The sequence below is a fragment of the Leisingera sp. CC-HEC093 genome, from assembly GCF_059429195.1.
This window is the reverse complement of sequence record NZ_JCAIJR010000001.1, coordinates 2,946,619-3,000,856: the sequence shown is the minus strand read 5'-3', so window position 1 is coordinate 3,000,856 and position 54,238 is coordinate 2,946,619. Positions and strand designations below refer to the sequence as shown.

Sequence of the window (54,238 nt, the reverse complement as noted above, 5' to 3'; positions counted from 1 at the left end):
ACGGGTTTATTGAACCCGATGAAGGCGGCAAGGATGTGTTTGTGCACATTTCAGCAGTAGAGCGGTCGGGCATGACCGGTCTCGCCGACAACATGAAAGTCGGCTATCAGCTGACAGAGGGCCGGGATGGCCGGCAAATGGCAGCTGACATCAAGGCGATGTAGGTTCTTAAACCTGCGCTGCGCCCGGACGCTGGCCGGGCGCAGGCAATGGCAGCGGCCTCAGCCGCGCCGAAGGTATTCCACCATAACGCAGGCCGGATCGCTGTCGCGAAGCACCGTTTCCCCGGACTTGGCCCAGTTGTCTGCCTGAAACTCCGGGAAATAGGCGTCTGCATTCTCGATGGTCAGATCGACCTCGGTCACCAGCAGCCGGTCCGCCATCCCCAGCATGCCGCGATAGATCCCCTCGCCGCCGATTCCATAAACGCGGCGGTAGCCCTGCGCATAGGCTGCCTCAACCGCTGCTTCGATCGACGGCAGCACGGTCTCCGCCGCTTGCGGGTTCGACGACACAACCAGGTTCAGCCGGTTCTTCAACGGTTTCACCGGCAGGCTGTCCCAGGTGTTGCGGCCCATGATGATGGCACCGCCCAAGGTCTCGCGCTGGAATGCCTTCATGTCCTCCGGTGCCTGCCAGGGAATATCGTTGTCCTTGCCAATGGCCCCGTTGCGCGCCCGCGCAGCGATCAGGGTTATCATGCCTGTTGTCCTTGTTGCTTAAACCGCCACCGGTGCCTTGATCACCGGATCGGGGTCATAGTTCAGGATCTCGAAATCCTCGAACTTGAAGTCGAAAATTGAATTCACCTGCCGCTTGATCCGCAGCTGCGGCAGCGGCTTGGGCCTGCGCGACAGCTGCAGCTGCACCTGATCCACATGGTTTGAATAGATATGCGCGTCGCCCATCGTGTGCACGAAATCCCCGGCCTCATACCCTGTCACATGCGCCAGCATCGCCAGCAAAAGCGAATAGGAGGCGATATTGAACGGCACCCCCAGGAACATGTCGGCAGAGCGCTGATACAACTGCAAATGCATCTTGCCGCCCGCAACCCGCACCTGCCACAGCGTATGGCAAGGCGGCAGCGCCATGTCCGGCACGTCGCCCGGGTTCCAGGCCGACACGATCAGGCGGCGGCTGTCCGGGCTCTTGCGGATCATCTCCACCAGATCTGCAATCTGATCGACACTGCCCGCGCGATACAGCGGCTCATCCCCCACAGTGCCCTCTGCCAGCTCCAGCCTGGGGAACCGGCGCCACTGGTGGCCGTAAACGGGGCCCAGGTCTCCATTCTCATCGGCCCACTCATCCCAGATCGAAACCCCGTTTTCCTTCAGGTACCGGATGTTCGTGTCGCCGGACAGGAACCACAACAGCTCATGAATGATCGAGCGCAGATGCAGCTTCTTGGTCGTCACCAGCGGGAAACCGTCCTTCAAAGCGTACCGCGCCTGCATACCGAAACACGACAGCGTTCCGGTGCCTGTCCGGTCTCCCGACTGCTCGCCATTGTCCAGAATATACTGTAGCTGATCGAGATACTGCTGCACCGCCGCCCCCCCCTGCCGCTGACTTGATTACCCTGCCCGGCATACCGTTTGGGAGACCGCACGCCAAGGGCGAATTTATCTCGCTTTTCGCCGCTGCGTCATACCATATATGCGCACCTCATAGATACAGTTAACCACATGCTGGTAGCGTATCCGCCACGGTTGCGTCGAAAACACCAGTGTTCAATTGACAACTGCGCTGCCGCGGCCAAAGGTGGCGCAAAACGAAAAACATATTGAGGTAAAAGCAGATGAGGCGCTTTTGGCTAGGACTCGCGGTGATGTCCGCGCTGTCCGCATGCGGCGGTGGGAACCCGTTCAACAGCGATGACGATGACGATACGGACACCGGTTCGGAAACCAGCACAGAGCCGGAGTCCACCAGTCGGGAGGGATTGCCTCCGGGGACGAGCAACCCCTCTGCCGGCCGCGCGATTTTCCGATCGGAACCCACCGAATCTGACGGTGGAGAAAGAGGCGATGGCTTCGCGACGGATATCAGCTATGACGAAGATACTGATACCTTCTCAGTCGACAACCTGGGCTTTGATGGCGATAACGGCTACGCCCGCGGAACCGCGGTCAGCGACCTTGGACCGTTCGCCGTCTACGAGGCGGACGCCACATTCCCTGATATCGTTGATGACGAACCGATCAACCAGTTCACACACCGTGCCATTTATGGCGTCAGCACATCCGGCAACACGGATTTTGCAATTGTCCGTACCGGCCAGTATGTGGACTACGGGTTTGGCGGCTTTATCTACCAGCGCCACAATGGGGTAAACCTCCCCACAACAGGACAAGCGCAATACAATGGCACCATGTCCGGCATCCGGGATTTCAGCGGTGGCGGCGGGCTTGAGTACACGACCGCAGACGTGACCATTGCTATCGACTTTGACGATTTCAACGACACCACAGGCACACGCGGCGACGCCGTTCGGGGCGAATTCGACAACCGAAGGGTTTTTGATATTAACGGCACCGACATCACAGCCGACGTCCTCGAGCGGATCAACGATGAAAACTCACTCAGCTTGACGGAAATACCCGTGCTGACAATCGACGTCGGCCCAGGCAGCATGGACGACAACGGCGAAATCATCGGAGAACTGCACAGTTACTACACCGATACCAGCGGTGACGTTCAAAACTATGAAAGCGGCAATTTCTACGCTGTTGTGTCAGGCGACAACGCCGAGGAGATCGCTGGTGTGGTGGTCGTGACAAATGGCATCGATCCGGTCGCTGGCACGGTACGGGAGACCGGCGGCTTCATCGTTTACAACAACTGACCAGATATGACCGGACGCTTCAGTGCTTGGCGCATTGCAGCCCAAGCCGCCCTCTTTGCGGCAGTGCCTATGGCACTGCCGGCTTCGCCGCAAAAGCAACAGGCAGCAACGCCGGAGCTGGTACGCGCAACTGCTGCCCAAGCACTGGAGGCCGGTGACAACCGTGCGGCCTACCGGTTTTCCAATGCATTGCTGCAACGCGACGCCACAGACCACCTGGCGCTGCTGATAAATTCCCGCGCCGCCCGGTCAATGGGGGATTTCAAAGCTGCACGAAAGTCGGCAAGGCAAGCTTGGAAGCATTCTGAAACGCTTGCTCAAAAACACCACTCATCCCTCACCATGGCGCAGGCCCTGTCATCCGGCGGGCAGCGCAACCTGGCACAGTTTTGGCTGCGGCGGGCAGCACAGCATGCCCCCAGCAGGATGCACAAGCAGCGCGCAATCCGCGACTTCCAGTACCTGCGGGCCACGACGCCCTGGCACCACCGGCTCTCCCTCTCCATTACGCCGGATTCAAATATCAACAACGGCTCAAGCGAATCTTCGCTGTATCTTCCGCAGTTCAGAGTGCGTGCGCCGTTATCCGGGGATGCTCAGGCCCTCTCTGGTATAGAACACACGATCCAACTGCATTCCCGCTATCGTTTCAAAACGACAGAAACCCGGGCCCACGATCTGATCCTGTCTGCAGAATACCGCACCTATACCTTGTCCTCCGAGGCAAAAAAGCAGGCACCGCTGGCCAAGGGCAGTGATTTCGCATTTGGATCGCTGCTCGCCGGCTATTCACACAAAGGTTTAAACCTCAGCCGCCAGGGCGAATACCGGTTGGGCGTCCAAGCCGGGCAAAGCTGGTATGGCGGTGAAGACTATACTCAGTTTCTGCGCTTGAGTGCCGGTCAAAGCTACAAACTTGGTGACGGAAAAACCATACAAGCGCGGCTGCTTGGCGACAGGCAATTCGGCATCAGAACCAATGACCTGGACACGCTGCGCGGTGATCTTTCTTATAGTATGCGGCTTCAATCCGGCTTGTCGTTTTGGAGCTCTGTTTCTGTTGCAGAAGCAGAGTCCAGCCTGGCCACAGGGGATTTTTCCGAAGTCAGCCTTCGCACTCAAATCACTCTCCCCAAGCCGATTTTGGGAGCGGTCGCAAGGGTCGGCTTGTCCGCGCGTGTTCGTGACTACGACTTGTCGTTCTATAGCGCCGACGGCAGGAAAGATGAAAAAATCTCCGCTGAATTCTCAATGACCTTCCCGCAGATCGACTACTATGGCTTTAACCCGTCTTTGCGGATTTCAGGGTCCGCAACAGATAGCAATATCGACCTCTACAAATCGAACCGGTTTGGCTTGAGTTTTGGGATCCAGTCAGCTTTTTAACCAGAAACCTCGACATTCGCACTCAGGCCAATAGGCTGGCATTTGCCCGCATTGCCCCAAGGAGACCGCCATGCCCCTCAAATACCTGCACACCATGGTCCGGGTGAAAGACCTCGAGACATCGATGGCCTTTTACCGGCTTCTCGGCCTTCAGGAGACCCGCCGCTGGGACAACGAACAGGGCCGCTTCACGCTGGTGTTCATGGCCCCGCCCGGCCAGGAGGAGGCACCGGTCGAACTGACCTACAACTGGGACGGAGATGACGGGCTGCCCAGCGACAGCCGCCATTTCGGCCATCTCGCATATGGGGTGGATGATATCTATGCGGTCTGCCAGCACCTGATGGACAACGGCGTCACCATCAACCGCCCGCCGCGCGACGGGCACATGGCCTTCGTCCGCTCGCCGGACAATATCTCTGTTGAACTGCTGCAAAACGGCGACTCCCTGCCGCCGGCGGAACCCTGGGCCAGCATGGAAAACACCGGTCACTGGTAAAGCCGCCTGCGCGCCCTGCCCTGCGGCAGTATGGCGTGCCAAGCTGCATCCACGCAGAAAACCGGCGCAGCCCTTTGGGGGCTGTTCGTACTGGATGCTGGTTTCTTGCAATCTGATATCCGGTGAAAGGGCGGCCGCTTCTGCAGCCATCTGCCGTGACCCCGGCCTGAGGCCCGGCGCGTTACCCTTTGATATGGTCAGAGCATGGTTTCCCCGCATGCTCCGTCTGCGGCCGGTGTTTCCCGGCCTGTCCGGCCATCGCCTCCTGGAACAGCTTGCCCCAGCCGGCGCGTCAGTAAATATAGCGGATCTGATCCGACCAGTAGCGTTCCATCCGTTTCAGCGAGGCGGTGATATCCTCGATCCCTTCCGAGGTGATCACGTTCTTGCCTTCCAGCCCCTCGGCATGGCGGGAGAACAGCGCTGCCACGATGTCACGGATTTCCCGGCCCCGCTGGGTCAGCCGCACCCGCACAGAGCGGCGGTCGATCTCACAGCGCTGATGGTGCATATAGCCCATCTCGACCAGCTTCTTCAGATTGTAGCTGACATTGCTGCCCTGATAATAGCCGCGGGTTTTCAGTTCCCCGGCCGTCACCTCATTGTCGCCGATGTTGAACAGCAAGAGCGCCTGGACCGCATTGATCTCCAGCACGCCAACGCGTTCGAATTCATCCTTGATGACGTCCAGCAGCAGACGGTGGAGGCGCTCAAGCAACCCCAGCGACTCCAGGTAGCCAGTCATGAAACCCTTGCGGTCCGTCTGGCCTATTGGCATTTCCATACTCATTCGCATCTCCGACTCGAATTTGCTCCTGAGACAAGATGCCAACAATTCCCGAAAAATCGGTTAAGCTGGAATTTTATTATTTTTGGTGGGTTTGTGCGATTTCCGCAACCAGAGCGCGGAACCGCTCCTGCGGTTCCGCCTGTCCGGTCACCCACTGGTACAGATCCTGGTCATTCTCAAGCAGCAGCTGGTCATACAGATCCAGCTGCGCCTCGCTCATCTGCTCCAGGCTGGCTGCGGCATAGGCCGACAACAGGATATCCATTTCCTTGATACCCCGGCGCATTGAGCGCATCTGCAGCCGCTTCAGGCGGGTGGCACGGTCTTCTTGCATGGGCCGGACTCAGACGGTTTCCGAAGCCGGAGCCTCATTCACCTGCAGCAGCGCCCGCAGTTTCTTTTCCAGCCGCGCAGCGCGCTCCGCATTCTGGCGCATTTCGCTGCGAAGAGAGCGCAACTCATTCAGAACGCTGGTAAAATCACCAGCATCCAGTTCCAGCGGCGCCGGTTCGGACATGCCTTCGCCCTCGCCGGTCAGCAGCCAGGACATCGACACGTTCAACAGGCCTGCCAGCATGGTCAGCTTGTTGGCGCGCGGCTCGGACAGATCCCGCTCCCAGGCGCTCAGGGTCGATTTCTTGACGCCGATCCGCCGTGCCAGCTGGCCCTGGGTCATCCCGGCAGCTTCCCGCGCAGCCGCAACACGATCGCCAAACGTTGCTGCATCCGGGCCGTACCAGTCTGTATTCTGCTCAGTCATTGTCAGTTCTCCTAACTCAAATTGCCAATGCAGCTTGATCGCTGTTTGGCGGCAACCTATGACAGTTCCGCAGAACATACAAACCGGGGCACCGCCAATGTCTTTCCTGTCCGAGACCTTATCCCGCGTCAAACCGTCACCGACCATCGCCATGACCGCAAAAGCGGCAGAGCTGAAAGCGGCGGGACGCAACGTCATTGGCCTCAGCGCCGGCGAGCCGGATTTCGACACGCCGCAGAACATTAAGGACGCGGCGGTCGCCGCCATTGCCGCGGGCAAGACCAAATACACCGCCCCCGACGGCATCCCTGAGTTGAAACAGGCAGTCTGCGCCAAAATGAAACGCGACCACGGGCTGGACTACACGCCGGCGCAGGTCTCTGTCGGCACCGGCGGCAAGCAGACGCTCTACAATGCGCTGATGGCCACCCTGAATCCGGGCGATGAGGTGGTGATTCCCGCCCCCTACTGGGTCAGCTACCCTGACATGGTGCTGCTGGCCGGCGGCACACCGGTGATTGCCGAAACTTCGCTGCAGACCAATTTCAAGCTGACTGCGGACCAGCTGGAGGCGGCGATCACGCCCAAAACCAAATGGTTCATCTTTAACTCCCCATCAAACCCGACCGGCGCGGGCTACAGCCGTGCGGAACTGAAGGAACTGACCGAGGTGCTGATGCGCCACCCGCATGTCTGGGTGATGACCGACGACATGTACGAACACCTTGCCTATGACGGGTTCGAATTCTGCACGCCCGCACAGGTGGAGCCTGCGCTGTATGACCGCACTCTCACCTGCAACGGTGTGTCCAAGGCCTATGCGATGACCGGCTGGCGCATCGGCTATGCCGCAGGCCCCGAAAAACTGATCGCCGCCATGCGAAAGGTGCAGTCGCAGTCCACCTCCAACCCCTGCTCGGTCAGCCAGTGGGCCGCAGTGGAGGCGCTTAATGGCACGCAAGCGTTCTTGGCGCCCAACAACGAAACCTTCATGCGCCGCCGCGACCTGGTGGTCTCCATGCTGTCGGAAATCGAGGGCATCTCCTGCCCGGTGCCCGAGGGCGCCTTCTATGTCTACCCCTCCATCGCCGGTCTGATCGGTAAGACCACTCCAGCAGGCAAGGTGGTCGAAACGGACGAAGATTTCGCCACCGCCCTCTTGGAAGAAGCCGACGTTGCCGTGGTCTTCGGTGCCGCCTTCGGCCTGTCGCCAAACTTCCGTGTCAGCTACGCAACTTCCGACGAAGCGCTGGAGGAGGCCTGCCGCCGGATCCAGTCCTTCTGCGCCTCGCTGACCTGACAGGAGACACGAGCATGAGCGCCGATCTGCCGGAGTATTACTTCCGCGTCCGAGAGAACGGCGCGTTTGTCTTCCGTGTCGACACCGAAAACCGCAACCGGCGGATCGAGATGGACCAGATCGCCGTCGTGAACATCCGCAACGGCGAAATTAAACCGCACGGCCAGCGCCAGCTGACAGCGCAGGACGCCGCCGAGATCAAATCCTGGATGGAGGCCCGCGCCGCCACCCTGGCCGCCCGCGACATCGACGACATCCACCGGGCCGTCGACCACCTGAACCTCACCGCCCACTGGGTCAACAGCCGCGCCACTGACGAACAGCTGGAAAAGGTGACCGATACGCTCTTGCTGGCGATGCACGACCTGCGCAGCGTTTTGGTGCGCAAAAAAGCCGACCGGCTGATGAAAGAGCACGGCGGGGACTAGGCGTTTTCCTGCAAATCAGCCGCAGTAAAACGACCGCACAGAATAGCCGCGAAACCGGATTTCCGGGTTCTGTACAGGCCCGGCATGCAGCGCCGCCGGGCGTCTTCGCAGGTTTGGGTTGTCCAGCACGAACTGGCTGCGCAGCCACAGCATGTCAGGCGTCCCTGCCTCGGGCCGGGCCAGCCCCAGCCGCCACCGCAAATGCAGGCTCCACCTTGCATCCGCCGTGCCGCCCAGCCGCATCCTGCGGTCCGGCGGCAAAGCCGCCTCAGGACTATCCAGCCCGGCAATCTGGCAAATGAACTGATCCCTGACAGCGGCCTCCCATGCACCCTCAGCCTGATCCGGTGTCAGGGTGATGATATGGCCGGACTTGACCCCCGCGCCGCGCAACGCAAACTCCAGCACCTGCGGCAATTTGAAATGCCGCGTCTCTGCCCCGAACAGCCGGGTTTCCCCCTGCCAGTCCTGGCCGCTGGCGAAATGCAGGGCATAGCGGCCCGGCGGCACAAGCACCCGGAAGAATGCGCCGCCGCGGATGTAGGCCGCCAGCGCAGGCTCGCCGCTGTCTTCGGCGGTCAGCACCAGAAAATAATCCGCCCCTGCCGGCGTTTTCACCTGCAGCGGAAACACCGCGGGCAGCCCTGTACGGTTCCACATCAGCCCCGCACGCGGATGCTCCGTCCCGCCGCCGGCCTCTGCCGCGGTACCGCAGACGAGAATCGCCAGCAGACCAAGCAAAGCTGCCGCCAGCCTCCAAAACCCTGTCCTGACTAATGCCCGTGCCATGGCGGCCCGTCCTTTCTGCCGCCTCTCCCGCGGCTGGCACCAGCTTAGCACAGCCGCACGGGGCCGTGGTCCAAGGCCCGCCGCAGCTGCCCGGTTGACAAGGCGCTGCCGCCGCCGTCGCGGTGCTGCTCAGGAACAATAACCCCGCCCTGCGCGTTGATTTGCTGTCCTAGTGAACAACAGGAGAACCACCATGCAACAGCGCCAAACCGAAACCGGCGGCACGCTTGTCTCCACCAATGACGTAACCGGAACCGATGTCTATGACGAGGCCGGCGAAAAGGCCGGCACTATCGACCACCTGATGATCGACAAGCAGTCAGGCAAGGCAGCCTATGCGATCATGAGCTTCGGCGGGTTCCTGGGCCTGGGCGAACAGCAGTTCACCATCCCCTGGGGTGCGCTGACCTATGACCCCGGCCTGGGCGGTTTCCGCACTAGCATCACCCCGGAGCAGCTGAAAAGCGCCCCCGCCCAGCCTGAAGGCTGGCACCGCGACCGCAAGCACGAGGAAAGCATCTACGATCACTACCAAGTTCCCTATTACTGGTTCTGACCACAGCCATGCCTGGCTGCGGAACGCAAAAAAGGCCCCGCAGCGCTGCGGGGCCTTCCCAGACACGCTGCCGTCACGCCGCGCGGTTGGAAGGGAGTAGGGCCGCCTCCGAAGCTCAGGAGGAGCAGCCTGACGGCAGAGCGCCGCTTTGACGCGGGTCAGCCCGCCTCAGCCAGCACGCCGGCCTCGATTGCAGCATTCACCTCAGCCGCATCGGCTTCGCCGTCCGCATTGGCGTCCACGGTGGCAAAGGTTTCCGCGGTCAGATCCGGAAACGCCAGCTGAAGCTCTTCCAGCGAGAAAGTCCCGTTGCCGTCAGCATCCAGCTCGGCCGCGGCGTCTTTTGCAGCCAGCGGGGACGCCATCAGGGCAGCAACGGCGGTCGCGGTCATAGCAAACTTCTTCATGTGAGACACTCCAGTTTTATTTGGTTTATTTGCAGTCCACGGGGTGTCCCGCGAACCGTGAGGAACAGCTAGGATGCGGCCCGCCCCGGCACCATACCCAACCCGCATCCGGCCTGATCTCCGGCGCAAAGATGCCAGTTTTTCCGTTTCAGGCGAGCAGGTTACCGCCACGCCCGACAGCCCGGCCTTTGTCCGCGCAAGCCCGGCACGCCGCCACGCGGCTTTCCGCCCGCCCCCTTTGGAATGCGCGAAGCCCTGGAACCAAACCGCGCCGCGCAGTTCACGCAACACTGCTTCGCATCCGCGGTTAAGGCCCGGTCCGGCAATCTTGCCAGTCTTGCTCTGCCGCGGCTCTGCACCCGGCCTTCACGCGGACTATGTCCTCAGCGGCGGCATGGGTCAGCCACCCGCCATCAGTTCACCCTGACCGGCCCCCGGGGTCAACCGGGCCGCCTGTATGGAACAGACACATCAGGAGAAAGCGGCAGAGGGCCGCGGCAGTATCAGGACGGTCCGCAACAACCAGAACTTCGCCGGATCGATCAGATACCGTTGGCCGCAAATTCGCTGTCCGCGCCAAAAGCACCGGCAAGCTGGAATTCTTCACTACCTGACAGGCAGCTGCGGTATGAATTACTCGGCGATATCCTCGGACCACAGCTCCGGCTTTTCGCGGATGAACCGCTCCATCAGCGCGATGCAGTCCGGGTCTTCGGCAATCACCACCTCAACCCCCTTGGACCGCAGAAACTCTTCGTTGCCGCCAAAGTTCTTCGCGTCACCGATCACCACCCGCGGGATGCCGAACTGCACGATGGTGCCGCTGCACATCATGCAAGGCGACAGCGAGGTATAAAGCACTGTGTCGCGGTAGGTCTTCTGCCGCCCTGCCTTGCGCAGCGCATCCATTTCGCCATGGGCAATCGGGTCGCCCTTCTGCACCCGCTGATTGCGCCCCTGCGCCACCACCTGGCCCGCCCGCGCCAGCACTGAGCCGATCGGGCAGCCGCCCTCGTCAAACCCCGCCTTGGCTTCCTCATAGGCGATGCGCAGCAGGCGCTTGTCGTCGTCGGTCATCATGGGAAACGGCCTCTTTCTGAATGGGTACAGTGCTTTCAGGAAACACTGCCCGCAAGGGGCTGGGCGGTCAAGCATGGCGGGAAACGCGGTAAACCCCTGCCCGCCGTTTCAGGCCGCAGCACCCACCGCCTGGATCGAGCGCCGCCAGAACCGCAGCATCAGGAACAGCCCGGCACAGGTCAGGCCAGCCACCAGCCCCAGCCAGACGCCCAGGCCGCCCCAGCCCATCATGAATCCAATGACGTAGGATGCCGGAATGCCCACCGCCCAATAGCTGAGCGCGGCAATCACCATCGGCACACCGGTGTCCTGCACCCCGCGCAGCAGGCCCAGCGCCACCGCCTGCATTCCGTCCATCAGCTGAAACAGCGCCGCCGCCGCCAGCAGAACGCCGCCAATCAGCAGGATCTGATCCTTCTGCGGATCTTCCGCGTCCAGGAACAGCGACATCAGCGCATCCGGGATGGTCAGGAACAGCACAATCGCCACCGCCGACACCACCAGCGACATCACTGTCACCACCTTGCCGCCGCGCGCCAGATGCTCCCGGTCGCGGCGGCCAAAGGCATTGCCCGCCCGGATGGTCGCAGCATTTGACAGCCCCAGATGCACCATGAACGTAAGCCCGCCCAGCGAAATCGCGATGCCATGCGCCGCCAGCGGCACCGTTCCCAGCCAGCCCATCATCATGGCTGAGGCCGCAAACAGGCTGGCCTCGGCCAGCGTCGTCAGTCCAATCGGCGTCCCCATGCGGAACACCCGGCCCAGCATTTCCCAGTCCGGCCGGTGGAAATTCTTCAGCAGTTCATGCTCGGGCAGCACTTTCAGCGCGTAACCCAGCACCAGCACAAATGACACCCCGTTGGTCACCAGGGAGGCAAAAGCCGCCCCGGTGATCCCCAGTTCCGGCGCGCCCCAATTGCCAAAGATCAGTGCATAGTTCACCAGCGCATTGACCACCGCCGAAAAGACCGACAGCCACAGCACAATCTGCGTGCGTTCCAGCGCCGCCAGATAGGATTTTGCCACCATGTACAACAGCGCCGGAAACAGCGCCCAGCCGGCAATCCGCAGATATTCCGCTGCATCATGCGCCACCTGCGCCTCCTGTCCCAGCATCAGCAGGATCGGCTCCGACCACCACAAAAGCGGCATCGCCGCCGCGCCATAGACCAGCGAAAGCCACAGCCCCATGCGGGTCGAACGGCGGATCTGCCGCTCTTCGCCCGCACCGGCCGCCGCCGCCACCATCGGCATCACCGCAAAGGCAAAGCCGGACCCCAGAAGGAAGATCGAAAAGAAATAAGATGAGCCCAGCGTCACCGCCGCCAGTTCATCAACCCCGTACCAGCCCAGCATGACGGTATCGGTCAGGCCGATGGCAAACTGCGCCACATGGCCGCCGATCAGCGGCAGGCCAAGAACGGCAATCGCCCGCGCATGACCGCGCAGGGGCATCTCGGTGTGTTTGATCGCAGTGTGGTTTTTTACGGGCGTGCTCATCCTGCCAGCCTTAGGCGCCCCTGCAGGCTCCGGCAAGGGAAGAGTTTCCTTGCCTGCGCACAGGCCCATGGTGGTATTCTGCACAGGCACCCCCTCGCAGGAGCCTATTGAATGACCGATGCCTTTGCCCAGCTGATCCCCGACGTCCGCGCCTTTCTGGCGGAGCTTGCGCAGAACAACAGCCGGGACTGGTTCACCGCTCATAAGGACCGGTACGAGGCGCAGCTGAAATCCCCCGCACTCCTCTTGATGGATGAGGTGGCCCAGGCGATCACCCGCCGCGGCGGCGTGCAGGTCACCGCCAAACTGTTCCGCCCGCAGCGCGACGTCAGATTTTCCAAGGACAAGACCCCCTACAACACACATCTGCACATGATGTGGACCCTGAACGGCGCAGGCTGCGCCCTGTTCTTTGGCATCGCGCCGGACTATTGCACCGCTGGCGGGGGCATCATGGGCTTCAGCAAACCGCAGCTGCCGCGCTGGCGGCAGGCCATCGACGGCGCCTTTGGCGATGAAACCGCGGCACTTGTGGACATCCTCGCGCTCAAGGGGTTTGCCACCCGTGACCCGGAACTGAAACGCGTGCCCGCGCCTTACGGCAAAGCCCATCCCCACGGCGCGCTTTTGCAGCGTAAATCCTTGACCTTCTGGCATGAGATGACAGAACGCGAGCAAGCCGCCCCGATGGGGGCGCTGATGTCAGCCTGCCTGACGCTGGAGCCGATGTTTGCCCTGCTGGACTGCGCCCTGGCTGAGTGAGGTCTAAAGCGCCCGCAGCATGATCTGGCTGGCCAGCAAAGCCACCACGGCACCGGCAAGAATCTCCAGCACCGCCGCCGCGCGCAAGGCGCCGGTCCCTTGCATCTGCGCCAGCGCGCCTTTGCGCATCGTGACCGCCGCGACCGCCACCGCGACCGTCACCGTGGCGGTGCCCAGCCCCATGGCAAAGGCACCGGCAATCCCGGCCCACAGCACCCCCATCCGCCAGGTCAAGAGCAGCAGGAACACCGCGCCGGTGCAGGGCCGCAGCGCCACCGCGCCGATGATCGCCAGCGCATCGCGCAGTGAATGCACATTGGCGGCTTCTTCTGCCGTCGGCCCGTGCCGGTGCCCGCAGGAGCCGCAGACACCGTCCTCATGATCATGTCCGTGATGATTGTGGTGATGATGGTGAACATGGACCTCCTGCCCGGCAGCCCGGCTCCCCAGCAGCCGCCGCAGCCCCCGCGCCAGCAGCCACAGCCCCACCAGCGCAATCAGGCCATAGGACAGCGGCGCCAGCACATCCTCCGCCGCGCTGGTCAGCTGCTCGCGGCCCCAGTCCAGCAGCAGCAGCCCGCCTGCCACCAGCAGAACCGCCGTGGCCGCCTGCGCCAATGAGGACGCCAGCGCCAGCCCCGCCAGCCGCAAGAGCGGCACCGGTTTGCCCATGCCGTAACCGCCAATCACCAGCTTGCCATGCCCAGGTCCCGCCGCGTGGAAAAACCCGTAGGCAAAGCACAAGGACAAAAGTCCCAGCAGCGCGCCCGGCTCACCGGCGCGCAAGGCCCTCAGTCCCCGCGCCATCGCATTCTGCGCCTCGCGCTGGCCTTCTGCTGCCCAGGCTGAAACCTCCGCGGCTCCGCCAAAGCCCCACAGCCAAACCGCCAATGCCCCCACACCCAGCGCCGCTATTGTTAAGAAAATCTTCACCTTACGCGCCGCAGTTCAACCGAACGGTATCGGCAAAGGCTTCCCCCACCTCCGGGTAAGCCTCCTCTGCCTGGTCTGCCGGCATTGCGTATAGAAGCTCCTCCACCTTGGTATAGGCCGCATCCAGGTTGGGCGGTGTCACCTCGCCGCTGCAGCCGCCGGTGATCTCCAGTCCGCTGTTCAGCGTGTAAGCGGTGTAATAGGTCGGATCATAGGCCTTGATCACCACCCCGTCCGCCGCCTGCGGCTGGGTCAAAACCCGCCGGTGCCTTGTGGTGATCCGCCCGCCCTCCACTTCGGTGGACAGATGCTCCGGCGCGCCCAGGCCCAGCGCCTCGCCGCCAAGGGTCAGATAGGTGTCGCCCTGAAAGCCCTCGCTCCAGGCCAGATCGAAGCCCTGCAGCTTGGCCAGCTCCTCCGCCGTCAGGCTGCCGTCGAAATCACTGTCCAGCCCCTTATCCTCGAAGATCAACAGCGAATAGAACTCATCATAGGCCCAGGTGATCTCCACCGCCTGCAGCTGCCCATGATCCGAGACAACAACCTTCATTCCGGTATCCACAAAGATATGCGGATGCGCCCCGGCGCCCGCAGGGGCCAGCAGCGCAAGCGTCAGCAAAGGAACAAGATGCTTCATGCCCAAAGACCTACGCCCAGATGCTCGCGCCCGCAAGCGCAGGGCCGCACCACAGGCAAGGATCAGCGCGCCATTTCAATCTGCGCCGCAACCCTGAAGCCGCTGAAACCGGCCTGAACCGGCCTGCATCAAACGGTTGGCCGTAAGCACATTCGAAAGCGGCCCCTCAAGCCGCCTGATCCCATTCATCTGGCTGAAAACATCCCGGGGTGAGGCCCGCCAGGGCCGAGGGGCAGCGCCCCTAGGAATGCCCCCAGTCCTCCGGATTCTCAGAGTTGTTCGGACTCAGCCCCAGCACATCCCCCTTGGTGGAGCACCCCAGACCCAGCACCGTCCGGTTGGCATAGGCAAAATAGGCGGTCACCTGGTTGATTTCCAGAATCTCGCCGTCATCGTAACCGGCCTCCCGCAAGGCCTCGATATCCGCCTCCGTCACACTGGAAGGCTCCTCCGTCAGCATCCGCGCATATCCCATCGCCAGCACCTGCGCAGCCTCCAAGGGCGCCGCCTCCGGCTCACGCGCCTCAATTGCCGCCCGGATCGCCAGCCCGCGCTCCGTGTCCCCCAGCAGCCGCTGCAGGCCCGCAAAGTGGTGTTCAACGCAATAGGCACAGTCGTTGAGGCTGGACACCCAGACCCCCAGCACCTCCAGGAACCATTTCGGGACCTTATTGCCGGTATGATGCAGAACATTCTTATAAAGTGCCATGTGGCCCTCCATCGAATGCGGCCGCAGGGAATGCACCATCATGATGTTGTCAACATTGCCGCCCGGACCGGTCACCCGCTCATACAGCTTCTTCAGCTTGCCGGCTGCCTTTTCAAACGGAACGGTCCTGATCCAGGCCATGTGTCTCTCCCTAACTGTTTGGGCGGGAGAGTAGCGGCTGCGCTATGTAAGAAAAGGACAAACGGAACGTCACAACCGGCCTGCCGGGCGGCACCGCCGCGCCGCGCCTGCCTGCCCCCGGCAGGCGCGTTCAACCGCCCGGCGCGGGGCCAAGGCAGCACTCCCAAACGGGACGCCCGCCAAGTTCCCCTTGCCCCGCTTTGCGCCCGCCCAGGCAGGCGCGGGACTGCCCCATTACTGCGCCGCTTCACGCGCTACCGCAGCAATGGCCGCCCGCACATCCGCCTCGCGGCTGCGGTGGTTGGTGATGGCCGCCCGCAGCATCACGCGGCCCTCCGCCCGGGTGGTGGAGAACACCGCCTCGCCGCTTTCCTGCAAGGTCTGGGCGATATGCGCGTTCAACTCAGACTGCGCGTCCGGTGCCAGATCGTTGCGCGCAGTGAACACGCAGACATTCGACACCACCGGCGCCCCCAGCGCCATTAGGGGCTGCGCCTCCACCTCTGCCGCCATCAGCCCTGCCAGCTCGCAATTGCCGGTGATCGCTTGCGCAAACGCCGCCTCGCCATAGGTTTCCAGCGCCGTCCACACCTTCAGCGCCCGGTTGCCGCGGCTCAGATCAATGCCATAGTCGCAGAACCACGGCTCACCGCCCGCCAGCCCGCGCTCGGCGCCTTCCAGGTAGGACGGCCGCGCCGCAAAGGCTGCCCGATGCTCGTCCTCATTGCGCAACAGCGCCATGCCGCAGTCATAGCCCACATACATCCACTTGTGAAAATCCAGCGCAATGCTGTCGGCCCGCCCGATCCCGTCGGACAGCGACCGGTACGGCTCATCCGCAATCCGGGTCCATGCGCCAAACGCCCCGTCTACATGCAGCCACAGCCCCAGGTCCGCCGCCGCATCCGCCAGCGCCTTCAGATCGTCGAACAGACCCAGATCCACCGAACCCGCAGTGCCCACCACCAGAAAGGGCACCGCCCCGGCAGCCTTGTCCTCCGCCACCATCCGGGCCAAAGCCGCGCAGTCCATCTGCCCGTTAATCAAGGGAACCTTGCGCAGATTATCCGAACCGATGCCCAGCAGCTCTACCGCCTTCAGCGTTGCGTTATGCACGCCCTCGCCGGCATAGGCGGTCAGCCGCACAGCGCCCTGCCCCTCTTTGCGCAGATCCTTCAGGACCCGCAGCCGCGCCGCCTGAAAAGCAATCACCGTCGCCTGCGAGGTACCGGTCACCAGAATGCCGCTGGCGCCCTCGGGCATCCCCATCTTACGGCGGGTCCAATCGACCACCGCGCGTTCCATATAGTTCGCGCCGTGATCGCGCCCGCCCATATTAGCGTTGACCGCCGCCGCCGCCAAAGAACTGATCAGGTCTGAGGCCAGCCCCGACCCCTGCACCCAGCCCCAGAACCGCGGATGGGTATTGCCGCCATGATAGGGCAGCACGTCGCGAATGATCCGGTCCACCGTCTCCTGCGGCCCGCGCGCCTCCGCCGTCACCGCATAGCGCGCGTCCATATCCTCCGGAACCGGCTGCCAGGGGCGCTCCGCCGCTTCTTGCATCTGATCCAGCGCCGCCTCCAGCATCCGCTGCGCCTCCGCCCGGAACGCCGCCCAATCCTGCGTCCTGATCCCCTTCTCAGCCACTTGTGCGTCCTCCTCCTGCCTGCCGCTGGCGAAGGTTTAGCCCGCAAATGCTGCACCTGCACGGAGAATATCGCCGCAGCCGGATGATCGGAACTTAGCTTGGACGGATTGATAACTGCGCGCCCTGCCACCGCGGCGGCACCTTATCCACAGCCCCTTGCGTCCCTCTTCCACCCGGCCCCAACACCTGCCATAATGGCCGCCAATCAACACCAAGGAAGAGCAGTTCCCGCACATGGCCGACGATCTCCTCAGCACGCCTGCATCCGATACCTATGACGCCTCCTCGATCGAGGTTCTGGAAGGCCTCGAACCGGTCCGCCAGCGCCCCGGCATGTATATCGGCGGCACCGATGAGCGCGCGCTGCACCACATGGTGGCGGAAATCCTCGACAACTCCATGGATGAGGCCGTCGCGGGCCACGCCAACCGGATCGAGGTGACACTGCATTCCGATTACGCCGTCACCATCTCCGACAACGGCCGCGGCATCCCGATCGACCCGCACCCCAAGTTCCCGGACAAATCCGCGCTGGAGGTGATCCTTTGCACGCTCCACGCAGGCGGCAAGTTCTCCGGCAAGGCCTACCAGACCTCCGGCGGCCTGCACGGCGTCGGCTCCTCGGTGGTGAACGCGCTGTCGGATTCGATGGTGGTCCAGGTGGCCAAGAACAAAGAGCTGTTTGAGCAGCGCTTCTCCCGCGGCCTGCCCCTTGGCCCGGTTGAGAAGATCGGCGCCGCCCCCAACAAGCGCGGCACCTTCGTCACCTTCCACGCCGATGAGGAAATCTTCGGCCACCACCGCTTCAAGCCCAAGCGCCTGTTCACCCTGGTGCGCTCCAAAGCCTATCTGTTCTCCGGCGTCGAAATCCGCTGGAAGTCGGAAATCGACGACGGCGAAACCCCGACCGAGGCCACCTTCCACTTCCCCGGCGGCCTCAAGGACTACCTGACAGAGGTGCTCGGCAAATCCTCTGTCTACGCAGACCAACCCTTTGCGGGCAAGGTCGAGTTCCGCGAGAAATTCGGCGAGCCGGGGTACGTGGAATGGGCGATCAACTGGACCCCCTCCCGCGACGGCTTCACCCAGTCCTACTGTAACACCGTCCCCACGCCCGAGGGCGGCACCCATGTCACCGGCTTCTGGGCCGCGATCCTCAAGGGCATCAAGGCTTACGGCGAACTGGTGGGCAACAAGAAGGCAGGCCAGATCAACCGCGACGACCTGATGGCGGGCGGCTGCGCGCTGGTCTCCTGCTTCATCGCCGACCCCGCCTTCGTCGGCCAGACCAAGGACCGCCTGTCGACTGAGGCCGCCTCCAAGATGGTGGAAAACTCGGTCCGCGACCATTTCGACAACTGGCTGGCCGCCGACACCAAATCCGCGGGCGCCATCCTCGACTTCCTGGTCCTGCGCGCCGAGGAACGCCTGCGCCGCAAGCAGGAGAAAGAGACCCAGCGCAAGTCCGCCACCAAGAAACTGCGCCTGCCCGGCAAGCTGACCGACTGCACGTCCAAGGACCGTTCCGGCACCGAGCTGTTCATTGTCGAGGGCGACTCTGCCGGCGGTTCCGGCAAGGGCGCGCGCAACCGCAACAACCAGGCGCTGCTGCCCTTGAAGGGCAAGATCCTGAACGTGCTGGGGGCTGCCTCCAACAAGATCGGCACCAACGCCGAAATCCGCGACTTGTGCGAAGCACTTGGCGTCGGCACCGGCACCAAGTTCAACCTCGACGATCTGCGCTATGACAAGATCATCATCATGACCGACGCGGACGTCGACGGCGCCCATATCGCCAGCCTGCTGATGACCTTCTTCTTCACCCAGATGCGCCCGCTCATTGACGGCGGCCACCTCTACCTCGCCTGCCCGCCGCTGTTCCGCCTGACCCAAGGAGCGAAGCGCGTCTACTGCCTGGACGAGGCCGAGCGCGACAAATGGCTGGAAAAGGGCCTGGGCGGCAAAGGCAAGATCGACGTCTCCCGCTTCAAGGGTCTTGGCGAAATGGACGCCAAAGATCTGAAAGAAACCACCATGGACCCCACGACCCGCAAGCTGATCCGCGTCACCATCGACGAGGACGAACCCGGCGAGACCGGCGAGCTGGTCGAACAGCTGATGGGCAAGAAACCCGAGCTGCGCTACCAGTATATTCAGGAGAACGCGAAGTTCGTGGAGGAGCTGGATGTTTGAGGGAATTTCCTGAATGAACAATAATAGCTATTTTGTTTCAGACTTAGAATGCATTGGCGGAGACATCGTAAACAAACAGAAATGCCCAAGAGCGGCTTCTACAACCTGCCCGCATTGCTCAGCTAATGTAGTCTTCTCATTGGTAAACATCTACCAAATCACACCGATTGGATGCTGGCCACGCCACGGCAAGTGCCCAAAATGCATGCATTCCGTGAAGTTTGTTTTCTTCTTTGAAGATTCCCCCAACCACGAAGCAATCAACCCTTCTGAAGTTGCAATTTTCCCTACCCCTCAAAACGCTCGACGGCCAATTAATCTACCTGATGACCTGCCACGAAGGTTAAAGAGAGCAATCAAAGATACTGAGGAAACGTTTCAATCCGGGCTGTACTCTCCCTGCTTAACTTCTGGCAGGAGGGCATTGGAAGGAATCTTCAAGCAACTAGCTCACGAAGAGGACAAGCAAAAGAATCTTTTCAGTTTAATCGAAGAAGTTCTTGCGTCCGAGGAAGCAACTTCTCCTTTGAAGGATCTTTCTCACGCTATCAGAAAGGGTGGAAATCTTGGCGCCCACTTCGATGAATTGATCGAACCTAACAAGGAGACGGCTAGGCTTGTCCTGGAATTACTTGAATACTTAATTGCCTACTTTTTCAGCCTACCTTCCAAAATAGAAGACATGTCCAAGCAAATCAGCGGAAGTTTGGAAACTGCCCAAACTTAAATCTGAAAGTCATTGCAGCTTTCGTATCCCTTTTTTTCTTGCAGAGGCGCGTTTCTTTCCACCCTCCAGCACCACATGGCCCGCGCCTGAACTTGGGAGGGCGCGGATGCACCTTCCCGGGGGGAGTGAAGGCCGTCTCGGAAACGCTCCGGGGGAGCGTTTCAGGCCTAAACGGGCGGAGCCCAAGGCGCGCTTTCCTGCTTCCCTCCCGCAACACAAGGCCCGCGCCTTCCCTGGGGGAAGGTCAGGCGCGGGCCGTGCCGCTGCGCGCCACGTCCCAAATAGAGCACACCGCTCCCCCTTTCACCTTCCCCCAATACTCCGGCCGGAGGTATCTACCGTTAGGTCTGCGCCTGCCGGGGGGCAGGCAGGCGCAGACCGGGCCGCACGCGACCCGGTCAAGGGACAAACCCCGTAGGGTGGGCAATCTGCCCACCATTCCCCGGCATCCCCAATCCGGAACCCCGGCGCGGTGGGCGGAATCGCCCACCCTACGCACCCCCGTTGCGCCAAACCCCGATCCACCGCACGCCCCGCTTGCGCGCCCTTAACCCCGCTCTGCCATACTCCAATCCGTCGCGACACCGGTGCGGACTGACACCCCGCATCAACAGGAGATACGGGAACCCCCAAGACCACCTCTTCATCGGGTGCAGGGGTTCTCCGCAGAGCGAGAGCTTTCGAGCGGACATGGGGGCTTGCGATCCCCTGCCCGGCCCTCCGCCTCTGGCCCCTCCGGGCCCTTGGCGGCGCCGCCACCTCTTCACCGGCCAGCACATCACGGCCACGCAAGCAAAACGGCCCACCGGCCCCAGACACACACCGGACAGGGACACAATCCCGCCCGGCCATACCCGCGCATCCGGTGACAGCTTCGTGAGGGCTGTTGCCTGAAACCGCTGTCCCTTCTTATGGTTAGGCCAGCCAATCACAGAACGGGGACAGCCATGGCCTTCATCGCGGACAACCAGCTGCCCCTGCTGATCCTGTTCTTCGTCACCGGCCTCATCGGCACCGCCTTCCTGTTCCGCAAACCGGCAGGCCACCGCGCCTGGAAACTGGCGGACCTTGTCTGGGTGGTCCTCGGCGGCTTCGGCGCGCTGGTGGCGGTGATTTCCGGCATCTACGCCGCCGACTCGTCCAAGCTCGAACGCCAGATCGACATTGCCTATGCCGCCACGGCGGCCTTTGACCGCGATGCTGCCCGTTTCCGGCTCAGGTTCTGCGACCCCGCCTATGACGCCGACATCGCGGTCTTGTGCGAAAAGGTCGAATTCCTCTCCGCCTCCACCGCGGGCAACGCCGAACTGCCGCTGTTCATCGCGGTGACGGATGAGGTCGCCCCCCTGCAGGGCCTCAGCTTCCTGTTCGGCACCACACGCTCGGACATGGACGAGATGAAGGACATGGAGGCCAAGGCCAGCGCCTTCGACCCGGAGGCGTTCCTGGTCTTCACCGCGCTCGACACCCCCGCCCAGGCGGCGGTCGCAAACATGCGCCGCAAGGTGCCCGCCATCGCCGGCGATTTCCTGATCATCGCCCGCGCCTATGACGACCTCATTGCCCATGTGTCCAAGCTCAAGGACGAATGGGAATACCTGCAGGACAACGCCCATATCCTGGTGCTGCAGATCATCGCGCTGTGCCTCGTCAGCTTCGCCGCCCCCTTCCGGCTCGGCAAATCCATTGTCGAGCTGCGCCGCCCCCGCTAACCTGACCGGACCGCCAACGGGGACCCGCCATGCGCAGCTTTGACGAGATCTATGCCATTTCCGCAGACCGCCACGGCGGAGTTGAGGCGCTGGAGGAAAAACTCACCAAACCCGACCCCAAAGCGGCAGATCTGCCGGAGGACCGCTGGCTGGCCATCATGACCAAATGCATCTTCCAGGCAGGCTTCAACTGGAAAGTGATCGAGGCCAAATGGGACGGGTTCGAGGAGGTCTTTCACGGCTTCGACCCCGGCCCCTGCGCCTTTATGAGCGAGGACGAATTCGACCGGATTCTCAGCGATACGCGGGTGGTCCGGAACGGCGCCAAGCTCGCCACCGTCCGACAAAACGCCGCCTTCCTGATGGAGCTGCGCAATCAGGGCGGCGCAGGTGAGGTGCTGGGCGGCTGGCCCTCCACCGACTTCATCGGGCTATTGGACATGCTCAAGAAACGCGGTGCCCGCCTCGGCGGCAACACCGGCCAATACGCCATGCGCTTTGCCGGGCGCGACAGTTTCATTCTGGGCCGTGACGGCACCGCAAGACTGATCGCCGAAGGTGTCATCGACAAGCCCGCAACCTCCAAAACCGCGATGAAAGCGGTGCAGGCGGCCTTCAATACCTGGATGGAGCAATCCGGCCGCTCGCTCACCGAAATCAGCCGCGTGCTGGCGATGAGCTGCTGAGGCTGACCTGCGCATGATCCGCTGCCTCTTCCTCGCCCTGCTGTTCCTCGCCGCCTGCGGCCGCCCGCTGACAGAGACCGAGCGCGCCTATCTCGGCACCCTGCATGGAAGCAGCCTGAATGCGGACAAGGTGCGCATCGTGAACGGCGCGCCGCTGGGGCCTGTCACTTTCCGCCGCACGCCCCGCCCGCGCGTCACCTGCCGCGAACGCATCCTGCCGCCGGTCAAGGACGAGATCGTCACCTCCAAACCCGCGGCAGTGGCGCTGTTCAACCGGATCCTGTTTACCCGCGACTGGTATCTGGACAACTACCTGCCGGAATACCCGGACCGGCTGCATCTGGTGGAGGCGATGCTGCTGGCGCATGAGGCCACCCACGTCTGGCAATGGCAGAACCGCCGCCAGACCGGATATTCGCCGCTGCGCGCCGCCGCAGAACACGGACCGGACCGCGACCCCTACCTGTTCGATCTGGAGGGCGAGCCGGAGTTCGGCACCTACGGTTTCGAACAGCAGGGCGCAATTATTGAGGAATACGTCTGCTGCCGCGCCCTTGCCCCGCAGGCGGCCCGCACCAAACGCCTGCACCGGATGCTGGCGGTCGCCATGCCCGTCAGCCCGCTGCCGCAGTCCCGCGAACAGGATGTATACCTGCCCTGGAAGGGCGCGGAACTGAACGGCATTTGCGACTGACCCGCCGCGGATTTCCAATGCTGCGCCGTAACGTAGCCCTTGTCTTGCCGGGAACGTTCCGGCCACAAAACTCCCAAGCCATTTTCAGGAGCCGCACAATGACCCAATACGCCCTCATCATGCTGGCCGCGGGCCTCGGAATCCCTGTGCTGGCAGCGCTCAATGCCGCTTTGGGCAAACTGATCGGCTCCCCCGCCTCCGCCGCGGTGGTGCTGTTCCTGATCGCGCTGATTGCCACCATCCTCTATGCGCTGATCGCCGGCCCGCAGGCCCTGGCCAAGATCCCCGCCGCGCCCAAGCACTTGCTCCTGGCGGGCATTCTGGTGGCCTTCTACGTCTTGTCGATCACCTATGTGGCGCCGCATTTCGGCGTCGGCAACGCGGTGTTCTTCGTGCTGATCGGCCAGCTGATCTCAGCCGCCGCGATCGACCATTTCGGCCTGTTCGGCGCCCAGGTCAGCCCGCTGACCCTGACCCGCGCCGCCGGCATTTCGGTGATGGCACTGGGGGTCTGGATCACTCAGATGGCCTAACCGGAGACTTTCTTCACGAACTGCGATTTCAGCCCAATCGGGCCGACGCCCGGCACCTTGCAGTCGATGTCGTGATCGCCCTCCACCAGCCGGATGCCGCGCACCTTGGTGCCGACCTTGATCACCGATGACGTACCCTTCAGCTTCAGATCCTTGATCACCGTCACCGTGTCACCGTCCGCCAGCAGATTGCCGACACTGTCGCGCACGTCCCCGGGTCCGCCCTCAGCCTCGTCGGCAGCCGCACCCGCCGCCCATTCATGGGCGCATTCGGGACAGATCAGCAAAGCATCCACCTGATAGGTATAGGCAGAGGCGCATTCGGGGCACGGCGGCAAGGTATCAGTCATGCCCCGCCAATAGCCGGCATAACGCACCAAGGCCAGCGCTGGATGCTCTCGCTCGGCCCAGCCTGTGCTATACTGTCGAGCAGGGCCAGCGAAAGGCCAGCATCATGACCGGTGGCATTCCGGAACACTACAGCGGCGGCGGCAATCTGGCGGACCGGATTGCACGGGACCTGCGTGCCAAGGGACTGGAGCCCTCGGATCTCACGCCCGCCGACTTTGAACCCTTGGATGAATTCCACTTCCGCGGCCGGGCCGCGACGTTGGAGCTGCTCTCCATGATGCGGCTGACGGCGCAGTCAAAGGTGCTCGACATCGGTTCCGGCCTTGGCGGCGTGGCGCGGACCATTGCTGACACCGCGGGCTGCCATGTCACCGGCATCGACCTGACGGCGGAGCAGTGCGCAGCCGCGGCGGAGATATCCGGCTGGCTGGGCCTATCGGACAAAACCGAATTCCTGCAAGGCGACGCCACAAACCTGCCATTTGCAGATGACGCTTTTAACGCCGCCATCACCGTGCATGTGGCCATGAACATCCCCGACAAGCATCGGATGTATGCCGAGATCCGCCGGGTGCTGTGCCCCGGCGGTGTGTTTGCCGTCTATGACATCCTGCAGGGCGAAGGCGGCGAGATGATATTCCCGGCGCCCTGGTCCGCGGAGCCGTCAAACAGCCACCTGTCCACCCCGCAAGCGATGGAAGCCCTGCTCCGCGCGGCTGGCTTCAAACTGCTGGACAGCATCGAGTCAACGGACCAAAGCCTGCGCTGGCTGGAGGACCGCACAGCCACCACCGGAGCACCTCCGCCGGTGCCCGTCACCACCCGCCTGCTGTTCGGCGACGGGTTCCAGAACATGGTACAGAACCAGCTGCGCGCCCTTCGCGAACGCCGGATGCTGACCTGGAGCTTCCTCTGCGCGGCCTGAGGCCCGTGCCTTTATGCTCCGTTGGTCTTGCCGCTGACCTTGATGTTGCCCTGCAGCTGGGCGCCGTTTTCGGTGGACATGGTCTGGGCCGACACATCCGCCTGCACCTGGGAGCTGGCTGCCAGACGCAGGTCCTCGCACTGGATCTTGCCGCTGTAGGCGCCTTCCACCGTGACCGATTTCGCGCTCAGCGCGCCATCCACGATACCGCCTTCCAGCACTGTCACCGCCTGCGCCGACACGTCGCCGACGACCCGGCCGCGGACCTCGACGCTGCCCTTGCTGGAGGTGATATTGCCTTCAACCGTCACATCTTTCTCGATTACCGAATTCACCACGTCTCAGCCCTTTCTGCGCATCCCAAGGCAGACTAGCCCGCCCGGGCAAATTTGAACAGGTGTTAGCAAAGTGCCGCCCCGGGGCCAAAGCCGCCGCTGTCCGGGTGGCAATGTTCCGCCGCCCAGCCGCAGTTGCCGCCTATTCCACCTGCGGAAACGGTGCGGGCAGCGGCGCCGCGCTGTACTGGAACAGCGAGCCCCAGAAGCCGCCGGGGCTGGGCTGCCAGGGCACGGTGTTCATATCCAGCGCTGCGCAGGCAGAAGACTTTGTGGCTGGATTCTCCTTGGCCCGCTCGCAGCGCTCCGGTGTGGTGTGGCAGGCCACCAAATAGGCCTGCGCCCCTTTCTTGCCGCTGTCCTCCTGATAGCAATAGCGGATCGCCTCCTCCTGTAGCTGCGCCCGGGCCTGCTGCACCAGCTGCTGATTGCCTGCCACCGTCTTGCTGGCCGCTTCCAGCGCCGCAGTTGCATCCTGCTGCACCAGCTCCGCGTCGCGCTGCAGCTCCGCCGACCCGGCCGCCGCAGGCCCTGCCCCCGCCGCCTGCAACGCCTGGGTCAGCCGGGCGTTCACGTTTTGCGCCTCCGCCAGCGCGGTCCGCAGCTCCGCCACGGTGGCGTCGTATTCGACCAGCTTGGATTTCCACTTGAAGCCGGCAAAGCTGCCTTCCTCAAACCCGGCGCTGACCAGAATGCCGTTCAGCTTCTGCGGAAACAGCAGGAAGACCGCAAACAGCGCGATCACCGAAGCATCGCGCAACAGCACCACGAGGTCCTTCAGGACCGAGACCGTCTTCTGCATCTGAACCCACCGTCACCGGAACCATACGGGGGACAGAGTGGCCCCTGGGGGCCATGCAGGTCAAATGCCCGGGCTTCCACACGCCCGGAACAAGGCGCGCAGCCCCGTCCTAAACCGGCACCAGCAGCCCGTTCTCCAGCTTCACCTGCCGGTCCATCCGCGCTGCCAGCTCCAGATTGTGGGTGGCAATCAGCGCCGACATGCCGGTGCCGCGCACCAGCTCCATCAGCGCCGCAAACACCTGGTCAGAGGTACCGGGGTCAAGGTTCCCGGTCGGCTCATCCGCCAGCAGCACCCGCGGCGCATTGGCCAGTGCCCGGCAAAAGGCGACCCGCTGCTGCTCGCCGCCCGACAGCGCCGCCGGACGGTGATCTGCGCGCGCCGCAAGGCCGACGGTCCCCAAAAGATCCACCGCCCGCGCCACGGCAGCTTTCTGCGAGGCGCCATTGGCCAGCTGCGGCAGCACGATGTTTTCCAGCGCCGTGAACTCCGGCAGCAGGTGGTGGAACTGATAGACAAAACCAACTTCCTGCCGGCGCACACGGGTGCGGCGGCGGTCGCCCTTGCGGGTCACGTCCTCGCCTGCCACCTGCACCTCGCCCGCGTCCGGGGTGTCCAGCAGCCCCGCGATATGCAGAAGCGTCGACTTGCCCGCACCAGATGGGGCGACCAGCGCCACAACTTCACCCGCCTGCAAGCTCAGCTCGGCACCGCGCAGCACGTCCACCTGCCCCGGCGTGCCGGTCAGGTAGGATTTGGTGATCCCCTTCAGCTCCAGCGTGATCTCACTCATAGCGCAGCGCCTCCACCGGGTTCAGGCGCGCCGCGCGGCGGGCCGGGAAAATGGTCACAAAGAACGACAGCCCCAGCGACAGCGCTGTGGCCGAGACCACATCGGCCAGCCGCAGCTCCGCCGGCAGCGCATAGATGCCGCGGATCGACGGGTCCCAGACGCCGCCGCCCATGATGTAGTTCACGAACGAGAAGATCGGATCGATATACAGCGCAAATAGGCAGCCCAGCACCACGCCGCAGATAGTGCCAAGGACGCCCGTGAAGGCGCCGCAGATGAAAAACACCCGCATCACCGACCCTTCGCTAAGGCCGATGGTCCGCAGGATGCCGATATCGCGGCCCTTGTTCTTGACCAGCATAATCAGGCCCGAGACGATGTTCATCGCTGCGATCAGCACCAGGATCGACAGGATGATGAACATCACGTTGTCCTCGACCTCCAGCGCCCGCAGGAAGCCGCCGGAGGCATCGCGCCAGGTCCAGACCCCCGCAGTGCCGCCCGCTGCCTGCTGGACCGCCAGCGCCAGCGGCTCGACGTTTTCGGGGTCTTCCACCATCACCTCAATCTCATCCGCCGCGCCCTCGCGGTTGAAGAAGCCCTGCGCCTCCGCAAACGGCAGATAGACGCGGGTGCGATCGATGTCCCAGCGCCCTGCGGTGAAGACATAGACCACCTCGTAGGCATTCACCCGCGGGCTGGTGCCAAAGGCGGTTTTCACACCGTTGGGCGAGATCAGCTTGATCTTGTCGCCGACAGTGACCCCCAGCTCCCGCGCCACGCCAGAGCCGATGGCAATGCCCTCCTCAAAGCGCGCCAGATCGCCGATGGCTTCCTCGCTTTGGGCGACACCTGGGATGCCCTGAATGTCCTTGGCAGAGATCCCGAAGACCTCAACCCCCGCATTGCGCTGGCGCAGGTTGGCCATCACCTGCCCCTTGACCAGCGGCGCGGCGCGGGTGACGCCGGGCACCGCAGCGACCTTCGCGGCCAGCGCCTCATAGTCGGTCAGCGCCCGGTCCAGCACCCCGGCCTCCGTCACCTCGCCATAGGAATAGACGGTGACATGGGCATTGGCGCCCAGAATGGTGCCGACAAATTCCGACCGGAAGCCGGATCGCACCGCCAGCGTGGCAATCAGCGCAAACACCGCCAGGGTGATGCCGATGAGGCTGATCCAGGTCATCACGCTGACCCCGCCCTCGGCCTTGCGGGCGCGCAAGTAGCGCCAGGCGATGATCCATTCGAAACGGGAAAACGGCGGTGGTGTTGTGGCCATAAGGGGTCCTGCCCGGAAATTTTGCCTGCAACCTGTGCTGTGGGGCGCCCGGGGTCAAGGTGCGGTTGCACAACTGGCCGATTATCCGCCAGCCGGGGCCGGAATGACCGCCGCGCGGCCCGAAAATCTATCGAGAAACGGATTTATCAGGAGTTTTCCTCAAAACCCTTGCCTGCCCGCCCGGCCTGACGTCACCGCATCGTGACCTGCCGCATATGCCCGTTGCCTTGCATTCCCCTGGTGGTAGGGCCTTATCAGGCCGGTTGCGGTTTCAAACACGGGTGAGAACGATGGACAGGTATTTCAAACGCGCGCTGCCGCATCCGCCGCTGCGGTCTGTCATCACCGCCGGGCTTGGCGCTTTTGTGGCCATTGCGGCGCTGTCGCTGCTTACAACGCACGCCAACCTTTTGCTGCTGATCGCCCCTTTCGGCGCCAGTTGCGTGCTGTTGTTCTCGGTGCCCGCCAGCCCGCTGTCGCAGCCCGCGCATGTGGTCGGCGGGCATCTGCTGGCCACCGCCGTCGCGCTGGCGCTGAACGCGCTGCTGCCCGATACCTGGTGGGCGCTGGCGCTGGCCGTGGGGCTGTCGATTGCCCTGATGGCGGCGCTGCGGCTGACCCATCCGCCCGCGGGCGCCGACCCGCTGGTGGTCTTTGCCACCGACCCCGGCGTCACCTTCCTGCTGTTTCCGGTGTTGACCGGCGCGGTGGCGCTGGTGGCGATTGCGGCGGTGTTCCACCGTGTGGCGGGCCATCAATACCCGCTGAAACACGGCTGAACGCAGCGCCCCTCCCCAACGCCCTAATTGCCGCGCACAGCGGCTGCCATTGCCGCATAGGAGTTTTCCAGCCCCTCTGCCGTTGGCCGCGGGTCCGGCATCTGTCCCGGCCCGGCCAGCCCGGCGGCCCTGACGATGGTGTTGATGCAGCTGAAGATCCCGCAGACCTCCACCACCTCATAAAGCGCGGCCTCGCTCCAGCCCGCCGCAGAGGCCGCATCAAAAGCCTGCGCAATGCCCCCGGCCTGCCCGGCGTGCAGGGCACAGGCATAGTCCAGCAGCGGCCGGATACGCTCCTGCACCGCCGCCACCGGGCCGCAGAACGCCTCTGAGAACAAGGTGTGGAAATGGACGCAATAGGCCACATCGTTCAGGCCTGAGACATAGGCGGCAATCGCCTCGCGTTCGCCCCGCGACAGGGCGCCGCCGCCGCACATGATGCTGTCCAGCAGGCGCAGCAGCTGTTCCGAGTTGCGCGGAAAAGCTAACAGCACCTGCGTCAGCCCGCTGTCCGCTGCGATACCGCTGAAACCAGCCATGTTTCCCCCTCCGTTTTGCATACCCGCCAGACTAGCAGCCGGACCGCGCGCTGTCTGCGGCCCGGCCCCCGCCGACCAAAGAAAGAGGGCATGACCGGGGTGCCCCTCTGCGCCGCTGGGTGCCAGATGCTGCGGCGATACCGAAGGCCCGCAATCGCAGCCCATCTTGCAACGTTCCGGCCAAGTTGCTATCTGAACCGCACGGCAATGGAGATTTTATGTCCCGGTAATGTGGGGAGGCAGAGCGTCCTCCCGGTGCAAAACTGAACAGCCCCAACATCCGCGCAAAGCGGGTGAATGATGTTTTGCAAACACCCCCTCCACATTACTGCCCGGGCGCCTGCCCGTGGCTGGAACATGAAAGTTCACGACAATGATACGGGACTATTCCCAATTCTTGCCGCCTACGGGCGGCGGCAAAACCGCTGCACGCACACGATCCAAACTGGAAAAACTTGGGTGGCAGCCATTCTTTGCACAGCAAACCAATGCTGACGACCTGACTGCAACCCCGCCTGTGCGCGTGGCCGAAGTCCACCGCAACGGGCTGCACGTCCTTGGTGATGGCATAGACCAGCTCATACCTCCCGGGCCTGACGCGACGGTGGGCGACTGGCTGCTGCTCAATCAGGATCACCCGGCAGCCAGCATTGTGCTGCACCGCAAGAGCCTGTTCAAACGGCGCGCGCCGGGAACGGACCGCAGGCTGCAGCTGATTGCCGCCAACGTGGATACGGTCTTTATCGTCACGTCCTGCAATCAGGATTTCAACGTGGCGCGGCTGGAACGCTATGCGGCACTGGCATTTGAGGCGGATGCCACGCCAGTGATCCTGTTGACCAAGGCGGATCTTTGCAACGATACCGCGCCCTATGTGCAGGCAGCCTCAGCGGTTTCCCGGCGGGCGATCGCCTTGGCCGTAAATGCGCTTGGGCAGGAGCCGCAAGAAAGACTGAAGGACTGGTGCAAGCCAGGCCAGACAATCGCCTTTCTGGGCTCGTCCGGGGTTGGAAAATCCACACTGGTCAATGCCTTGATGGATGACCAGGCCGTGGAAACGGGCGCTATCCGGGAAGATGATGCAAAGGGCCGGCACACCACCACCCGTCGGCAGCTTCATTTTCTGCCAAACGGGTGCGCGGTGCTGGACACCCCAGGAATGCGCGAGCTGCAGCTGACGGATGCGCAAGACGGCATCGCCGATGTGTTTGATGATATCGCATCACTGGCCGGCCAGTGCCGGTTCAGTGACTGCACGCACCAATCCGAACCCGGCTGCGCGATAAAGAACGCCGTGGAACGGGGCGAAATCACACCGGACCGTCTGGCCCGCTGGAACAAACTGGCGGCGGAAGAACGGTTCAACTCAGCCTCGCTGGCAGAGCGGAAGGCCGGTGGCAAGGCGCTGAGCAAATTGGTCCGGGCCGTCAAACGGCACAAAAGAAAGTAAGACAATGATCAGAGAATACACGGCAACCGACACCGGCGCGCTGATTGCCATCTGGGAAAAGGCCAACGCGCTGGCGCATCCCTTCCTGACCCAGAGCTTCGTGGCCTTCGTCAAAGATGCGATGCGCAACATGTTTCTGCCGAATGCTGAGACATGGGTGATTGAAAAGAACGGCGCCCCCATCGGGTTCATCGCCATGATGGGCAACGAAATCGGCGGGCTGTTCCTGGATCCGGACCATCACGGGCATGGCTACGGCCGGGCCATGGTTGATCACGTGGCCGGCCTTAAGGGGCCGCTGCGGGTTGAGGTTTTCAAGGACAACAAGGTCGGGCGTCCGTTTTACGAACGCTACGGTTTTGAATTCGTGGAGGAGTATCTGCACGAACAATCCGGAGCGGTCACAATCAGAATGTCCATGCCTGGTGCAGCGGACGCCTAACCGGCCCTAAAGGAGAAACCCCGCCGGTGCTGGCCGGCGGGGCTGTATTCTTCGGATCGCGGGCAGGCTCAGAAGCCGCGGCCTGTGGGGTGGGCCTTGTAGACCTCGACCACCTTCTTGACCGCCTCTTCCGGGGACAGCTCCTCGCTTTCGCCGGTGCGGCGCGAGGTCAGTTCCACCACGCCGTTCTTCAGCCCCCGCGGGCCGACGGTGATGCGCCAGGGCAGACCGATCAGGTCCATGGTGGCGAACTTGCCGCCCGCGCGCTCGTTACGGTCATCATAGAGCGGGTCCAGGCCAGCCGCGGTCAGCGCCGCATAAAGCTGGTTGCAGGCCCCATCCGCCTCGTCATCGCCCTGCTTGAGGTTGACGATACCGCAGTGGAACGGGGTCACGCCCTCGGGCCAGATGATGCCTTTGTCGTCGTGGCTGGCCTCGATGATTGCACCCAGCAGGCGGGAGACGCCAATTCCGTGGGAGCCCATGTGCACCGGCACGTTCTTGCCGTCCGGGCCCTGCACGGTGGCGCCCATGGCGTCGGAATACTTGGTGCCGAAATAGAAGATCTGGCCAACCTCGATACCGCGCGCCACCCGGCGGCGCTCCTCGGGGATCTGGTTGAACAGGGCCTCATCGTGGGTCTCGTCGGTGCGGGCGTATTTGGAGGTAAACTCCTCCAGCACGCTCTGACACTGCGCGACGCTGTCATAGTCGATCTCGCGGTCGCCGAAGGTCAGATCGGTGACGGCGCTGTCATAAAACACCTCGGACTCACCGGTGTCGGCCAGCACCAAGAATTCATGGGTGTCGTCGCCGCCGATCGGGCCGGAATCCGCCCGCATCGGGATCGCCTGCAGGCCCATGCGCTCATAGGTGCGCAGGTAGCTGACCAGGTGGCGGTTGTAGGCGTGCAGCGCGTCTTCCTTGGTCAGGTCGAAGTTGTAGCCGTCCTTCATGTAAAACTCGCGGCCCCGCATCACGCCGAAGCGCGGGCGGATCTCGTCGCGGAACTTCCACTGGATCTGGTACATGGTCAGCGGCAGGTCCTTGTAGCTGCTGACGTGGGCGCGGAAGATGTCGGTGATCAGTTCTTCGGCCGTCGGGGTGAACAGCATGTCGCGGTCATGCCGGTCCTTCATGCGCAGCATTTCCTGGCCATAGGCCTCGTAGCGGCCCGACTCGCGCCACAGGTCGGCGGACTGCATGGTCGGCATCTGCATCGGGATATGGCCCGCGCGGATCTGCTCGTCGTGGACGATGCTTTCGATCTTCTTCAGCACCTTGAAGCCCAAGGGCAGCCAGGAATAGATCCCGGCGGCGGATTGCTTGATCATCCCGGCGCGCAGCATCAGCCGGTGGCTGACGATCTGGGCTTCCGAGGGGTTCTCTTTCAGAACCGGCAGAAAATAGCGGGACAGGCGCATCTTGGCTCCATCGGTGATGTGGGTTCGAGTTCCCGCCCGGTTTAGTGGGTGATGGGGGTGCGGGCAAGTGGGGAGGTTTGTAAGGACCTAATTGCGCTTACACATTGAAGAATGAGCAGGGCATTTCGGGATCCAAGAAGCACAAAGGATCATCTGGGCGTAACACAAACTCAGGCCACTGCGAGGCCTTGTCTACTGTGAATTTTGCCACCGAGCTCCGACCAACTGAGTTGCGAGCCCACTTTTCCATCTCAGTGGCAACGTCAATGATCCTTTCCTCTCCAAGGACAGCGGGCAATACAAGCCTCACGTACGAGTTCTCCTGATCGAAATCGAACGTGACCAAGTGTTCGTGAAAGCGCTTCGTGCTTTTAAGAAAATTCTGAATGTCGAATTTTCGATCAAACGCCAACAACTTGAATTCGTACAGAACTCCGCACCCACCAGCTTGGTCCTCTCCTTTTGTGTACCAAGGCCGATAGGTCTTGTTCACCTGCATTCCGACAACCATCGACTTATCCACATGCCCTAAACGAGCCCATTCATTCTCTCCAATCTCGCCCCACGGAATTGGGTCCAAGTGCAAGAAATGATGAGTTATTCTGTCAGACGACTGCGGAAGAACAGGCATTGGATCATTGTAACTGGTACAAAAACTCCAAAACCCTTTGTCAATGTCTCTAAGGAATTGCTCGACCCTTTGCAGATCATCACTGTGGCATGATCTGAAATGCGCAACCCTGTTTCTGATTTGCGAGATCTCTTGCGCCTTAGCTTTCCAAACCTTCTTCGGAGGGAAATAGCCTTCGAAACAACCCCAATTATTGTCGATGAGGTCTAGCAACTGCCAAAGCTGGGCATAGCTCAAGTCATTTTCCTCTGGCGTCCCCATATGGATCAACGCTTTGTCCTCGCCCAACGCTGGCGCGACTGACTTAAGGCCTTGTTTCCAGCGATCCCCCCTCTTCGCACGCAGTTCGACATAAACCATGCGTCGCAACCAAGTTTCAAACTGCCAAAGCCGAGCATAGAGCTTGAGCGTAGTGTCTTGAAAGTTATAAATTTTCTTCACATAATTTGATGCAATCATATCCCTCTGGAACCTTTTTTACAATCAACTTGCTATGTGACCCCGCCTATACCTCATTGCATCCATATATTCTTCACGAAATGCGCAACTCTCTCGGCGGCAGCGCGACAGTCCAACACGCCCCAAAAGCAAACCGCGGGCGCCGGAACGCCCGCGGCATTTTCAAACAGTATTTTGCCTTAGCCTACATCTTCGCCCGCTCAGCCCGCAGCGCCAGCCACAGGCAGTAGCACATGATCAGCACCACCAGCGTGAAGGGGATGCCGGTCGAGACTGCAGCCCCCTGGAGCGCCGACAGACCGCCGCCGAGAAGCAGTGCGATGGCCACCAGCCCCTCCAGCGTGCACCAGAACACCCGCTGGATCACCGGCGCGTCCATCTTGCCGCCTGCGGTGATGGTGTCGATCACCAGCGAACCGGAGTCTGACGAGGTCACGAAGAAGATCACGATCAGCACCAGCGAGACCGGCGCCACGATGGAATAGAGCGGCAGCTCCTTCAGGAAGCCGAACAGCGCGCCCTCAGGCTTGTAGCTGTCGATCACGGTGGCCTTGACGCCCTCGGCGCCGCCCGCGTTCAGCATGTCGATGGCGCCGCCGCCAAAGGTCGACATCCACAGCGCGCAGACCGCGGTCGGGGCGATCAGCGCGCACAGCACGAACTCGCGCACCGTGCGGCCCTTGGAGATGCGGGCGATGAACATGCCGACAAAAGGCGACCAGGCAATCCACCAGGCCCAGTAGAATGTCGTCCAGCCGTGGAAGTAACTGGTGTCCTCGCGCCCGAAGGGGTTTGAGAGCGCGGGCAGCAGTTGGACATAGTCCACCATCACGCTGAAATAACGCGCAATTGCGGTGCCGACGCCGGTGACCAGAATGACGAAGATGAACAAGCCGACAGCCATTACCATGTTGATTTCGGACAGACGTTTGACGCCGGCATCCATGCCCATCAGCACCGAGCCCAGCGCAATCGCGGTGATGCCGATGATCAGGAGCACGACAACCGTCGGGCTGGGTTCGATGCCAAAGACCTCGTACAAGCCGGCCGCAACCTGCTGCGCACCCAGGCCCAGCGAGGTTGTCAGCCCGAACAGGGTGGCAAACACCGCCAGCGTGTCAATCGCGTGGCCCCACCAGCCCCAGACCCGTTCGCCCAGGATCGGGTAAAAGGCAGAGCGCAGGGTCAGCGGCAGGCCGAGGTTGTAGCAGAAGATTGCCAGCGACAGGCCGACAGCTGCATAAACCGCCCAGCCTTCAAGCCCCCAATGGTGGATGGTGCCGACAATGCCGATGTATTCGTTGCCCGGCTGGGTGATGTCGATGTTCAAAGGCCGCGCTGCGCCGCCTTCAGAGAAGTTGTAGTAGACAGGCTCCAGCACGCCGAAGAACAACAGGCCGATGCCGATGCCGGCCGCGAACATCATCGCAATCCAGCCGGCATAGGAATAGTCCGGCGTCGCATCCTGGCCGCCGATCCGGACCGAACCGACCGGCAGCACGATCAGCGCCAGGCAGAACAGGGTGATGGCGTCCACCGACAAGACCAGAAACCAGTCGAATGTGCTGGTGAGCCAGGGCCGGAGCCAGCCGAAGAAGGCCGCTGCGGCCTCCTGATTGGCCAGCGCGATCAGCACAAAGGCCGCGATCAGGACACTGGAAATCAGGAAGACCGGATTATGGATATCCAGCCCGAACGGGCGGATGTTGTCCTGTCCCAGCTCATGTTCCGTCTCAAAGTCCCAGACCCTTGGATCGGGATCGAGCATTTTCTTTGACTCAGGCATGTTTCCTCCCTTGAACTTCGCTAAAAGCCCGCCAAGTGTCGCATCAAATTCGCAAATCTCCTAATTTGCGCTTCCGCCATCGGTTTTGCGGAGGCTGGCAGCAGGGATTTTCACGGCCGGGAACCTGCCCGAACCCGGCATAGACCCCGTCATTTGCGGCATTTGCAGGCGGATGTCGTTTTTGCGGCATTCCGGCGCAAATGAACTTGAACCGCTGTTCAAGATTCGAAACTGTTACCGGAAACACCGCTCTCAGGGACAAGGGAGAGAGAGACGTGGCCAAAACCATTACAGAGCCGGCACGCGAGATACCGGTCATTCATGAAACCGAGGTGCTGGTCGTGGGCTCCGGCCCCGGCGGGCTGGCAGCGGCTCTGGCGGCGGCGCGGGCGGGGGTGGAGGTTACGCTTCTCGACCGCTTCGGCTGTTTCGGCGGCAATATCACCACCGTAGGGGTCGAGGGCTTTGCCTGGTACCGGCACGAAGAAACGGTGGAGGCCGGCGGCATCGGCTGGGAGTTCGAGGAGCGCGCCAAGGCAATGGGCGCGGCGGTGCCCGAAAGCCAGTCGCTGTCTTACGAGCTGGACAGCGAGGGCTTCAAGCTGGTGGCGGACAAGCTGGTGGAAGAGGCCGGCATCCACCCGATGCTGCACCGGATCTTCGTAGCGCCGATCCGCGAGGGCAGCCGGATCACCGGCGTGATTGTCGAGAGCAAGGCAGGCCGCGAGGCCATTCTGGCAAAGCGGGTGATCGATGCCACCGGCGACGCCGACATTGCCCATATGATGGGCGCGCCCACCATCAAGACCCCGGTAGAGCAGATGCAGGCGGCCAGCGTGATGTTCCACATCGCCGGCGTCGACAAGCAAAAGTTCATGGAAGGCGTGAAGGCCGACCCGCAGACCTATGCCAACTGGTCGACCGGCGAATGGCAGGTGGAGACCGATGGCAAGGAGGACGAGATGTTCTCCCCCTTCCTGGCCAAGCCGTTTTCGCAAGCGATCCGCGACGGGGTGATCCCGGCGCATCTGAACACCATCGGCGGCACCTGGGGGGCGGTGCATGACAGCGGCGAGATGACCTATATGAACCTGGTGCATCTGGCGGGCATCGACGGCACCGACCCGGACAGCATGACCAAGGGCGAGATCGAGGGCCGCCGCCAGGCGATGCATGCGATTGATGCCCTGCGCGCCTATACGCCGGGCTGCGAAGGCGCGCGGCTGCGGAACTTCGGCATGACCATCGGCATCCGCGACACCCGCAAGATCGACGCCCATCACAACATCACTGAGGACGAGACACGGCATCAGGGCCGGTTCGAGGACAGCATCGGCATCTACCCGGAGTTCATCGACGGCTACGGCGTGCTGATCCTGCCCACCACCGGGCGTTACATGCAGATCCCATATCGCGCGATGCTGCCCAAGGGCGTTCAGGGCCTCTTGGTCACCGGCCGTGCCATCGGCGGAGATAAGATTGCTCATGCCGCCACCCGCAACATGGCCTGCTGCGCCGTGGCAGGCCAAGGCGCAGGCATTGCCGCAGCGCTGTCGGTGAAGGCGGGTTGCGAATTCGACGCTGTGGACATCACCGCGGTGCAGGACGAGTTGAAGCGGCAGGGCGTGAGGTACTTGTGAAGCAGAGCATTCCCACCATCGACATCTCGCCGCTGCGCGCGGCAGAGCACCCGAAACGGCAGGACACCGTAGCCGCCATTCTGGCCGCGGCTGAGGATATCGGGTTCCTGTCGGTCACCGGCACCGGCGTGGCGCCGCAAACCGTGGAGGCTGTGCGCGGCGCCGTGCGGGCGATCTTTGACGTGCCGGAAAAATCCAAATGGGATCAGGCGATTACGCGGGAAAATTACCGTGGTTATATCCCGTTGGGTTTCTTCACGCCCAACGACGGCTCCGGCACTGCGGACAAATACGAGGGCTACAAACTGCACCATGAGGTTGCGGCGGACGATCCCATCCGCGCCGCCTGCGCCCTTTACGGCCCCAACCGCTGGCCCGAGGAAGTGCCCGAAGCGCGCGAGGTGATCCTGGGGTACTGGGCGCAGCTGGACGGCGTCTTTCACCTGCTTTTGAGCGCGCTGGCCGAGGGGCTGGGACTGGACCCGGCGGCCCTGCGCGAGCCGTTTGAAACCCCGCTGACCAATATGAGCCTGCTGCACTACCCGCCGCAAGCGCCGGAGGAAGAAGGCTTTGGCATCCACCCGCACAAGGACACCGACGCGCTGACCATTATCGCGCCGGACCCGGTGGGCGGGCTGGAGGTGCAGATGCGGGACGGCGGCTGGATCACCCCGGACTGCCCATCCGGCGGTTTCGTCGTGAACATCGGCGACATGCTGGAGCTGTGGTCCGGCGGGCGGCTGGTCTCCACCCCGCACCGGGTGGTGAACAAGACCGGGCGGGAGCGCTACTCCTTTCCCTATTTCGCGGTGCCGCGCCACGACGTGGTGGTGGAGCCGCTGCTGCCGCCGGTCGCAGGCTTTGACCGGCCTGCAGTGCATTGCGGCCACTGGTCGGCTGAAATCTGGCGCACCAACTGGCCGGATGAGGACGCGGGCGAAGACACGCCGGAGCTGGGCACAGTTCACGAATAGCGGCCATAGCTGAAGGAACACCCCGCCCCTGCAGGGGCGGAGCGCCCGCCCACACTGTGAGGGCGGGCGCTGCCCGGCCTGCGGCCGGGCGCAACATTTCCTTAACTTGCCCCCGGTCTTTTCCGCCTTATCCCCGCCTTGCCCACAGGGGAATCGCCCTGCCCCCTTGCAAGCCCCTGCCCCATCAGGAAAGACTGGCACCAAGATCCTGACGCAAACGGACCAGAGGCGGCACGCGGACCATGGCCTTACCGGCACAACAGCAGCTGAAATACTGGGGCCTCGCCGCCATTGCCTTTGCGGTGGTGATGTGGGCGCTTGGCAATGTTCTGATGCCCTTTGTACTGGGCGCCGCCATCGCCTATATGATCGATCCGGTGGCCGACCGGCTGGAGGCCTGGGGCATGAGCCGCACCGGTGCCACCGCCACGATCACCGTGGGTACGCTGCTGATCTTCCTGCTGCTGCTTGTGGTGGTTGTGCCGACGCTGATCTCGCAGATGATCGACCTGGCCCAGGTGCTGCCGCAGCTGGTGCGCGACGCCCGCGCCTTTGCATCCGAGCAGTTCCCCTCTGTCTTTGAGGAAAACAGCCGCATCCACCAGACAGTGACATCCTTTATGCAGACGCTGCAGTCCCGCGCGATGGAGGTGCTGCAATCAGTGCTGGGCGGCGCAGCCTCCTTCCTCAATATCGTGATCCTGCTGGTCATCGTGCCGGTTGTCGCGGTTTATCTGCTGCTCGATTGGGACCGCATGGTCGCCCGCATTGATGAGCTTTTGCCGCGCGACCACCAGCCGGTGATCCGGCGCCTGGCCGGCGAGATCGACGCGGTGCTGGCGTCCTTTATCCGCGGCATGGGCACCGTTTGCCTGATCCTTGGCACTTATTACGCGGTGGCGCTGATGCTGGTGGGGCTGAACTTCGGCCTCGCGGTCGGCTTTATCGCGGGCCTTGTCACCTTCATCCCCTACCTTGGCGCCCTGATCGGCGGCGCGCTGGCCATCGGGCTGGCGCTGTTCCAGTTTTGGGGCGACTGGGTGTCGATCGGGCTGGTGGCGGCAATCTTTGCCATCGGCCAGGTGATCGAAGGCAACGTTCTGACCCCCAAGCTGGTGGGCGACTCGGTTGGTTTGCATCCTGTCTGGCTGCTGCTGGCGCTGTCGGTGTTCGGCGCCTTGTTCGGCTTTGTCGGCATGCTGATAGCGGTGCCAGTTGCGGCGGCGCTGGGTGTGATCGCGCGTTTTGTGACCGAGCGGTATCTGGACAGCCGCCTGTATCAGGGCCAGAGCCATCCCAATGCTGAGAAGCGGGACGCGGGCGCGGAGTAAACCGATGGCACAGCAGCTGAGCTTTGATCTCCCGGCGAAACCGGCGCTGGGGCGGGAGGATTTCTTTGTCGCGCCGTCCAATGCGATGGCGGTTGCCCTCCTGGACCCGCAGTTCGCCTGGCCCAGCGGCAAGCTGGTGCTGACCGGCCCCAAGGGCGCTGGCAAGACCCATCTGGCGCATGTCTGGGCCAGCCAGACCGGCGCGCGCATTCTGCCGGCCGCAGAGCTGACGGCAGAGACCGTGCCGGACCTGGCAAAAGGCCCGGTGGCGGTCGAGGACGTGCCCCGGATTGCCCAGGACATTGAGAGGCAGAACGCCCTTTTTCATCTGCACAACCTGGTGCTGGCGGAGCGCCATCCGCTGGTGATGACCGGCCAGGGCGCGCCGAACCTGTGGGGGCTGTCGCTGCCCGACCTGCAAAGCCGGGTGCAGGCCGCCACCCATGCAGAGCTGCAGCCGCCTGACGACCAGCTTCTGGCGGTGGTGCTGGCCAAGCTGTTCAACGACCGCCAGATCACCCCGAAGCCGGATGTGATTCCCTATCTGGTGGCGCATATGGACCGCTCTTTTGCCGCCGCGGCGCAGATGGTGCGGCGGCTGGACCGCCTGTCGCTGGCGGAAAAACGCAGCCTGACCCGGCCCCTGGCGGTGCGGGCGCTGTCGGAAGTGCGCGAAGAGGCTGCGGAAAATGACGCATCCGCGAGCGGTTGACCCCTGCCCGCCCATGCCCCATCCTGACCGCGGATCGCAAGACGGAGCCCTCATGAACCTGTCCCAGGACCCCGCCGCCGCCACCGATTGGGGCCCCTTCGGGCGTCCGATCTTTGATGACCCCAAGGCCCGGGCGCTGTCGCGGGTGGGGGTGGTCGATGTCGGCTCCAACTCGGTCCGCTTGGTGGTGTTTGACGGCGCCGCCCGCAGCCCGGCCTATTTCTACAACGAAAAGATCATGTGCGCGCTGGGGGCGGGCCTGTCGGAATCGGGCCGGTTGAACCCGGAGGGCCGCGCCCGCGCGCTGTCCGCCCTGCGCCGGTTCCAGCATCTGGCCAAGGGCATGGGGCTGCCGCCGCTGTCCGCCGTCGCCACCGCCGCGGTGCGCGACGCTGAGGACGGGCCGGAGTTCTGCGACGAGGTTCTGCGCGAAACCGGGCTGAAGATCCACGTGATTGACGGCCGCGAAGAGGCGCGGCTGTCGGCGCAGGGGGTGCTGCTGGGCTGGCCCGGCGCCTATGGGCTGGTCTGCGACATCGGCGGCTCCTCGATGGAGCTGGCGGAGATCCAGGAAAACTCGGTGGGCCGCCGCGTCACCTCCTCGCTGGGGCCGCTGAAGCTGCGCGATATCAAGGGCGGGCGCACGGGCCGCAAGGCACATATCAAACAGGTGATCGAGCAGCTGAAGGGGGAGATGGGTGCGCAGCGCGACCGCCTGTTCCTGGTCGGCGGCAGCTGGCGGGCCATTGCCCGCATCGACATGCACCGGCGCGGCTACCCATTGAAAGTGCTGCATGAATACCGGATGTCCGCCAAGGACGTGCGCGAAACCGCCCGCTATATCGAGACCACAGACCTGAGCAAGCTGCGCAGCGCCTGCGGTGTCTCCTCCAGCCGGATGTCGCTGGTGCCTTATGCCATCGATGTGCTGACCAGGCTGGTCAAGACTTTCAAACCCAAGGACATCGCGGTGTCCAGCTATGGCATCCGCGAGGGGCTGCTGTATGAGCAGATGCCGCAGCGGCTGCGCGCCCGCGACCCGCTGATCGAGGCCTCCCGCTTTGCCGAGATGAAGGACGCGCGGGTGCCGGGGTTTGGCAAGACAATGTACGATTTTGTCAGCCCCTTGTTCGCCAATGCCCGGCACAGCAAGCGGCGGCTGGTCAAGGCGGCCAGCCTGCTGCATGACGTCAGCTGGCGGGCGCATCCCGACTACCGCGCCGAGGTCTGTTTCGACAACGCCACCCGCGCCAACCTGGGCGGGCTGAAACATTCCGAACGGGTGTTTCTGGGCCTGGCGCTGCTGCACCGCTACAGCAACAAGCGGCAGGGCAGTTCGTTCGAGTATCTCTATGATTTGCTGGACGAAAAGGGCCAGCATGAGGCTGAGGTTCTGGGCAAGGCGATGCGGTTCGGCGCCATGCTGATGGTCACCGGAAACGGCGACATCGGCAGCTTGCGCTGGCAGCCGCGCAAGCGGGTGCTGCATGTGGACCTGCCGGACGCAGCGCGGCCGCTTTATGGCGAGGTGGCGGAATCGCGGCTGAAATCGCTGGCCAAGGCGCTGAATGCGGAGATTGATCTACGCTTCGTCAAATCCGGGCCAAAGGCGGAAGCCGGGGCAGATTGAACAAGCGGGGCGGCGTCAGATTTCGGTGACGCCTTCCTCTTCGCCCTTGTCTTTTTCCTCAGGCGCGTTGTCCTTGGGCTTTTTGCGGATGATGATATCGCCGTTGGGCAGCACCTCGGGCAGCTCATAGGCGCTCCAGTCCTTCACCTCGCGGGCGATTTCGGCCAGCGCCGGCCCCATCTCCGCCAGGAAGGCGCCCATCGACGGGCCGATCTCCTCCATCATGCCCTGCAGGTCGTCAAGCGCCGGCGCCATTTCCTTGCGCAGTCCCTCCCAGAACAGCTCCGCCCCACGCTCCATCAGCGAGGGGGCGCCGTCCTCCTCCCCCGCTTCCTGGGCGGAAAGCGGCGCGGACATCAGGGCAATGAGGGCGGCGGGCAGGATGATGTGTTTCATGAGGGGTAATATAGGGAGCGCGCGCGGGGTGTAACAGGGGGATGAGGTGGCGCAGGGCTGGACAAAGACAGTTTGCCAACACTCTTGCAAACTTGTTTGAGAGAAAGCCCTCAATTAGACGAGTACGCAAAGACGTCACGCAGGCAACGCCGATCCCGGTTCGACCGGCGCAGATTGCTCAGCACCATCGTTCCGCATCAGACAGCAGCAGGTCCTTTCTTGGTGCTTCGCCAGTAATGCCGAAAAGTTCCAACTGTTCTTTTGAAACTGTGCATTGAAAACTTCGGTATGAGACGCTGAGTGTCAGGCTCGCTGCGTCTCCCAGCTTAGTATTTTGGTAGCTGTATTTTTTGAGCAGTCTGTAAGGGGTAGCCTCGTTGGCACTGAATAAGTACTGCCATTGGGCCAAGTGATCCAAATCATCCCCGCTCCCGATTCGCGCGGAGTAAAGGCCAGAGGAAGGAAGATCCGGCAGAATTGCTCGAAATGCCTCTGCAAGGTGCTCACCTCTGCCATCAATTTCCACTGTTATCGAACATTCCTTGCGTCTGCTGATGGTGATCGTCTTGACGAAGCTGCTGGGGTCAAAGGAATGCCATGAGAGGTCTTTTCGACCATCAAATTCGGCGCCATATTTTTCAACCGCGATCTCTTTGGAGTGCCGGAATTCAGGGAGAGTATCCAAGCAGATGTCTTTGAACATTTCTGACGCTTGATCAAAACTTGCCACGGCCGGCTCGCTCGCAACGTCTTCTGCAGTTTCCAGGCTTGAAACCGGATTCGCCAGGGCTGACGCAGTTACTCCCCCTAAAATCACACATCTAACAAAATTTTTCATAAATATCTTATCCTTAAACGTTAATATTGGAAAACATCACGTGGAGAAAAACATAGTCCATCTTCACTCCTGAATTGATGCATTCGCACTCCGAATTTGACTTCCAGATCGGCAACGAATGCCCGCTGAAAACCAATAGTTGTTATTTCAGGCAGCACTCTCCCTCACCCCACCCCAATATCCAGCGTCACCGGGAAGTGGTCCGAGGCATCCAGCAGCGCCTGGCGCATGTCCGCGTCCTTGTAGCACTCCCCGTCCTCGAACGGGTGCCAGATGCGCCATTCGGGCCTGCGCGCCATCAGGCTGTGTGAAATCATCACATAGTCCAGGAGCGCCCGGGTGAAACGCTTGGTTTCCGCATTGTAGAACCGCGAGGTGCTGGGCGGGATTGCGGGACGCGGCTGCAGCAGGCTTTGCGCGTGCGGATCATGCAGCAGATCGCCCATCACGATCTCGACCGAGGATTGGCCGAACAGCTGCTCATACTGGTCGAGGCCGGGACCGTCGTTGAGGTCGCCCAGCACCATCACATGCTCGCCCGCCGCCACGTGCTCCTCAACCCGGCGGTGCAGCCAGATTGCCTGTGCCAGCTGCTTGCGGCGGTTTGCGATAGAGGCGGCAGTGACGGCCTCCGGCGTTCTGGCCCCGTGCGGTGCCTTGGATTTCAGATGCGCCCCGATCATCCGCAGCTTCATCCCGCCTTTGTCCGGGCCGCCCCTGGTGGTGACGGCCAGCTCCAGCGGCGGCTTGGAGAATTCCACTTGATCCAGCTGTTCATCCACATCGAGATCGATGCCGAACACCCTATCAAAGCGCGGCGCGGCAGCGCTGGAGCGGGCGTCATGCACTGCGTCCAGCACATCCGGGTCATAGAGCAGCGCAATTTCCTGATGGGTGTCGTTGGGAAAGCCGCTAACCGCTTCGCGGGCGCGCAGGCCGGCCTCTGCCGCAAACGCTTCGAGCGCGCGGGTGGTGCGCTGGCTGCGGCCGGTGTTCGGTGCCTCGATCACCATCACCGCATCGGCGTCGATGCGGCGCAGCACATGGGCAATAGCGCGCCCCTGGGTATAGCGGTCAACGCCGTAAACGCCGGACGGCTTGCCATCCAGCATCAGCCTGTCGTTCTTGTCGAACAGAGAGGCGAACCATTCGATGTTATAGGTTGCGAACCGCATTGCCGCCGCATCCGCTGATCTCGTCCCAGGCGCGGTTGATGTCGATCATCCGCTTCTCTGCCAGCCGCACTGCTTCTTCTGGCACTCCGCGGGCGATCATCGCATCCGGGTGGGTGTCGCGCACCAGCTTGCGCCAATGCTTGCGGATCTCCTCCCGCGGCATGTCCGCGGAAACCCCCAGCACCGTATAGGGATCCTTGGGCGCATCCGGCACAAAGCGCGCGCGCAGGGCCTGAAACTGCTGCGGCGTCTGGCCGAAGATGCGGCTCACCTCCTCCAGGAACTCGTTTTCGCCGGGGTGGTAGAAGCCATCCGCCATGGCGATGTGAAACAGCCCTTCCATCAGGTCGCAAAGCGTGGTGGGATCATTGCCGAACATCCGCTGGATGCGGCGGGCGTATTCCTGGTAGCCCGCGACATCGGTGCGCGCCATGTTGAAGACGCGGGCGGCGCCGTCCTCATCATCCTGGGCGATCTGGAACACCTCGCGGAAGGCGGTGACCTCGTCGCGGGTGACCTGGCCGTCGGCCTTGGCCATCTTGGCGCCAAGGGCAATCACCGCGATGGCAAAGGCCACGGTGCGTTCGGGCGGCGCGCGCAGCCGGTCGAAGACTTCCGAGAGGCTTTCGCCTGCGGCAAGCGCGGCCAGCGCGTCGGATATGCGGGTCCAAAGTGACATGGGATCAGCCTATCCGGGATTGGCGGGAGTGTCAGGGGCGGGAATGCCCGGTGTCAGGATTTTCTGCATGAAAACAGTGTCGAGCCAGCGGCCGTTTTTGCAGCCAAGTTCCGGCATCCGGGCGGTTTCCACGTATCCAAGCGCGGCGTGAAAGGCGATGGCGGAGGGGTTGGCGCTGCTGACGCTGGCAATCAGGACGTGGATCTGTGCTTCTCTGGCCTTGTCCTCCAGCGCCTGCATCAGCCGGCGGCCTGCGCCCTGCCCCTGTGCTGCGGGCAGCAGGTGGATGGTGTGTTCTGCGGTGAAACGGTAGCCGGGGCCGGAGCGGAACGGGAAGAAATGCGCGTGGCCGAGGATTTCGCCGTCCTGTTCTGCCACCAGATAGGCGCCGTTGCTGGAAGTGATCTGCTGGCGCACCTGTTCCACGGTCTTTTCAAGGGTGTTAAAGGTCGCCAGCGTGTCGCGGATGACCCAGTTGGCAATGTCGCAGACGGCTTCGGCGTCAGCTGCGGTTGCGGGCCGAATGATCATCGGAGCACCCGTGGACCGTGGGGGGTGTCAAATTCCGCCATCATTGCCGGCTCCCCAGCCTCCACCTGAATGCGCGGGTCGCTGAGGATGCGATCGAGTGCGGTTTGCAGCTCTGCCGCCTCCGGGTGGCTGAGAACCAGGCGGGTCAGCCGGCAGCCGGATTGCGGCAGCCGGCCTGCGGGCGGCTCTGCCTGCCACTGCAGGACAGCGGGAAAGAGGTTGTCATAGGGCAGCAGCCCGTCCGCAGGCACCGTCATCAGCCAGCTGATATCGCCGCGCTGCATCTGCACATGCCGCTGCGCATGAGGCGGCAGCAGGGCTTTCTCCGCTTCCAGGTTTTCGCTGCGCAGGATCCAGTTGCTGAGCCGTGCGGGGCCTTCGAAGCGGTCTAGGTTGAACCATCGCGGCTGCTCCTGCGGCTGGGCGTCCGGATCGATGGCAATGGCCTCCAGATACAGCCCGTCCTCCAGTCCGATCAAACGGTTATGAGTGCCATAACGGGCATGGGACCCGCCGGGGCCAAGCGGGATGCCAAGAGCGTCTTCGGTATGGGCAACGGCCTCTTCCAGCGTTGCGCCTGCCACTGCCAGGTGATCGAGTATCATTTGCGCGCCTCCCCGGTTTGCGGCCTGAGACTAGCGGGACCCCAGCGGGGCGCAAGGCAGGATTTGCAGTCCGCCGGGCGCAGGGATCAAACCCAAACCGTCACCGCCCAGACCCCGGCAATCACCGTCGGGTAAAACGTTCCGGCAAAGCCCAGGCTCCGCAAGGGCGGCGACAGGTGGTAGCCGGCCCAGAACAGCAGCCGCATCAGCGCGAAGGAAAGGCCGAGAGCAATGGCTACAGCGCCGCCCAGGGTGACGGCGGCGAAGGGCCAGATGGCCAGCGCCAGCACCAGCTGCTCGATGGTGTTGGTCAGCACCCGCTGGCCGATCTCTGCCGCGGAGCCGGGAGCGAAGGGTTCGCCGTCGATGATTGCGTCGTCGAAGAACCGCCGCTGGGCCAGCCGGCCGATCATCAGAGCCAGCACCAGCCCCGGCGCGAGGAAGGCGCCGGGCAAGGCGATGGGCGCCGGGATGTACGGCAGGCCCAGCCATTGCGGCAGGCCGGTGACCAGCACGCCCCAGAGGGCGCCGAGGGCCATGCCGGTGAGGATCTGGGGACGTTTGGATCGCAGCATGGCGCCACTCAACCACCGCGCCAGCGGTTTGCCAAGGCACAGTGCAGCCGTTCCGGCGGAAAGCTGCAGCATCCGCCGTCAAGTTATTGAAAACAGGCCCTCCCGCCCGGCGCTTGGCTGTGCCTGCGGCACATCCGCACCCGTTGGGCACGGCATCGCGCATTTGCGCGATGCAGGCAGCCCGCCCCATCGGGGCGGGCTGCCATGCCCAAAGCCGCCAAGGGGGCGGCCCGAAGGGCGGGCACCTGCGGGTGCGGGAGAACCTCCCCTGCCCCGCAGATGCTGTGCTTGCTCAGGCGCGGGCTTCGCGGATCAGGCGCAGGATGTCCTGGGCCGCTTCCGGGATGTTGGTGCCGGGGCCGAAGATCGCCTTGACGCCCTTGGAATACAGGAACTCGTAATCCTGCTGCGGGATCACCCCGCCGCAGATCACGATGATGTCGCCTGCGCCTTCCGCCTTCAGCGCCTCAACCAGCTGCGGGGCCAGCGTCTTGTGGCCGGCGGCCTGCGACGAGATGCCGATCACATGCACGTCGTTGTCGATGGCGTCCTGGGCGGCCTCTTCCGGGGTCTGGAACAGCGGGCCGACGTCGACATCGAAACCGATGTCGGCAAAGGCCGTCGCGATCACCTTGGCGCCGCGGTCGTGGCCGTCCTGGCCCATTTTCACCACCAGAAGGCGCGGGCGGCGGCCTTCTTCTTCGGCGAAGTCCTCGATCGATTTCTGGATCGCGGCAAAGCCCTCGTCGCCCTCGTAAGCTGCGCCATAGACGCCGGCCAGGGTTTTCACTTCGGCGCGGTGGCGGCCGAATTCCTTTTCCATTGCCATGGAGATCTCTCCGACTGAGGCCCGCGCGCGGGCGGCTTCGACTGCGGCTTCCAGCAGGTTGCCGCTGCCGTCCCTGGCGCGGCGGGTCAGTTCATCGAGCGCCGTCTGGCAGGCGGCCTCGTCGCGGGTTTCGCGCATCTTTTGCAGGCGGGCGATCTGGGCGTCGCGCACCGCGTGGTTATCGACGTCGAGGATGTCGATCGGGTCTTCCTTGTCCTTGCGGTACTTGTTGACGCCAACCACAACCTCTTCGCCACGGTCGATCATCGCCTGGCGGCGGGCCGCCGATTCCTCGATGCGCAGCTTGGGCATGCCGCTCTCGACTGCCTTGGTCATGCCGCCCATTTCCTCGACCTCTTCCATCAAGGCCCAGGCTTTCTCCACCAGCTCGTTGGTGAGGCTCTCGATGTAGTAGGAGCCGGCCAGGGGGTCCACGACGTTGGTGACGCCGGTTTCCTCCTGCAGCACCAGCTGAGTGTTGCGGGCGATGCGGGCGGAAAAATCGGTGGGCAGCGCGATGGCCTCGTCCAGCGCGTTGGTGTGCAAGCTTTGGGTGCCGCCAAGCACCGCCGACATCGCCTCATACGCCGTGCGGATCACGTTGTTGTAGGGGTCCTGCTCCTGCAGCGACACACCGGAGGTCTGGCAGTGGGTGCGCAACATCTTGGAGCGTTCGGATTTGGCGCCGAATTCGGTCATCACCCGGTGCCACAGGGTGCGGGCGGCGCGCAGCTTGGCGATTTCCATGAAGAAGTTCATGCCGATCGCAAAGAAGAACGACAGGCGCCCTGCGAATTTGTCCACGTCCATGCCGGCATCCAGCGCCGCGCGCACGTATTCGCGGCCATCCGCGATGGTATAGGCCAGCTCCTGCACCAGGTTCGCGCCGGCCTCCTGCATGTGGTAGCCGGAGATCGAGATCGAGTTGAACTTGGGCATCTCGTTGGAGGTGTATTCGATGATGTCCGAGATGATCCGCATCGAGGGTTTCGGCGGATAGATATAGGTGTTGCGGACCATGAACTCCTTTAGGATGTCGTTCTGGATGGTTCCCGCAAGGACCGACCGGTCGTGGCCCTGCTCCTCACCCGCGACGATGAAGGACGCCAGCACCGGGATCACCGCGCCGTTCATGGTCATCGAGACCGAGACCTTGTCCAGCGGGATGCCGTCGAACAGGATCTTCATATCCTCGACGCTGTCGATGGCGACGCCCGCCTTGCCGACATCGCCGACCACGCGCGGGTGGTCGCTGTCATAGCCGCGGTGGGTGGCGAGGTCGAAGGCGACCGAGACGCCCTGCTGGCCGGCGGCCAGGTTGCGGCGGTAGAAGGCGTTGGATTCTTCGGCGGTGGAGAAGCCCGCGTACTGGCGGATGGTCCAGGGACGGCCTGCGTACATGGTGGCCTTCACCCCGCGGGTGAAGGGGCCGAAACCGGGCAGCGTGCCCATGTGCGGCAAATCCTTGGTGTCGTCTTCGGTATAGAGCGGCTTGACCTCGATGCCTTCCAGCGTCTGCCAGTTGAGGTCGTCGACCGCCCGTCCGCGCAGCTCTTTCTCAGCCAGAGCCCGCCATTCGTCTTTGTTTGTCATCAGGTCTTCCTCTTGTCAGTGCGATACGGGGCGGGTTCGTGCCCGCCGCCTGTTTATCCGGGTCCTGTGCCAGCGTTGCGAGGCCGTCCGCCCCGCCCGCAAGCCACATGATGTCGTCGGCATATGTCTCGCGCAGAAATGCGGTCTGCGCGTCGGTGAAGGGCCGCCAGCGGCCGCTGCCCTGCGGCAGGTCTGCCGCCACAGAGGACGGCACGCTGGCGCGCAGGTCCTGGAGGCAGAGCGAGGCGTTGAGGCGCACCCGCGCATGGGTGCGCGGCGCATCAATGCCGGTGAGCGATGCCAGTGCCGCTTCGGGCCGGGCGCCGAAGGTTTCAAACGGCAGCACATGCAGGCGCACGCCGGGCATCGCGCAGGCAATATCGGTGATCACGTCGCGCCAGCTGCGGCGGGCCTGCGCCAGACGCTCCAGACTGGCCGCGGACGGCAGTTTGCGGCCGCGCGCCACCGCATAGGCCAGCGCCGAGGCCCAGCAGCTGTCGAGGCTGCGAATCGAAAGCGCCGCATCCGTCACTGCGCCGCTGAAGGCCTGGTACATCCGCGCCATGCGCTCCCCCGCGCCGCAGTAAAGATCGCCGAGGCGCAGGTTGGCACTGACCGAGCCGAGCATGTTCTCCTCGCTGACAAGAAGCTGCTGGACGCCCCGTTCGCGGCTGGACGCCATCTGGATCTGCAGCCGCCCCTGGGCCCGCTGCACCAGATTGCGGCCGGTCACCGGCACCGGGCCGGGCTGGATGCCGTGGAACAGCCCGCCGCGGGTGCGGTGCGGCCCCCAGAAACCGATGCCCTGGCGGGCCAGCGGCTCGGCGTTCTGGCGCATGTATTCCTGAAACGAGGTGGTGGCGCAGCGGTGCGCGCCAATGTGAAGGATGACTTTCATCGTGCTTCGGGACCTCTGCTGGAGGGCCGCAGGCCGCAGCCCGGTCAAGGGGAATGGCACGATCATGGCCTGCAACCCCTCATAATCCCGTTAACGATTAAGTTTTTTCGCCAAGCTGCGGATTTCACAGTCGCATTTGCGGCCGCCGCACATATATTCAACTCAACAGGAGAGATCATGAGAGCAATCCTAAGCGTTGTTTTGGCAGGCTTCCTGCCGCTGGCGGCTGCGGCGGCGGACGGCAGTGCCCCCGAATTGATACAGCCCGGGTATGATGGCCAGCTGGAAGAGTTCCAGTGGACCCACCGCCCGGTGGTGGTGTTTGCCGACAGTCCCGAAGACCCGCGGTTCCATGAGCAGATGGAACGGCTGATGGACGGCGTTGAGGCCCTGAAGGAGCGCGACGTGGTGGTGCTGACTGATACCGATCCGGCGGCCAAGTCCGCCCTGCGCAAGAAGCTGCGGCCGCGCGGGTTCATGCTGGTGCTGGTGGGCAAGGACGGCGGCGTCAAGCTGCGCAAGCCGCACCCCTGGACGGTGCGCGAGTTGTCCCGCACCATCGACAAGTTCCCGGAACGGCTGCGTGAAGTGGAAGAGCGGCGCGGCGGCTGAGCCTGCGCGGCAGGCCGGGTCAGCCGTTGCCGCGGACGTAGATCAGCGCCATTGCCTGTTTGTCCAGAACCACCATGGCGCCGCTTTCCGGCACGAATACCAGGCTGGACGCCGGGTTGCGGATCGCCTGGTAATAGACGGATTTGACCAGATCGGTCATGCAGCTGACCCCTGCCAGCCCCGAATTCAACACCCCCAGCCCCTGCGGCAGGTCGCGGGACATGATGTCCTCTGTCACCGCGTTGGGCGACTTGCCGGAGACCGCAAACATCACCGGCTTGCCCGCTTCCAGCATCTTCATGCCGGTGTTGAGCGAACGCGCACGGTCCACCAGCGACGTGATGCGCGGGTTTTCCGCGGTGTGGAATACTGCCGCGGTGCAGCTCATCGAGCTTTGGAAAAAGAACGTCTCCCCCAGCTCCACCCAGGCAGAGAGCTGGGCGCGCAGCGCCTCTTCCTTGTCCAGCGCGCAGCCGGAAAGAAGCGCCAGGGCGGTCGATAGGCAGGTCAGAAGACGGGTCATGCGGCACCTTGAGGTCGTCAAACGGCGCCAGTGTCGCAGAAAAAGCTGAAGATTTGGTGCACGGCACCGGGACGCGCGGGGCAGGCACGGCTGCGGGGGCGGGAAAACCCGCCTGCCCGCGCGCGTATGTGCCCGCCCCAAAGTGCATTATTCGAATTCCATGATCACATCATCAACCGCCAGGCTGTCGCCTGCGCCGGCGTTGATCTTGGACACCACGCCCTTTTTCTCGGCGCGCAGGATGTTTTCCATTTTCATCGCCTCGACGGTGCAGAGCGCCTGGCCCTCCTGGACCTCCTGCCCAACTTCGACGTCGACCTTTACGATCAGGCCGGGCATCGGGCACAGGAGCATCTTGGAGGTGTCGGGCGCCACTTTCTCTGGCATCAGACGGGCCAGTTCAGCCTGGCGCGGGGTCCGCACCTTGACCTGCAGATCGGCGCCGCGGGAGCGGATGCGGAAGCCCTGGGTCACCTTGCCGGTTTTCAGAACCAGGGTTTCGCCGTTGACGTTCACGGTGGCCAGCTGGTCGCCCGGGGTCCAATCGGAGGTGACCCGGTAGCTGCCGCCGCCCTCGAAGTTGACGGTTGCGCCCTCGCGGTCGGCGTCGATCACCACATCAAAGGACTGGCCCTGCAGGGCGACAACCCAGTCGGTGCCGACCTTGCGCTCATGGTTGTCCATCCGGCCCGACACACGGGTGCGGCGGATTTCGGCAACCCGGTGCATCGCGGCGCAGGCGGCCGCGATCTTGCGCAGGTCGTCGCTGTGCAGTTCGACACCCTCGAAGCCTTCGGGATACTGTTCTTCGATGAAGGCGGTGGTCATCGACCCTTCGATAAAGATCGGGTGGTCCATCACCGCGCTGAGGAACGGCAGGTTGTGGCCGATGCCCTCCACCTCGAAGCTGTCCAGCGCGGTGCGCATGGCGCCGATTGCGTCCTCGCGGGTCGGTGCCCAGGTGCAGAGCTTGGCGATCATTGGGTCGTAGTACATCGAGATCTCGCCGCCCTCATAGACGCCGGTGTCGTTGCGCACAGCGGTCTCGCCCGCGGGGGCGTTGCCTTGCCACTTGCCGTTGACCAGCATCGGGCCTGCGGCTGTCTCTGCCGGCGGGCGGTAGCGGGTCAGGCGGCCGATGGACGGCAGGAAGCCGCGGTACGGGTCTTCGGCGTAGAGACGGTTTTCAATCGCCCAGCCGGTCAGCTTGACGTCCTCCTGGCGCATCGGCAGCTCGCCCCCGTCGGCGACGCGGATCATCTGCTCCACCAGATCGACACCTGTGATCAGCTCGGTCACCGGGTGTTCCACCTGCAGGCGGGTGTTCATTTCCAGGAAGTAGAAGTTCTTGTCGCCGTCGACGATGAATTCCACGGTGCCGGCAGAGGAATACCCCACCGCCTTGGCCAGGGCGACGGCCTGCTCGCCCATCGCCTTGCGGGTTTCCTCGTCAAGGAACGGCGACGGGGCTTCTTCGACAACTTTCTGGTTGCGGCGCTGGATCGAGCATTCACGCTCCCCCAGGTAGATGCCGTTGCCGTGGGTGTCGCAAAGCACCTGGATTTCGATGTGGCGCGGCTGGGTGACGAATTTCTCGATGAAGATCCGGTCGTCGCCAAAGGAGTTCGCGGCCTCGTTCTTGGAGGACTGGAAGCCTTCGCGGGCTTCCTCGTCGTTCCAGGCGATCCGCATGCCCTTGCCGCCGCCGCCGGCGGAGGCCTTGATCATCACCGGGTAGCCGATCTCATTCGAAATCTTCACCGCCTCATCGGCATCGGCAATCAGGCCCATGTAGCCTGGCACGGTGGATACACCTGCCTCCTGGGCGATTTTCTTGGAGGTGATCTTGTCCCCCATGCTTTCAATCGCGTTCACCGGCGGGCCGACAAAGGCGACGCCTTCGGCGGCCAGGGCCTCGGCGAATTTGGAGTTTTCCGACAGGAAACCGTAGCCCGGGTGCACGGCTTGCGCGCCGGTCTGGCGGATCGCCTCCATCACCTTGTCGATGACAATGTAGGACTGGTTGGCGGGCGGCGGGCCGATATGGACGGCCTCGTCGGCCATTTGCACATGCAGGGCCTGCTTGTCGGCGTCGGAGTAGATGGCAACGGTCTTGATGCCCATTTTCCGCGCGGTTTTGATCACGCGGCAGGCGATCTCGCCCCGGTTGGCGATCAGGATCTTATCAAACATAGGCGGTCCCTTGTTCCTTGGTATTCCGGAATGCAAAACGCCGCGCCCGGGACAGACCCGGACGCGGCGTTTGCGCGATGTCAGAAGCGGCCCGCGAGGGGCGGCTGTTCAGAGCTGCGGCGGAGCCGTCAGCATTTGCGGGGGTTTTGCTGGCAATAGACCAGGTTTGCGGCCACGCCGACGGCTGCGCCGGTGACCAGGTTGGCGTCCAGCAGCGCGGCGCCTGCTGCGCCTGCGCCTGCGCCATAGACGACACGCTCGCCTGTGGTGTCGCCGCATGCCGCCACGGCGCCGCAGAGCGACAGGGCCGCGATGAGAGATTTTGCCCGCATATCCAGTATCCTTCTTCCGGGGACGCTTGTGTCCCGGCCGAATTTGCAGGCCTGCAAGCAAGGTGCAACGCTGACCGGGAGCAATACGCCTGTTCGGCGGAGGCTTGCCGCATCAGGGGGGGCATGCGGCAAGCTTCCGCCAGTGCCTGAAGGGGGTAAAAGACGGGCAGGCCGCGGATGGGGTCGCGTACCTGCCCGTTCAGGCGAAGGGGCCGGAACAGATGCTCGGCACAGCAGCGTGGCTGCGCTGCTTGACTCACGATGCACCGGCCGGCCGCGGCTGTAAGCCCCCGAGACTGAACACTGCCGATTTGGGCGATTTCCTGCTGACTCTCGCAGAGCTTGTGCAAATTCACGCCGAAACCACGGGCCGCGGCGGCGGTTGCGGCGCGCAGGCGCATCGCGCCTGTCACATCACCGTGACGGCGGCGGCGCGCATCCGCGCCAGGC

The 54,238-nt window shown here is 63.2% G+C and carries 59 protein-coding genes (2 of these 59 running past the window's edge); 25 read left to right on the top strand and 34 right to left on the bottom strand.

Translation table 11 applies throughout. The features are described 5' to 3' along the window. On the top strand, positions 1 to 164 hold the 3' portion of the coding sequence (locus AC5STB_RS14695; protein WP_039186282.1) for a cold-shock protein. Its footprint begins 43 nt before the window's first position; the window shows 164 of its 207 coding nt (coding positions 44-207); its start codon lies beyond the left edge, outside the window; it ends in the stop codon at positions 162 to 164. Positions 165 to 221: 57 nt separating this feature from the next. On the opposite strand, the gene AC5STB_RS14690 is transcribed toward AC5STB_RS14695, so the two are convergent. Both AC5STB_RS14690 and AC5STB_RS14685 read right to left on the bottom strand, forming a co-directional pair. After that, complete coding sequence (locus AC5STB_RS14690) at positions 222 to 701, bottom strand: dihydrofolate reductase (protein ID WP_495443553.1); 480 nt, start codon at positions 699 to 701, stop codon at positions 222 to 224. Between the two features lie 18 nt (positions 702 to 719). After that, the gene (locus tag AC5STB_RS14685; protein ID WP_495443552.1) at positions 720 to 1,553 is read right to left on the bottom strand and encodes a thymidylate synthase; all 834 of its coding nucleotides are present in this window, start codon (positions 1,551 to 1,553) and stop codon (positions 720 to 722) included. 281 nt (positions 1,554 to 1,834) lie between these two features. Here AC5STB_RS14685 and AC5STB_RS14680 point away from each other — a divergent pair, with 281 nt between their 5' ends. The 3 genes from AC5STB_RS14680 to AC5STB_RS14670 all read left to right on the top strand — a co-directional run bounded on the left by AC5STB_RS14680 (position 1,835) and on the right by AC5STB_RS14670 (position 4,736). Next, positions 1,835 to 2,851 (top strand): hypothetical protein, encoded by a 1,017-nt coding sequence (locus AC5STB_RS14680; RefSeq protein WP_495443551.1) that lies wholly within the window; start codon positions 1,835 to 1,837, stop codon positions 2,849 to 2,851. A gap of 6 nt (positions 2,852 to 2,857) precedes the next feature. Next, positions 2,858 to 4,237: a porin family protein gene (locus AC5STB_RS14675; protein WP_495443550.1), complete on the top strand. Its 1,380-nt coding sequence runs from the start codon at positions 2,858 to 2,860 to the stop codon at positions 4,235 to 4,237. A gap of 70 nt (positions 4,238 to 4,307) precedes the next feature. Then, positions 4,308 to 4,736, top strand: a complete 429-nt coding sequence (locus AC5STB_RS14670; protein WP_495443549.1) for a VOC family protein — start codon at positions 4,308 to 4,310, stop codon at positions 4,734 to 4,736. 292 nt (positions 4,737 to 5,028) lie between these two features. Here the strand turns inward: AC5STB_RS14670 and AC5STB_RS14665 are convergent, their stop codons facing one another. The 3 genes from AC5STB_RS14665 to AC5STB_RS14655 form a co-directional block, all read right to left on the bottom strand. After that, the gene (locus AC5STB_RS14665; RefSeq protein WP_495443548.1) at positions 5,029 to 5,526 is read right to left on the bottom strand and encodes a MarR family winged helix-turn-helix transcriptional regulator; all 498 of its coding nucleotides are present in this window, start codon (positions 5,524 to 5,526) and stop codon (positions 5,029 to 5,031) included. 76 nt (positions 5,527 to 5,602) lie between these two features. Then, complete coding sequence (locus AC5STB_RS14660) at positions 5,603 to 5,860, bottom strand: succinate dehydrogenase assembly factor 2 (protein ID WP_495443547.1); 258 nt, start codon at positions 5,858 to 5,860, stop codon at positions 5,603 to 5,605. A gap of 9 nt (positions 5,861 to 5,869) precedes the next feature. Further along, on the bottom strand, positions 5,870 to 6,286 hold the full coding sequence (locus tag AC5STB_RS14655) for a helix-turn-helix domain-containing protein (protein ID WP_495443546.1): 417 nt from the start codon (positions 6,284 to 6,286) through the stop codon (positions 5,870 to 5,872). Positions 6,287 to 6,383: 97 nt separating this feature from the next. Between AC5STB_RS14655 and AC5STB_RS14650 the strand changes: the two genes are divergently transcribed. Both AC5STB_RS14650 and AC5STB_RS14645 read left to right on the top strand, forming a co-directional pair. After that, a complete protein-coding gene (locus AC5STB_RS14650) occupies positions 6,384 to 7,586 on the top strand; it encodes a pyridoxal phosphate-dependent aminotransferase (protein ID WP_495443545.1) in 1,203 nt (400 codons plus the stop codon). A gap of 14 nt (positions 7,587 to 7,600) precedes the next feature. Further along, the gene (locus AC5STB_RS14645; RefSeq protein WP_495443544.1) at positions 7,601 to 8,014 is read left to right on the top strand and encodes a hypothetical protein; all 414 of its coding nucleotides are present in this window, start codon (positions 7,601 to 7,603) and stop codon (positions 8,012 to 8,014) included. Between the two features lie 15 nt (positions 8,015 to 8,029). Here AC5STB_RS14645 and AC5STB_RS14640 read toward each other — a convergent pair whose 3' ends face one another. Continuing rightward, entirely contained in the window at positions 8,030 to 8,803 is a 774-nt protein-coding gene (locus AC5STB_RS14640; protein WP_495443543.1) for a hypothetical protein, read from the bottom strand. Between the two features lie 193 nt (positions 8,804 to 8,996). Here AC5STB_RS14640 and AC5STB_RS14635 point away from each other — a divergent pair, with 193 nt between their 5' ends. Then, positions 8,997 to 9,359: a PRC-barrel domain-containing protein gene (locus AC5STB_RS14635; protein ID WP_495443542.1), complete on the top strand. Its 363-nt coding sequence runs from the start codon at positions 8,997 to 8,999 to the stop codon at positions 9,357 to 9,359. Between the two features lie 158 nt (positions 9,360 to 9,517). On the opposite strand, the gene AC5STB_RS14630 is transcribed toward AC5STB_RS14635, so the two are convergent. The 3 genes from AC5STB_RS14630 to AC5STB_RS14620 all read right to left on the bottom strand — a co-directional run bounded on the left by AC5STB_RS14630 (position 9,518) and on the right by AC5STB_RS14620 (position 12,349). Then, positions 9,518 to 9,766: an EF-hand domain-containing protein gene (locus AC5STB_RS14630; protein ID WP_495443541.1), complete on the bottom strand. Its 249-nt coding sequence runs from the start codon at positions 9,764 to 9,766 to the stop codon at positions 9,518 to 9,520. 633 nt (positions 9,767 to 10,399) lie between these two features. After that, complete coding sequence (locus AC5STB_RS14625; RefSeq protein ID WP_495443540.1) at positions 10,400 to 10,846, bottom strand: nucleoside deaminase; 447 nt, start codon at positions 10,844 to 10,846, stop codon at positions 10,400 to 10,402. A gap of 108 nt (positions 10,847 to 10,954) precedes the next feature. Further along, positions 10,955 to 12,349, bottom strand: a complete 1,395-nt coding sequence (locus AC5STB_RS14620; protein WP_495443539.1) for an MATE family efflux transporter — start codon at positions 12,347 to 12,349, stop codon at positions 10,955 to 10,957. Positions 12,350 to 12,460: 111 nt separating this feature from the next. Between AC5STB_RS14620 and AC5STB_RS14615 the strand changes: the two genes are divergently transcribed. Then, entirely contained in the window at positions 12,461 to 13,111 is a 651-nt protein-coding gene (locus AC5STB_RS14615; protein ID WP_495443538.1) for a TIGR02453 family protein, read from the top strand. Between the two features lie 3 nt (positions 13,112 to 13,114). Here the strand turns inward: AC5STB_RS14615 and AC5STB_RS14610 are convergent, their stop codons facing one another. From AC5STB_RS14610 to AC5STB_RS14595, 4 genes are all read right to left on the bottom strand, one after another. Beyond that, positions 13,115 to 14,044, bottom strand: a complete 930-nt coding sequence (locus AC5STB_RS14610) for a nickel/cobalt transporter (RefSeq protein ID WP_495443537.1) — start codon at positions 14,042 to 14,044, stop codon at positions 13,115 to 13,117. A gap of 1 nt (position 14,045) precedes the next feature. Then, positions 14,046 to 14,681: a DUF1007 family protein gene (locus AC5STB_RS14605; protein ID WP_495443536.1), complete on the bottom strand. Its 636-nt coding sequence runs from the start codon at positions 14,679 to 14,681 to the stop codon at positions 14,046 to 14,048. 241 nt (positions 14,682 to 14,922) lie between these two features. Then, complete coding sequence (locus AC5STB_RS14600; protein ID WP_495443535.1) at positions 14,923 to 15,531, bottom strand: carboxymuconolactone decarboxylase family protein; 609 nt, start codon at positions 15,529 to 15,531, stop codon at positions 14,923 to 14,925. A gap of 234 nt (positions 15,532 to 15,765) precedes the next feature. Further along, positions 15,766 to 17,181 carry a pyridoxal phosphate-dependent decarboxylase family protein gene (locus tag AC5STB_RS14595; RefSeq protein WP_495443534.1) on the bottom strand — a complete coding sequence of 472 codons (1,416 nt, stop codon included), beginning with the start codon at positions 17,179 to 17,181 and terminating at the stop codon, positions 15,766 to 15,768. Positions 17,182 to 17,416: 235 nt separating this feature from the next. Here AC5STB_RS14595 and parE point away from each other — a divergent pair, with 235 nt between their 5' ends. The 6 genes from parE to AC5STB_RS14565 all read left to right on the top strand — a co-directional run bounded on the left by parE (position 17,417) and on the right by AC5STB_RS14565 (position 23,727). Continuing rightward, positions 17,417 to 19,375 (top strand): DNA topoisomerase IV subunit B, encoded by a 1,959-nt coding sequence (gene parE / locus AC5STB_RS14590; protein WP_495443533.1) that lies wholly within the window; start codon positions 17,417 to 17,419, stop codon positions 19,373 to 19,375. Between the two features lie 13 nt (positions 19,376 to 19,388). Continuing rightward, positions 19,389 to 20,102, top strand: coding sequence for a DUF4145 domain-containing protein (locus AC5STB_RS14585; protein ID WP_495443532.1), 714 nt, complete (start codon positions 19,389 to 19,391; stop codon positions 20,100 to 20,102). Positions 20,103 to 21,049: 947 nt separating this feature from the next. Continuing rightward, positions 21,050 to 21,814, top strand: coding sequence for a hypothetical protein (locus AC5STB_RS14580; RefSeq protein WP_495443531.1), 765 nt, complete (start codon positions 21,050 to 21,052; stop codon positions 21,812 to 21,814). A 29-nt stretch (positions 21,815 to 21,843) separates the two neighbouring features. Continuing rightward, complete coding sequence (locus AC5STB_RS14575) at positions 21,844 to 22,500, top strand: DNA-3-methyladenine glycosylase I (protein ID WP_495443530.1); 657 nt, start codon at positions 21,844 to 21,846, stop codon at positions 22,498 to 22,500. 13 nt (positions 22,501 to 22,513) lie between these two features. Continuing rightward, complete coding sequence (locus tag AC5STB_RS14570; RefSeq protein ID WP_495443529.1) at positions 22,514 to 23,194, top strand: hypothetical protein; 681 nt, start codon at positions 22,514 to 22,516, stop codon at positions 23,192 to 23,194. A gap of 98 nt (positions 23,195 to 23,292) precedes the next feature. After that, positions 23,293 to 23,727 (top strand): DMT family transporter, encoded by a 435-nt coding sequence (locus AC5STB_RS14565; RefSeq protein WP_495443528.1) that lies wholly within the window; start codon positions 23,293 to 23,295, stop codon positions 23,725 to 23,727. Here the strand turns inward: AC5STB_RS14565 and AC5STB_RS14560 are convergent. After that, positions 23,724 to 24,077 carry a zinc ribbon domain-containing protein YjdM gene (locus AC5STB_RS14560; protein WP_495443527.1) on the bottom strand — a complete coding sequence of 118 codons (354 nt, stop codon included), beginning with the start codon at positions 24,075 to 24,077 and terminating at the stop codon, positions 23,724 to 23,726. The two genes, AC5STB_RS14565 and AC5STB_RS14560, sit on opposite strands and share 4 nt — an antisense overlap. A 104-nt stretch (positions 24,078 to 24,181) precedes the next feature. Here AC5STB_RS14560 and AC5STB_RS14555 point away from each other — a divergent pair, with 104 nt between their 5' ends. Continuing rightward, positions 24,182 to 25,003 (top strand): class I SAM-dependent methyltransferase, encoded by an 822-nt coding sequence (locus AC5STB_RS14555; RefSeq protein WP_495443526.1) that lies wholly within the window; start codon positions 24,182 to 24,184, stop codon positions 25,001 to 25,003. 11 nt (positions 25,004 to 25,014) lie between these two features. Here the strand turns inward: AC5STB_RS14555 and AC5STB_RS14550 are convergent, their stop codons facing one another. The 4 genes from AC5STB_RS14550 to AC5STB_RS14535 all read right to left on the bottom strand — a co-directional run bounded on the left by AC5STB_RS14550 (position 25,015) and on the right by AC5STB_RS14535 (position 28,212). Next, positions 25,015 to 25,341, bottom strand: a complete 327-nt coding sequence (locus AC5STB_RS14550; protein ID WP_495443525.1) for a bactofilin family protein — start codon at positions 25,339 to 25,341, stop codon at positions 25,015 to 25,017. 139 nt (positions 25,342 to 25,480) lie between these two features. Beyond that, positions 25,481 to 26,140, bottom strand: coding sequence for a hypothetical protein (locus AC5STB_RS14545; protein ID WP_495443524.1), 660 nt, complete (start codon positions 26,138 to 26,140; stop codon positions 25,481 to 25,483). A 109-nt stretch (positions 26,141 to 26,249) separates the two neighbouring features. Beyond that, entirely contained in the window at positions 26,250 to 26,933 is a 684-nt protein-coding gene (locus AC5STB_RS14540) for an ABC transporter ATP-binding protein (protein ID WP_495443523.1), read from the bottom strand. Then, positions 26,926 to 28,212 carry a lipoprotein-releasing ABC transporter permease subunit gene (locus tag AC5STB_RS14535; protein WP_495443522.1) on the bottom strand — a complete coding sequence of 429 codons (1,287 nt, stop codon included), beginning with the start codon at positions 28,210 to 28,212 and terminating at the stop codon, positions 26,926 to 26,928. The genes AC5STB_RS14540 and AC5STB_RS14535 overlap by 8 nt, the downstream gene beginning before the upstream one ends. Before the next feature lie 290 nt (positions 28,213 to 28,502). On the opposite strand from AC5STB_RS14535, the gene AC5STB_RS14530 reads away from it, so the two are divergent. Beyond that, positions 28,503 to 28,991: an HPP family protein gene (locus AC5STB_RS14530; RefSeq protein ID WP_495443521.1), complete on the top strand. Its 489-nt coding sequence runs from the start codon at positions 28,503 to 28,505 to the stop codon at positions 28,989 to 28,991. 23 nt (positions 28,992 to 29,014) lie between these two features. Here the strand turns inward: AC5STB_RS14530 and AC5STB_RS14525 are convergent, their stop codons facing one another. After that, positions 29,015 to 29,530: a carboxymuconolactone decarboxylase family protein gene (locus AC5STB_RS14525; protein ID WP_495443520.1), complete on the bottom strand. Its 516-nt coding sequence runs from the start codon at positions 29,528 to 29,530 to the stop codon at positions 29,015 to 29,017. A 523-nt stretch (positions 29,531 to 30,053) separates the two neighbouring features. Between AC5STB_RS14525 and rsgA the strand changes: the two genes are divergently transcribed. Both rsgA and AC5STB_RS14515 read left to right on the top strand, forming a co-directional pair. After that, positions 30,054 to 30,980, top strand: a complete 927-nt coding sequence (rsgA, locus tag AC5STB_RS14520; RefSeq protein WP_495443519.1) for a ribosome small subunit-dependent GTPase A — start codon at positions 30,054 to 30,056, stop codon at positions 30,978 to 30,980. Positions 30,981 to 30,984: 4 nt separating this feature from the next. Further along, on the top strand, positions 30,985 to 31,422 hold the full coding sequence (locus tag AC5STB_RS14515) for a GNAT family N-acetyltransferase (RefSeq protein ID WP_495443518.1): 438 nt from the start codon (positions 30,985 to 30,987) through the stop codon (positions 31,420 to 31,422). A 68-nt stretch (positions 31,423 to 31,490) separates the two neighbouring features. On the opposite strand, the gene proS is transcribed toward AC5STB_RS14515, so the two are convergent. The 3 genes from proS to AC5STB_RS14500 all read right to left on the bottom strand — a co-directional run bounded on the left by proS (position 31,491) and on the right by AC5STB_RS14500 (position 35,722). Next, positions 31,491 to 32,846, bottom strand: coding sequence for a proline--tRNA ligase (proS, locus tag AC5STB_RS14510; protein WP_495443517.1), 1,356 nt, complete (start codon positions 32,844 to 32,846; stop codon positions 31,491 to 31,493). 97 nt (positions 32,847 to 32,943) lie between these two features. Further along, a complete protein-coding gene (locus AC5STB_RS14505; protein ID WP_495443516.1) occupies positions 32,944 to 33,936 on the bottom strand; it encodes a Swt1 family HEPN domain-containing protein in 993 nt (330 codons plus the stop codon). A 184-nt stretch (positions 33,937 to 34,120) separates the two neighbouring features. Further along, on the bottom strand, positions 34,121 to 35,722 hold the full coding sequence (locus AC5STB_RS14500; RefSeq protein ID WP_495443515.1) for a BCCT family transporter: 1,602 nt from the start codon (positions 35,720 to 35,722) through the stop codon (positions 34,121 to 34,123). A gap of 275 nt (positions 35,723 to 35,997) precedes the next feature. Between AC5STB_RS14500 and AC5STB_RS14495 the strand changes: the two genes are divergently transcribed. From AC5STB_RS14495 to AC5STB_RS14475, 5 genes are all read left to right on the top strand, one after another. Then, positions 35,998 to 37,362, top strand: coding sequence for an FAD-dependent oxidoreductase (locus AC5STB_RS14495; RefSeq protein WP_495443514.1), 1,365 nt, complete (start codon positions 35,998 to 36,000; stop codon positions 37,360 to 37,362). Beyond that, positions 37,359 to 38,336, top strand: a complete 978-nt coding sequence (locus tag AC5STB_RS14490; protein ID WP_495443513.1) for an isopenicillin N synthase family dioxygenase — start codon at positions 37,359 to 37,361, stop codon at positions 38,334 to 38,336. The genes AC5STB_RS14495 and AC5STB_RS14490 overlap by 4 nt, the downstream gene beginning before the upstream one ends. A 242-nt stretch (positions 38,337 to 38,578) precedes the next feature. Beyond that, complete coding sequence (locus tag AC5STB_RS14485) at positions 38,579 to 39,667, top strand: AI-2E family transporter (RefSeq protein WP_495443512.1); 1,089 nt, start codon at positions 38,579 to 38,581, stop codon at positions 39,665 to 39,667. A gap of 4 nt (positions 39,668 to 39,671) precedes the next feature. Continuing rightward, the gene (locus AC5STB_RS14480; protein WP_495443511.1) at positions 39,672 to 40,379 is read left to right on the top strand and encodes an HdaA/DnaA family protein; all 708 of its coding nucleotides are present in this window, start codon (positions 39,672 to 39,674) and stop codon (positions 40,377 to 40,379) included. A gap of 52 nt (positions 40,380 to 40,431) precedes the next feature. After that, on the top strand, positions 40,432 to 42,009 hold the full coding sequence (locus AC5STB_RS14475) for a Ppx/GppA family phosphatase (protein ID WP_495443510.1): 1,578 nt from the start codon (positions 40,432 to 40,434) through the stop codon (positions 42,007 to 42,009). A 15-nt stretch (positions 42,010 to 42,024) separates the two neighbouring features. Here the strand turns inward: AC5STB_RS14475 and AC5STB_RS14470 are convergent, their stop codons facing one another. The 9 genes from AC5STB_RS14470 to AC5STB_RS14430 all read right to left on the bottom strand — a co-directional run bounded on the left by AC5STB_RS14470 (position 42,025) and on the right by AC5STB_RS14430 (position 50,128). After that, complete coding sequence (locus tag AC5STB_RS14470; protein WP_495443509.1) at positions 42,025 to 42,405, bottom strand: hypothetical protein; 381 nt, start codon at positions 42,403 to 42,405, stop codon at positions 42,025 to 42,027. 178 nt (positions 42,406 to 42,583) lie between these two features. Then, positions 42,584 to 43,243, bottom strand: a complete 660-nt coding sequence (locus AC5STB_RS14465; RefSeq protein ID WP_495443508.1) for a hypothetical protein — start codon at positions 43,241 to 43,243, stop codon at positions 42,584 to 42,586. A gap of 164 nt (positions 43,244 to 43,407) precedes the next feature. Then, the gene (locus AC5STB_RS14460) at positions 43,408 to 44,418 is read right to left on the bottom strand and encodes an endonuclease/exonuclease/phosphatase family protein (RefSeq protein ID WP_495443507.1); all 1,011 of its coding nucleotides are present in this window, start codon (positions 44,416 to 44,418) and stop codon (positions 43,408 to 43,410) included. Then, positions 44,399 to 45,097, bottom strand: coding sequence for a TerB family tellurite resistance protein (locus AC5STB_RS14455; protein WP_495443506.1), 699 nt, complete (start codon positions 45,095 to 45,097; stop codon positions 44,399 to 44,401). The genes AC5STB_RS14460 and AC5STB_RS14455 overlap by 20 nt, the downstream gene beginning before the upstream one ends. A 9-nt stretch (positions 45,098 to 45,106) precedes the next feature. Further along, positions 45,107 to 45,628 carry a GNAT family N-acetyltransferase gene (locus tag AC5STB_RS14450; protein ID WP_495443505.1) on the bottom strand — a complete coding sequence of 174 codons (522 nt, stop codon included), beginning with the start codon at positions 45,626 to 45,628 and terminating at the stop codon, positions 45,107 to 45,109. Next, complete coding sequence (locus AC5STB_RS14445) at positions 45,625 to 46,233, bottom strand: VOC family protein (RefSeq protein ID WP_495443504.1); 609 nt, start codon at positions 46,231 to 46,233, stop codon at positions 45,625 to 45,627. Before AC5STB_RS14445 ends, AC5STB_RS14450 begins: the two co-directional genes overlap by 4 nt. Positions 46,234 to 46,319: 86 nt before the next feature. Next, positions 46,320 to 46,808, bottom strand: a complete 489-nt coding sequence (locus tag AC5STB_RS14440; RefSeq protein WP_495443503.1) for an MAPEG family protein — start codon at positions 46,806 to 46,808, stop codon at positions 46,320 to 46,322. Positions 46,809 to 47,100: 292 nt separating this feature from the next. Next, positions 47,101 to 49,230: a methylmalonyl-CoA mutase gene (gene scpA, locus AC5STB_RS14435; RefSeq protein ID WP_495443502.1), complete on the bottom strand. Its 2,130-nt coding sequence runs from the start codon at positions 49,228 to 49,230 to the stop codon at positions 47,101 to 47,103. After that, on the bottom strand, positions 49,196 to 50,128 hold the full coding sequence (locus AC5STB_RS14430) for a hypothetical protein (RefSeq protein ID WP_495443501.1): 933 nt from the start codon (positions 50,126 to 50,128) through the stop codon (positions 49,196 to 49,198). The genes scpA and AC5STB_RS14430 overlap by 35 nt, the downstream gene beginning before the upstream one ends. A 177-nt stretch (positions 50,129 to 50,305) precedes the next feature. Between AC5STB_RS14430 and AC5STB_RS14425 the strand changes: the two genes are divergently transcribed. Continuing rightward, on the top strand, positions 50,306 to 50,740 hold the full coding sequence (locus AC5STB_RS14425; RefSeq protein WP_495443500.1) for a DUF4174 domain-containing protein: 435 nt from the start codon (positions 50,306 to 50,308) through the stop codon (positions 50,738 to 50,740). 19 nt (positions 50,741 to 50,759) lie between these two features. Here the strand turns inward: AC5STB_RS14425 and AC5STB_RS14420 are convergent, their stop codons facing one another. The 3 genes from AC5STB_RS14420 to AC5STB_RS14410 all read right to left on the bottom strand — a co-directional run bounded on the left by AC5STB_RS14420 (position 50,760) and on the right by AC5STB_RS14410 (position 53,788). Beyond that, entirely contained in the window at positions 50,760 to 51,263 is a 504-nt protein-coding gene (locus AC5STB_RS14420; RefSeq protein ID WP_495443499.1) for a hypothetical protein, read from the bottom strand. 147 nt (positions 51,264 to 51,410) lie between these two features. Beyond that, positions 51,411 to 53,456, bottom strand: a complete 2,046-nt coding sequence (locus AC5STB_RS14415; RefSeq protein WP_495443498.1) for an acetyl-CoA carboxylase biotin carboxylase subunit — start codon at positions 53,454 to 53,456, stop codon at positions 51,411 to 51,413. A 128-nt stretch (positions 53,457 to 53,584) separates the two neighbouring features. Next, positions 53,585 to 53,788 (bottom strand): hypothetical protein, encoded by a 204-nt coding sequence (locus tag AC5STB_RS14410; protein WP_495443497.1) that lies wholly within the window; start codon positions 53,786 to 53,788, stop codon positions 53,585 to 53,587. Positions 53,789 to 54,099: 311 nt separating this feature from the next. On the opposite strand from AC5STB_RS14410, the gene AC5STB_RS14405 reads away from it, so the two are divergent. Further along, positions 54,100 to 54,238, top strand: partial view of a hypothetical protein gene (locus tag AC5STB_RS14405; RefSeq protein WP_495443496.1) — the 5' portion only. It continues 26 nt past the right edge of the window; only the first 139 of its 165 coding nucleotides appear in the window; its start codon is at positions 54,100 to 54,102; the stop codon falls past the right edge of the window.

Bases quoted from the DNA above. Each gene is read 5' to 3' on its own strand.
- AC5STB_RS14690 (WP_495443553.1), bottom strand. From the start codon at position 701: ATGATAACCCTGATCGCTGCGCGGGCGCGCAACGGGGCCATTGGCAAG.
- AC5STB_RS14680 (WP_495443551.1), top strand. From the start codon at position 1,835: ATGTCCGCGCTGTCCGCATGCGGCGGTGGGAACCCGTTCAACAGCGAT.
- AC5STB_RS14675 (WP_495443550.1), top strand. From the start codon at position 2,858: ATGACCGGACGCTTCAGTGCTTGGCGCATTGCAGCCCAAGCCGCCCTC.
- AC5STB_RS14670 (WP_495443549.1), top strand. From the start codon at position 4,308: ATGCCCCTCAAATACCTGCACACCATGGTCCGGGTGAAAGACCTCGAG.
- AC5STB_RS14665 (WP_495443548.1), bottom strand. From the start codon at position 5,526: ATGAGTATGGAAATGCCAATAGGCCAGACGGACCGCAAGGGTTTCATG.
- AC5STB_RS14660 (WP_495443547.1), bottom strand. From the start codon at position 5,860: ATGCAAGAAGACCGTGCCACCCGCCTGAAGCGGCTGCAGATGCGCTCA.
- AC5STB_RS14655 (WP_495443546.1), bottom strand. From the start codon at position 6,286: ATGACTGAGCAGAATACAGACTGGTACGGCCCGGATGCAGCAACGTTT.
- AC5STB_RS14650 (WP_495443545.1), top strand. From the start codon at position 6,384: ATGTCTTTCCTGTCCGAGACCTTATCCCGCGTCAAACCGTCACCGACC.
- AC5STB_RS14645 (WP_495443544.1), top strand. From the start codon at position 7,601: ATGAGCGCCGATCTGCCGGAGTATTACTTCCGCGTCCGAGAGAACGGC.
- AC5STB_RS14640 (WP_495443543.1), bottom strand. From the start codon at position 8,803: ATGGCACGGGCATTAGTCAGGACAGGGTTTTGGAGGCTGGCGGCAGCT.
- AC5STB_RS14635 (WP_495443542.1), top strand. From the start codon at position 8,997: ATGCAACAGCGCCAAACCGAAACCGGCGGCACGCTTGTCTCCACCAAT.
- AC5STB_RS14630 (WP_495443541.1), bottom strand. From the start codon at position 9,766: ATGAAGAAGTTTGCTATGACCGCGACCGCCGTTGCTGCCCTGATGGCG.
- AC5STB_RS14625 (WP_495443540.1), bottom strand. From the start codon at position 10,846: ATGATGACCGACGACGACAAGCGCCTGCTGCGCATCGCCTATGAGGAA.
- AC5STB_RS14620 (WP_495443539.1), bottom strand. From the start codon at position 12,349: ATGAGCACGCCCGTAAAAAACCACACTGCGATCAAACACACCGAGATG.
- AC5STB_RS14615 (WP_495443538.1), top strand. From the start codon at position 12,461: ATGACCGATGCCTTTGCCCAGCTGATCCCCGACGTCCGCGCCTTTCTG.
- AC5STB_RS14605 (WP_495443536.1), bottom strand. From the start codon at position 14,681: ATGAAGCATCTTGTTCCTTTGCTGACGCTTGCGCTGCTGGCCCCTGCG.
- AC5STB_RS14600 (WP_495443535.1), bottom strand. From the start codon at position 15,531: ATGGCCTGGATCAGGACCGTTCCGTTTGAAAAGGCAGCCGGCAAGCTG.
- parE (WP_495443533.1), top strand. From the start codon at position 17,417: ATGGCCGACGATCTCCTCAGCACGCCTGCATCCGATACCTATGACGCC.
- AC5STB_RS14585 (WP_495443532.1), top strand. From the start codon at position 19,389: ATGAACAATAATAGCTATTTTGTTTCAGACTTAGAATGCATTGGCGGA.
- AC5STB_RS14580 (WP_495443531.1), top strand. From the start codon at position 21,050: ATGGCCTTCATCGCGGACAACCAGCTGCCCCTGCTGATCCTGTTCTTC.
- AC5STB_RS14575 (WP_495443530.1), top strand. From the start codon at position 21,844: ATGCGCAGCTTTGACGAGATCTATGCCATTTCCGCAGACCGCCACGGC.
- AC5STB_RS14570 (WP_495443529.1), top strand. From the start codon at position 22,514: ATGATCCGCTGCCTCTTCCTCGCCCTGCTGTTCCTCGCCGCCTGCGGC.
- AC5STB_RS14565 (WP_495443528.1), top strand. From the start codon at position 23,293: ATGACCCAATACGCCCTCATCATGCTGGCCGCGGGCCTCGGAATCCCT.
- AC5STB_RS14560 (WP_495443527.1), bottom strand. From the start codon at position 24,077: ATGACTGATACCTTGCCGCCGTGCCCCGAATGCGCCTCTGCCTATACC.
- AC5STB_RS14555 (WP_495443526.1), top strand. From the start codon at position 24,182: ATGACCGGTGGCATTCCGGAACACTACAGCGGCGGCGGCAATCTGGCG.
- AC5STB_RS14545 (WP_495443524.1), bottom strand. From the start codon at position 26,140: ATGCAGAAGACGGTCTCGGTCCTGAAGGACCTCGTGGTGCTGTTGCGC.
- AC5STB_RS14540 (WP_495443523.1), bottom strand. From the start codon at position 26,933: ATGAGTGAGATCACGCTGGAGCTGAAGGGGATCACCAAATCCTACCTG.
- AC5STB_RS14535 (WP_495443522.1), bottom strand. From the start codon at position 28,212: ATGGCCACAACACCACCGCCGTTTTCCCGTTTCGAATGGATCATCGCC.
- AC5STB_RS14530 (WP_495443521.1), top strand. From the start codon at position 28,503: ATGGACAGGTATTTCAAACGCGCGCTGCCGCATCCGCCGCTGCGGTCT.
- AC5STB_RS14525 (WP_495443520.1), bottom strand. From the start codon at position 29,530: ATGGCTGGTTTCAGCGGTATCGCAGCGGACAGCGGGCTGACGCAGGTG.
- AC5STB_RS14515 (WP_495443518.1), top strand. From the start codon at position 30,985: ATGATCAGAGAATACACGGCAACCGACACCGGCGCGCTGATTGCCATC.
- proS (WP_495443517.1), bottom strand. From the start codon at position 32,846: ATGCGCCTGTCCCGCTATTTTCTGCCGGTTCTGAAAGAGAACCCCTCG.
- AC5STB_RS14505 (WP_495443516.1), bottom strand. From the start codon at position 33,936: ATGATTGCATCAAATTATGTGAAGAAAATTTATAACTTTCAAGACACT.
- AC5STB_RS14500 (WP_495443515.1), bottom strand. From the start codon at position 35,722: ATGCCTGAGTCAAAGAAAATGCTCGATCCCGATCCAAGGGTCTGGGAC.
- AC5STB_RS14485 (WP_495443512.1), top strand. From the start codon at position 38,579: ATGGCCTTACCGGCACAACAGCAGCTGAAATACTGGGGCCTCGCCGCC.
- AC5STB_RS14480 (WP_495443511.1), top strand. From the start codon at position 39,672: ATGGCACAGCAGCTGAGCTTTGATCTCCCGGCGAAACCGGCGCTGGGG.
- AC5STB_RS14475 (WP_495443510.1), top strand. From the start codon at position 40,432: ATGAACCTGTCCCAGGACCCCGCCGCCGCCACCGATTGGGGCCCCTTC.
- AC5STB_RS14470 (WP_495443509.1), bottom strand. From the start codon at position 42,405: ATGAAACACATCATCCTGCCCGCCGCCCTCATTGCCCTGATGTCCGCG.
- AC5STB_RS14465 (WP_495443508.1), bottom strand. From the start codon at position 43,243: ATGAAAAATTTTGTTAGATGTGTGATTTTAGGGGGAGTAACTGCGTCA.
- AC5STB_RS14460 (WP_495443507.1), bottom strand. From the start codon at position 44,418: ATGCGGTTCGCAACCTATAACATCGAATGGTTCGCCTCTCTGTTCGAC.
- AC5STB_RS14455 (WP_495443506.1), bottom strand. From the start codon at position 45,097: ATGTCACTTTGGACCCGCATATCCGACGCGCTGGCCGCGCTTGCCGCA.
- AC5STB_RS14450 (WP_495443505.1), bottom strand. From the start codon at position 45,628: ATGATCATTCGGCCCGCAACCGCAGCTGACGCCGAAGCCGTCTGCGAC.
- AC5STB_RS14445 (WP_495443504.1), bottom strand. From the start codon at position 46,233: ATGATACTCGATCACCTGGCAGTGGCAGGCGCAACGCTGGAAGAGGCC.
- AC5STB_RS14440 (WP_495443503.1), bottom strand. From the start codon at position 46,808: ATGCTGCGATCCAAACGTCCCCAGATCCTCACCGGCATGGCCCTCGGC.
- scpA (WP_495443502.1), bottom strand. From the start codon at position 49,230: ATGACAAACAAAGACGAATGGCGGGCTCTGGCTGAGAAAGAGCTGCGC.
- AC5STB_RS14430 (WP_495443501.1), bottom strand. From the start codon at position 50,128: ATGAAAGTCATCCTTCACATTGGCGCGCACCGCTGCGCCACCACCTCG.
- AC5STB_RS14425 (WP_495443500.1), top strand. From the start codon at position 50,306: ATGAGAGCAATCCTAAGCGTTGTTTTGGCAGGCTTCCTGCCGCTGGCG.
- AC5STB_RS14420 (WP_495443499.1), bottom strand. From the start codon at position 51,263: ATGACCCGTCTTCTGACCTGCCTATCGACCGCCCTGGCGCTTCTTTCC.
- AC5STB_RS14415 (WP_495443498.1), bottom strand. From the start codon at position 53,456: ATGTTTGATAAGATCCTGATCGCCAACCGGGGCGAGATCGCCTGCCGC.
- AC5STB_RS14410 (WP_495443497.1), bottom strand. From the start codon at position 53,788: ATGCGGGCAAAATCTCTCATCGCGGCCCTGTCGCTCTGCGGCGCCGTG.